The 57671-nt window shown below is 47.8% G+C and carries 53 protein-coding genes (2 of these 53 only partly in view); 2 read left to right on the plus strand and 51 right to left on the minus strand.

The window, feature by feature from the left end; translation table 11 throughout:
* From SGLY_RS12225 to spoIIP, 10 genes are all read right to left on the minus strand, one after another.
* Positions 1 to 672, minus strand: the 5' portion of a protein-coding gene (locus SGLY_RS12225) for an RsmE family RNA methyltransferase (protein ID WP_013625584.1). It extends 66 nt beyond the left edge of the window; only the first 672 of its 738 coding nucleotides appear in the window; it begins with the start codon at positions 670 to 672; the stop codon falls past the left edge of the window.
* Positions 665 to 1603 carry a 50S ribosomal protein L11 methyltransferase gene (gene prmA / locus SGLY_RS12230; protein ID WP_013625585.1) on the minus strand — a complete coding sequence of 313 codons (939 nt, stop codon included), beginning with the start codon at positions 1601 to 1603 and terminating at the stop codon, positions 665 to 667. The genes SGLY_RS12225 and prmA overlap by 8 nt, the downstream gene beginning before the upstream one ends.
* Before the next feature lie 54 nt (positions 1604 to 1657).
* Positions 1658 to 2800 carry a molecular chaperone DnaJ gene (dnaJ, locus tag SGLY_RS12235; protein WP_013625586.1) on the minus strand — a complete coding sequence of 381 codons (1143 nt, stop codon included), beginning with the start codon at positions 2798 to 2800 and terminating at the stop codon, positions 1658 to 1660.
* A 171-nt stretch (positions 2801 to 2971) separates the two neighbouring features.
* Positions 2972 to 4834: a molecular chaperone DnaK gene (gene dnaK / locus SGLY_RS12240; RefSeq protein WP_013625587.1), complete on the minus strand. Its 1863-nt coding sequence runs from the start codon at positions 4832 to 4834 to the stop codon at positions 2972 to 2974.
* Positions 4835 to 4917: 83 nt separating this feature from the next.
* On the minus strand, positions 4918 to 5451 hold the full coding sequence (grpE, locus tag SGLY_RS12245; RefSeq protein ID WP_013625588.1) for a nucleotide exchange factor GrpE: 534 nt from the start codon (positions 5449 to 5451) through the stop codon (positions 4918 to 4920).
* Between the two features lie 30 nt (positions 5452 to 5481).
* Positions 5482 to 6519: a heat-inducible transcriptional repressor HrcA gene (hrcA, locus tag SGLY_RS12250; protein ID WP_013625589.1), complete on the minus strand. Its 1038-nt coding sequence runs from the start codon at positions 6517 to 6519 to the stop codon at positions 5482 to 5484.
* Between the two features lie 101 nt (positions 6520 to 6620).
* Positions 6621 to 7802: a radical SAM family heme chaperone HemW gene (hemW, locus tag SGLY_RS12255; RefSeq protein WP_013625590.1), complete on the minus strand. Its 1182-nt coding sequence runs from the start codon at positions 7800 to 7802 to the stop codon at positions 6621 to 6623.
* A gap of 29 nt (positions 7803 to 7831) precedes the next feature.
* The gene (lepA, locus tag SGLY_RS12260; protein ID WP_013625591.1) at positions 7832 to 9637 is read right to left on the minus strand and encodes a translation elongation factor 4; all 1806 of its coding nucleotides are present in this window, start codon (positions 9635 to 9637) and stop codon (positions 7832 to 7834) included.
* A 165-nt stretch (positions 9638 to 9802) separates the two neighbouring features.
* A complete protein-coding gene (murJ, locus tag SGLY_RS12265; protein WP_013625592.1) occupies positions 9803 to 11386 on the minus strand; it encodes a murein biosynthesis integral membrane protein MurJ in 1584 nt (527 codons plus the stop codon).
* 40 nt (positions 11387 to 11426) lie between these two features.
* Positions 11427 to 12443: a stage II sporulation protein P gene (gene spoIIP, locus SGLY_RS12270; RefSeq protein ID WP_013625593.1), complete on the minus strand. Its 1017-nt coding sequence runs from the start codon at positions 12441 to 12443 to the stop codon at positions 11427 to 11429.
* A gap of 154 nt (positions 12444 to 12597) precedes the next feature.
* Here spoIIP and rpsT point away from each other — a divergent pair, with 154 nt between their 5' ends.
* Positions 12598 to 12870, plus strand: coding sequence for a 30S ribosomal protein S20 (rpsT, locus tag SGLY_RS12275; RefSeq protein WP_041444797.1), 273 nt, complete (start codon positions 12598 to 12600; stop codon positions 12868 to 12870).
* 124 nt (positions 12871 to 12994) lie between these two features.
* Here the strand turns inward: rpsT and SGLY_RS12280 are convergent, their stop codons facing one another.
* The 5 genes from SGLY_RS12280 to SGLY_RS12305 all read right to left on the minus strand — a co-directional run bounded on the left by SGLY_RS12280 (position 12995) and on the right by SGLY_RS12305 (position 18683).
* Positions 12995 to 13786 carry an ADP-ribosylglycohydrolase family protein gene (locus SGLY_RS12280; protein ID WP_013625595.1) on the minus strand — a complete coding sequence of 264 codons (792 nt, stop codon included), beginning with the start codon at positions 13784 to 13786 and terminating at the stop codon, positions 12995 to 12997.
* 49 nt (positions 13787 to 13835) lie between these two features.
* Complete coding sequence (gene holA, locus SGLY_RS12285; protein ID WP_013625596.1) at positions 13836 to 14870, minus strand: DNA polymerase III subunit delta; 1035 nt, start codon at positions 14868 to 14870, stop codon at positions 13836 to 13838.
* A 270-nt stretch (positions 14871 to 15140) separates the two neighbouring features.
* Positions 15141 to 15659 (minus strand): peptidylprolyl isomerase, encoded by a 519-nt coding sequence (locus SGLY_RS12295; protein WP_013625598.1) that lies wholly within the window; start codon positions 15657 to 15659, stop codon positions 15141 to 15143.
* Between the two features lie 69 nt (positions 15660 to 15728).
* Positions 15729 to 18104 carry a DNA internalization-related competence protein ComEC/Rec2 gene (locus SGLY_RS12300; protein WP_013625599.1) on the minus strand — a complete coding sequence of 792 codons (2376 nt, stop codon included), beginning with the start codon at positions 18102 to 18104 and terminating at the stop codon, positions 15729 to 15731.
* A 3-nt stretch (positions 18105 to 18107) separates the two neighbouring features.
* Entirely contained in the window at positions 18108 to 18683 is a 576-nt protein-coding gene (locus tag SGLY_RS12305; protein WP_013625600.1) for a helix-hairpin-helix domain-containing protein, read from the minus strand.
* A gap of 225 nt (positions 18684 to 18908) precedes the next feature.
* Here SGLY_RS12305 and SGLY_RS17165 point away from each other — a divergent pair, with 225 nt between their 5' ends.
* Complete coding sequence (locus SGLY_RS17165; RefSeq protein WP_013625601.1) at positions 18909 to 20573, plus strand: cell wall-binding repeat-containing protein; 1665 nt, start codon at positions 18909 to 18911, stop codon at positions 20571 to 20573.
* 79 nt (positions 20574 to 20652) lie between these two features.
* On the opposite strand, the gene leuS is transcribed toward SGLY_RS17165, so the two are convergent.
* From leuS to lon, 36 genes are all read right to left on the minus strand, one after another.
* Positions 20653 to 23136 carry a leucine--tRNA ligase gene (gene leuS, locus SGLY_RS12315; protein ID WP_013625602.1) on the minus strand — a complete coding sequence of 828 codons (2484 nt, stop codon included), beginning with the start codon at positions 23134 to 23136 and terminating at the stop codon, positions 20653 to 20655.
* A gap of 67 nt (positions 23137 to 23203) precedes the next feature.
* Positions 23204 to 23551 (minus strand): ribosome silencing factor, encoded by a 348-nt coding sequence (gene rsfS / locus SGLY_RS12320; RefSeq protein ID WP_013625603.1) that lies wholly within the window; start codon positions 23549 to 23551, stop codon positions 23204 to 23206.
* 2 nt (positions 23552 to 23553) lie between these two features.
* Positions 23554 to 24171, minus strand: a complete 618-nt coding sequence (yqeK, locus tag SGLY_RS12325) for a bis(5'-nucleosyl)-tetraphosphatase (symmetrical) YqeK (RefSeq protein WP_013625604.1) — start codon at positions 24169 to 24171, stop codon at positions 23554 to 23556.
* Between the two features lie 209 nt (positions 24172 to 24380).
* A complete protein-coding gene (locus tag SGLY_RS12330) occupies positions 24381 to 24635 on the minus strand; it encodes an RNA recognition motif domain-containing protein (RefSeq protein WP_013625605.1) in 255 nt (84 codons plus the stop codon).
* A gap of 85 nt (positions 24636 to 24720) precedes the next feature.
* Positions 24721 to 25362, minus strand: a complete 642-nt coding sequence (gene nadD / locus SGLY_RS12335) for a nicotinate-nucleotide adenylyltransferase (protein WP_013625606.1) — start codon at positions 25360 to 25362, stop codon at positions 24721 to 24723.
* 24 nt (positions 25363 to 25386) lie between these two features.
* Complete coding sequence (gene yhbY / locus SGLY_RS12340) at positions 25387 to 25677, minus strand: ribosome assembly RNA-binding protein YhbY (RefSeq protein WP_013625607.1); 291 nt, start codon at positions 25675 to 25677, stop codon at positions 25387 to 25389.
* A gap of 2 nt (positions 25678 to 25679) precedes the next feature.
* Positions 25680 to 26957 carry a GTPase ObgE gene (obgE, locus tag SGLY_RS12345; protein WP_013625608.1) on the minus strand — a complete coding sequence of 426 codons (1278 nt, stop codon included), beginning with the start codon at positions 26955 to 26957 and terminating at the stop codon, positions 25680 to 25682.
* 46 nt (positions 26958 to 27003) lie between these two features.
* Positions 27004 to 27498 carry a Spo0B domain-containing protein gene (locus SGLY_RS12350; protein WP_013625609.1) on the minus strand — a complete coding sequence of 165 codons (495 nt, stop codon included), beginning with the start codon at positions 27496 to 27498 and terminating at the stop codon, positions 27004 to 27006.
* 67 nt (positions 27499 to 27565) lie between these two features.
* Positions 27566 to 27841, minus strand: coding sequence for a 50S ribosomal protein L27 (rpmA, locus tag SGLY_RS12355; RefSeq protein ID WP_013625610.1), 276 nt, complete (start codon positions 27839 to 27841; stop codon positions 27566 to 27568).
* 68 nt (positions 27842 to 27909) lie between these two features.
* Positions 27910 to 28221, minus strand: coding sequence for a 50S ribosomal protein L21 (rplU, locus tag SGLY_RS12360; RefSeq protein WP_013625611.1), 312 nt, complete (start codon positions 28219 to 28221; stop codon positions 27910 to 27912).
* Positions 28222 to 28395: 174 nt separating this feature from the next.
* Complete coding sequence (locus tag SGLY_RS12365; protein ID WP_013625612.1) at positions 28396 to 29163, minus strand: TIGR03936 family radical SAM-associated protein; 768 nt, start codon at positions 29161 to 29163, stop codon at positions 28396 to 28398.
* Positions 29123 to 31027, minus strand: coding sequence for a TIGR03960 family B12-binding radical SAM protein (locus SGLY_RS12370; protein ID WP_013625613.1), 1905 nt, complete (start codon positions 31025 to 31027; stop codon positions 29123 to 29125). Before SGLY_RS12370 ends, SGLY_RS12365 begins: the two co-directional genes overlap by 41 nt.
* A gap of 88 nt (positions 31028 to 31115) precedes the next feature.
* On the minus strand, positions 31116 to 32027 hold the full coding sequence (locus SGLY_RS12375) for a M50 family metallopeptidase (protein WP_013625614.1): 912 nt from the start codon (positions 32025 to 32027) through the stop codon (positions 31116 to 31118).
* Between the two features lie 22 nt (positions 32028 to 32049).
* A complete protein-coding gene (locus SGLY_RS12380; protein WP_013625615.1) occupies positions 32050 to 32805 on the minus strand; it encodes a murein hydrolase activator EnvC family protein in 756 nt (251 codons plus the stop codon).
* A 139-nt stretch (positions 32806 to 32944) separates the two neighbouring features.
* The gene (gene rodA / locus SGLY_RS12385; protein ID WP_013625616.1) at positions 32945 to 34117 is read right to left on the minus strand and encodes a rod shape-determining protein RodA; all 1173 of its coding nucleotides are present in this window, start codon (positions 34115 to 34117) and stop codon (positions 32945 to 32947) included.
* Positions 34118 to 34323: 206 nt separating this feature from the next.
* Positions 34324 to 34617, minus strand: coding sequence for a cell division topological specificity factor MinE (gene minE / locus SGLY_RS12390; RefSeq protein WP_013625617.1), 294 nt, complete (start codon positions 34615 to 34617; stop codon positions 34324 to 34326).
* 29 nt (positions 34618 to 34646) lie between these two features.
* The gene (gene minD, locus SGLY_RS12395) at positions 34647 to 35441 is read right to left on the minus strand and encodes a septum site-determining protein MinD (RefSeq protein WP_041445395.1); all 795 of its coding nucleotides are present in this window, start codon (positions 35439 to 35441) and stop codon (positions 34647 to 34649) included.
* Positions 35442 to 35604: 163 nt separating this feature from the next.
* Positions 35605 to 37671 (minus strand): penicillin-binding protein 2, encoded by a 2067-nt coding sequence (gene mrdA / locus SGLY_RS12400; protein ID WP_013625619.1) that lies wholly within the window; start codon positions 37669 to 37671, stop codon positions 35605 to 35607.
* A 24-nt stretch (positions 37672 to 37695) separates the two neighbouring features.
* Positions 37696 to 38208, minus strand: coding sequence for a rod shape-determining protein MreD (gene mreD, locus SGLY_RS12405; protein WP_041444799.1), 513 nt, complete (start codon positions 38206 to 38208; stop codon positions 37696 to 37698).
* Positions 38205 to 39071 (minus strand): rod shape-determining protein MreC, encoded by an 867-nt coding sequence (gene mreC, locus SGLY_RS12410; RefSeq protein ID WP_013625621.1) that lies wholly within the window; start codon positions 39069 to 39071, stop codon positions 38205 to 38207. Before mreC ends, mreD begins: the two co-directional genes overlap by 4 nt.
* A gap of 17 nt (positions 39072 to 39088) precedes the next feature.
* On the minus strand, positions 39089 to 40105 hold the full coding sequence (locus tag SGLY_RS12415) for a rod shape-determining protein (RefSeq protein ID WP_013625622.1): 1017 nt from the start codon (positions 40103 to 40105) through the stop codon (positions 39089 to 39091).
* A 98-nt stretch (positions 40106 to 40203) separates the two neighbouring features.
* Entirely contained in the window at positions 40204 to 40896 is a 693-nt protein-coding gene (gene radC / locus SGLY_RS12420) for a RadC family protein (protein ID WP_013625623.1), read from the minus strand.
* A 29-nt stretch (positions 40897 to 40925) separates the two neighbouring features.
* Entirely contained in the window at positions 40926 to 41528 is a 603-nt protein-coding gene (locus SGLY_RS12425; protein ID WP_013625624.1) for a Maf family protein, read from the minus strand.
* A gap of 124 nt (positions 41529 to 41652) precedes the next feature.
* Positions 41653 to 43248, minus strand: a complete 1596-nt coding sequence (cimA, locus tag SGLY_RS12430) for a citramalate synthase (RefSeq protein ID WP_013625625.1) — start codon at positions 43246 to 43248, stop codon at positions 41653 to 41655.
* A 153-nt stretch (positions 43249 to 43401) separates the two neighbouring features.
* Positions 43402 to 44034, minus strand: coding sequence for a redox-sensing transcriptional repressor Rex (locus SGLY_RS12435; RefSeq protein WP_013625626.1), 633 nt, complete (start codon positions 44032 to 44034; stop codon positions 43402 to 43404).
* A gap of 139 nt (positions 44035 to 44173) precedes the next feature.
* Positions 44174 to 44896 (minus strand): SPOR domain-containing protein, encoded by a 723-nt coding sequence (locus tag SGLY_RS12440; protein WP_013625627.1) that lies wholly within the window; start codon positions 44894 to 44896, stop codon positions 44174 to 44176.
* A 108-nt stretch (positions 44897 to 45004) separates the two neighbouring features.
* Positions 45005 to 46828 (minus strand): DUF5050 domain-containing protein, encoded by a 1824-nt coding sequence (locus SGLY_RS17170; protein ID WP_013625628.1) that lies wholly within the window; start codon positions 46826 to 46828, stop codon positions 45005 to 45007.
* Between the two features lie 119 nt (positions 46829 to 46947).
* Positions 46948 to 48285, minus strand: a complete 1338-nt coding sequence (locus tag SGLY_RS12450) for a bifunctional folylpolyglutamate synthase/dihydrofolate synthase (RefSeq protein WP_013625629.1) — start codon at positions 48283 to 48285, stop codon at positions 46948 to 46950.
* A 25-nt stretch (positions 48286 to 48310) separates the two neighbouring features.
* Entirely contained in the window at positions 48311 to 50989 is a 2679-nt protein-coding gene (locus tag SGLY_RS12455) for a valine--tRNA ligase (RefSeq protein WP_013625630.1), read from the minus strand.
* A 375-nt stretch (positions 50990 to 51364) separates the two neighbouring features.
* On the minus strand, positions 51365 to 51715 hold the full coding sequence (locus SGLY_RS12465) for an SMR family transporter (RefSeq protein ID WP_013625631.1): 351 nt from the start codon (positions 51713 to 51715) through the stop codon (positions 51365 to 51367).
* Entirely contained in the window at positions 51716 to 52447 is a 732-nt protein-coding gene (locus SGLY_RS12470; RefSeq protein ID WP_013625632.1) for a glycosyltransferase family 2 protein, read from the minus strand.
* The gene (locus tag SGLY_RS12475; protein ID WP_013625633.1) at positions 52444 to 53925 is read right to left on the minus strand and encodes an ArnT family glycosyltransferase; all 1482 of its coding nucleotides are present in this window, start codon (positions 53923 to 53925) and stop codon (positions 52444 to 52446) included. Before SGLY_RS12475 ends, SGLY_RS12470 begins: the two co-directional genes overlap by 4 nt.
* Before the next feature lie 130 nt (positions 53926 to 54055).
* The gene (locus tag SGLY_RS12480; protein ID WP_013625634.1) at positions 54056 to 54490 is read right to left on the minus strand and encodes a hypothetical protein; all 435 of its coding nucleotides are present in this window, start codon (positions 54488 to 54490) and stop codon (positions 54056 to 54058) included.
* A 146-nt stretch (positions 54491 to 54636) separates the two neighbouring features.
* Positions 54637 to 55107, minus strand: coding sequence for a hypothetical protein (locus SGLY_RS12485; protein ID WP_013625635.1), 471 nt, complete (start codon positions 55105 to 55107; stop codon positions 54637 to 54639).
* Positions 55108 to 55117: 10 nt separating this feature from the next.
* Complete coding sequence (yihA, locus tag SGLY_RS12490; RefSeq protein ID WP_013625636.1) at positions 55118 to 55771, minus strand: ribosome biogenesis GTP-binding protein YihA/YsxC; 654 nt, start codon at positions 55769 to 55771, stop codon at positions 55118 to 55120.
* A gap of 37 nt (positions 55772 to 55808) precedes the next feature.
* On the minus strand, positions 55809 to 57671 hold the 3' portion of the coding sequence (gene lon / locus SGLY_RS12495) for an endopeptidase La (protein ID WP_013625637.1). The gene runs 552 nt beyond the window's last position; only the last 1863 of its 2415 coding nucleotides appear in the window; its start codon lies beyond the right edge, outside the window — the gene reads right to left on this strand; it ends in the stop codon at positions 55809 to 55811.

The raw sequence follows: 57671 nt of genomic DNA on the forward strand, positions 1-57671 counted from the left end.
CAAAATCCGGCTGCCCAAGGAAATGCTTTTTGCACCAAGCTTTTCTTTCGCCCAAAGAACCTCCTGTGGTTCAAATCCGCCTTCCGGACCGATAATCAGGGCCATCGGCAAAGAAGGGTCAAAACTTTTCAGACAAGCTTTCAGCGAGACCGTCTTTTCGCCCTCAAAAGGGATCAGCCACTGAGTATCCGCCGGCAAATAAGCAGGTAAGTCCTGCCAATCCAAAACAGGCGCCACTGCAGGCTGAATCACTCTTCCGCATTGCTTAACAGCCTCACCGGCAATTTTCCGCCAGCGGTCCACCCTTTCCTCCGCTTTCGTTCCTTCCAGCTTCATCACACTGCGGCGGGTCCTTAAAGGGATCAGTCCGGTCATGCCTAATTCAGTGCCCTTTTGAATAACCAGCTCCATCTTCTCCCCTTTGGACAAGCCCACAATCAGATAGACCTTCACCTTAGCCTCTGTCTCAGGTATCTCTGCCCGAATGACGGAACAAACAGCCTGCTCTTTATTAATTTCCCGAATTGCCCCTCTCCATAAGCGGCCTGAGTGATCAAATCCCAAAATCTCTTCTCCCGGCCCCAAACGCAACACCCTGGTCAGATGGTGCAACTCCTCTCCATCGATCAGGAAATAATCCTGATCGATGGAAGAAATCCTGAACCTATGCATAGTATCCCTCTCTTACAGCCTCTATTGCCGCCCAGCCCGCATCCTCCCTTTTGCGGATCATTCTCATCCCTGCTTTTTGTATTTCTGTTTCCAGATCCTGCACCCTGGTGTCAATAATACCGGAAGCAACAAATACTCCGTCTTCAGCCATCAGATTTTCCAGCTGAGGCAGCAGTTCGATGATCACATCGGCAACAATATTGGCTATGACGACATCAGCGCGGCCCTTAAAGATATCCCCCAGATTTCCCGCTTCGACTGTCACTTTACCTTCCACCTGGTTTAACTCCGCGTTTTCTTTCGCTATTCTGACTGCCAGGGCATCAATATCTCCGGCTTGGACCTTTCCGCCCAGCTTAGCGGCGGCTACAGCCAGTATCCCCGAGCCTGTCCCGATATCAAATACTGTCATGCCCGGCTTCACCAAATCTTCTATGGCTTCCAGGCATAATGATGTGGTAGGGTGAGTGCCGGTGCCAAAAGCCATGCCGGGATCAATCCGAATCAGGATATCATTCTCTTGCACTTCCGCCTTCTCCCAGGTCGGCTCGATCAGCCATCTTCTGCCTATCCGTACAGGCTTAAAAAATTTTTTCCATTCGTCGGCCCAGTCCCTTTCCCTGACGGTTCCTGTTTCAGACCGCAAAATCCACTCCGGGAACAATACCTTCAGTCTGGCCAAGCCCTCCCTGATCCCGGACAGGATATCCAAAATCCGTTCATCTTCCGGGAAATATCCCTTGATCAGACAACATCCGGTCGGCTCCATGTCAGCAAAGCCGTGAGCATCCCAAATGCCTGAGATCATGTACTCCCGGATCAGGCCCGGATCATCCACCGCTACTCCCTTTGCTCCATACTCATAAAAAAGAGCGGCAACAGCTTCCTCTCCTTCTGATGAAACTGTTACCGAAATTTCCTGCCATTTCAAAAATATCTCCCCTTAACCCAAAACGTCCTTTACCTGTTTCTAAATATTTTTCGTTTATCCCAAGGCATCTTTAAAGTTTTCCTTGACCTTATCCCAGATGGTCTTTTTTCCCATCTGCTGACTCAGCGTAGTAATATTGCCGAACTCTTTCAACAGTTCTTTTTGTTTATCCGTTAACTTGGTCGGAGTAGCCACGACGACACGCACATACTGGTCTCCATGACCGGAGCCTCTCCGGTAAGGCACACCCTTGTCTCTCAGCCTGAATACTTTGGCAGTCTGCGTGCCTTCCGGAATTTTCATTTTCGTTGTTCCGTGCAAAGTCGGCACGTCCATCTCATCTCCGAGTGCAGCCTGAACAAAAGTAATTGGAACCTCGCAGTAAATGTCATTTCCCCGGCGTTCAAAAAACTCATGTTTCTGTATAATCAGGACAACATAAAGATCTCCCGGGGTACCGCCTTTCTCTCCGGCTTCACCTTTTCCTCCGAAGCGCAGGCTTAACCCTTCCTCAGACCCCTCCGGAATATTGACCTCAATCGATTTCATTGCCCGTACTTTGCCCTTGCCATTGCATTTGGCACATGGGGAGCTGATGATTGTTCCTTGTCCTCCGCACGTCGGACATGGTCTGGCAGTCGTGACCTGCCCAAAAGGGGTCCTTTGCACCATTCTTACCTGTCCGCTGCCCTGACAGGCTGTACAGGTTACCGGATGCGTTCCCGCCGCCGCGCCACTGCCCCGGCATTCCGGACAAGTCTCCGACAAAGAAACTTCAATCTCTTTCCTGGTTCCAAAAGCGGCCTCCTCCAAGGTTATGGAAAGATCATACCTCAGATCTGCTCCACGGGCAGGGCCCCTTTGTCTGGTTCCTCTTCCTCCGCCGCCGAAAAGCAGATCAAAGATATCGCCAAAACCAAAATCAGCGAATTCGTTAAAATCAAAACCACCGAATCCTCCGCCTTGGCCATTGAAATCTACCCCTTGATGGCCAAATTGGTCATATTTGGCTCTCTTTTCCGGATTGCTTAAAACAGCATAGGCTTCTGTCGCTTCTTTAAAGCGCTCCTCCGCCTCTTTATCCCCGGGTTTCATATCAGGATGATTTTCCTTTGCTATGGTCCGATAGGCCTTTTTTATCTCATCAGCACTTGCGGCTTTACCGACTCCTAAAACCTCGTAGTAGTCACGTTTCATTTTTCAGCCTATAGCTCCTCTCAACAGGTCTCATAACGCCGAAGCGGGCACAAAGACAGCTTTGTACCCGTAGGCATTCGTCAATACAATATTATACAACCAAATACAATTTGATGTCAGCTTTTATCCCGAATTCGATCGAGATTATTTTTGAGCAAACCGGTCTTCATCTTATTGGTCTTTGTCCACCTCGGTATATTCGGCATCGACAACATTGTCGTCAGCCTTGCCTTGGCTTTTTGCCTGCTGTTCAGCTCCCTGACCCGCAGCGGCCTCCGGTCCGGCAGCCCCCTGGGCGCCGCCGCTCTGTTGATACATTTTTTCGATATAAGGATAGAGAACCTTAGTCAAAGCTTCGGATTTTGCTTTGATTTCTTCCAGGTTATCACTGCCCGCCACACTTTTTAATTCTTCAGCGGCCTTTTGAATATTGTCTCGTTCTGCCTGGTCTCCTTTGCCCTCAAAATCTTTAAGGGTTTTTTCCGCCTGATAAGCCAGAGAATCAGCCTCATTTTTGGCATCAATGGTTTGCCGTTGCTTCTTATCCTCTTCGGCGTGAGATTCGGCATCTTTACGCATTTTTTCGATTTCTTCTTTATTCAGACCTGCTGAAGCCGTGATGGAGACCTTCTGTTCATTGCCTGTCGCCATATCTTTCGCAGAAACATGCACAATCCCGTTTACATCGATATCAAATTTAACCTCAATCTGGGGAACCCCGCGCGGAGCAGGAGGAATACCGCTAAGCTGAAAACGTCCCAGTGTTTTGTTGTATGAGGCCATTTCACGTTCACCCTGCAAAACATGGATATCCACAGTTGTTTGGCTGTCTGCAGCGGTAGAGAAAATTTGGGATTTTGTTGTGGGGATCGTGGTATTGCGTTCAATAATTCTGGTAAACACACCGCCCATCGTCTCAATCCCAAGGGAAAGCGGGGCAACATCAACCAAAACAATATCCTTCATCTCTCCGGAAAGCACACCGCCCTGAACCGCCGCTCCCAGCGCCACAACTTCATCGGGATTTACACCCTTATGAGGCTCTTTCCCGCTGATTCTCTTAATTGCCTCCTGGACTGCCGGAATACGGGTAGAACCGCCGACCAGAATAATCTGGTCAAGATCGTTGAAGCCCAATTTGGCATCTTCCATGGCCTGACGGGTTGGTCCCAGAGTAGATTCAATCAGATCAGCGACCAGCTCTTCAAATTTGGCTCTGGCGACATTCAGATCAAGGTGCAAGGGGCCTTCAGCCGACATGGTAATAAAAGGCAGGTTAATGTTGGTCTGGCTGACACCGGAAAGTTCAATCTTGGCTTTTTCTGCCGCTTCCTTCAAGCGCTGCATAGCCATGCGGTCCTTCGACAGGTCCACTCCATTTTGTTTTTTGAATTCGACCACAATGTAGTCCATGATCCTCTGGTCAAAATCATCTCCGCCCAGATTGTTGTTCCCGCTGGTTGCCTTAACTTCTACCATCCCCTGGCTGAGCTCCAGTATGGACACATCGAAGGTCCCGCCGCCAAGGTCATAGACCAGTACCGTCTGATCTTTTTCTTTATCCAGACCATAGGCCAGCGCGGCGGCTGTCGGTTCATTGATGATACGCAATACTTCCAGTCCGGCGATCGTACCGGCGTCTTTCGTGGCCTGACGCTGGGAATCTGTGAAATAAGCCGGAACAGTGATGATTGCCTGTTTGACCTGTCCTCCCAGATATGCCTCGGCATCCGTTTTCAGTTTTTGGAGAATCATTGCGGAAATTTCTTGCGGGGTATAGGCCTTGCCGCTCAAAGTAACCTTATAATCAGAGCCCATGTGTCTCTTAATGGAAATCACCGTGTTTTCCGCATTGGAAACCGCCTGACGTTTTGCCACCTGACCGACCAGTCTCTCTCCCGTTTTAGAAAAACCAACTACCGAAGGAGTAATTCTGGACCCCTCAGCATTGGCAATAACGACAGGCTCGCCACCTTCAAGGACTGCTACACATGAATTTGTTGTCCCCAGGTCGATACCGATTACTTTACTCATTTTTTAGTTTCCTCCTTTTTTCATCGCCAGGCCCAAAAGCCTGAATGGATTGAATCTTCCTCTTGCTTCCCGGAATTTTATCCTTATTTCGATACCTTAACCATGCTGGGCCGGATGACTTTTTCTTTCAGCAGATAACCTTTCTGCAGCTCCTCCAAAATAATATTCTCGTCATGCTCCGATTCTTCCTGGATTAACGCTTCATGCAAATTGGGGTCAAAATCGCGGCCCAGAGCCTCAATCGCCGCCAAACCGTGACCTTCCATAACCTTCACGAATTGACGCAGAATCATATCCACTCCATGTGAAAATGTATCAAAATCGCGGTTGACTTTAGATGACTCTATCGCCCTTTCCAAATTATCCAGTACCGGCAGGAGAGAAACAATCACCTCTTCAGATGCGTACTTGGCATTCTCCTCCTTCTCCTTTTGCGTTCTTTTGCGAAAATTATCGAATTCTGCTTTCATCCTCTGCAGCATTTCATAATATTCTTCAGATTTGCTTTTGTATTCCTCTAATTCAACCCTGAATTCCTCAGGAAAATCAGATTCTGGTCTTTCAGCTGCATCCTCGTTGTTTAATGATTCGGGATCTTTTCTCTTTTCTTCACTCATTGAACAACCTGCCTCCTTGTTACTCATTTTTCAACGATGCCCTTCCGTCAGAAGCTCGGTAAGATAATGGGTCATATAGTCCACGATCGTAATGGTTTTTTGATAATCCATCCTCGTCGGACCGAGAACCCCTATGGAACCGATCTGCCGGCCATTAATATGGTATGTCGCGGAGATGATGCTGCAGTTGCGCAGGATCTGCTCCTCATTTTCCAAACCAATCGATATCTGGACCCCTTCCTGGTCCTGCTTCAGCAAAGTCTTCAACTTCTTGTTTTCTTCGAAAACACCAAATAAGGAGCGGAGCTTATCCATATCCTGAAATTCAGGCTGGTTCAGCATATTGAGCGTACCTCCCAGATACACCCTGTCCTTTGGTCCTTCCTTCTCGTCAACAAGCGTTCTTTCCAGAATGCCCAGCATGGAATCAATCATCCTTCTTTTTTGAGAAAGCGCGCTATAGATCTCTTGCAAGATCCCCTGCTTCAGGTTGCTTACCGGAGCGCCGCTGATCTTTTCATTGAAAAGATTCGCCAGCATCTGAAGATCTTCCAGGGAAGTATCTTCATCCAAATCGATCAGATCATTCTCTACCGTCCCGTTATCCTTCACTGTCACCATAATGGCTTTTCCTTCTTCATAGGGCAGAAAGTAAATCTTTTTCAAGGCCTTATTTTTTCTTTTGGGCCCAAGAACCAGACTGGTCAGGCTTGTGATCTGAGAAATAAGCTTGCCTGTATACTCGATGACTTCCTCAACCTCATTGATCCTGCCGGAAATCTCATGATTAATCCGGTCTTTATCCTCGGTTGTCAGGGAGAGCGGTTCCAGCAAATAATCCACATAGTAGCGGTAGCCGGAATCGGAAGGAACCCTTCCCGCAGAAGTATGCGGCTGTTCAATAAAACCCATATCTTCCAAATCAGCCATTTCATTGCGAATCGTGGCCGGTGATACTCCAAGATCAAATTTGCGGGAAATTGTCCTTGATCCCACAGGTTCGGCCGTCGCAATATAATCCTGAATAATGGCCCGTAAAATTTTTTGTTTTCTTTCATCCATTCCCATCTTGACCACCCGCATCTTGTTAGCACTCTCATTTGGTGAGTGCTAATTCTGACCATACATTAGCATGAAGGTAAAATATTGTCAAGGCTTTTTGCAAAGATTCAAAGCATAAACTTTGTCAGAACAGCATTCGCCACAAAAAAATATTGAGGGTTCAGCTTTAACCTTCCATGATCGGCTAACAGGTACCCTTTTTGCATATATTCTGCCAAAAATTCTCTATAAATATCCTCTATATTGCGTTGAAATTTTCCGTAAAATGTTTCAAAAGCAATCCCTTCAGCCGTCCTCAATCCCAGCATCATGAATTCAGAAATCATTTGCTCCTCCGTCAGGTATTCCCGGTCTTCTGCTTGAGCCTGCCGGGCATAGCCCTCTGCCAGGTTCAAATTATACTGATCGAGGCTGTCTATATTTTTACTTCTTACTCCTTTTAAGCAGGATACGGCCCCCGGACCAAGCCCAAGATATTGATCCCCCCGCCAATAGGACAAATTGTGCCGGCACTCATAACCGGGGAGCGCAAAGTTCGATATTTCATAGCGGGCATATCCCGCTGTTTCCAGAAGTTCAACCGCTCCCTCATACATATCGGCCTGCAGATCATCGTCCGGCAGACAGACATTGGCTTTGCCGGCGCCGTCAGAACCGTATTCCCGGCCGAAAGGTGTTTCCTCTTCCAAAGTCAGGGCATAGAGAGAAAGATGCTGAGGCTTAAAGGCTATCGCTTTTTCCAGAGTCTCAAACCACTTTTCCATTGTCTGTCCCGGCAATCCGAACATCAAATCCAGGTTTAGATTATCGATTCCCGCTCCACGAATGATTTTAACCGCCTCTTCCACTTGTTTGACCCCGTGAATTCTCCCGATCTCCTTTAAAAAGCCGTCATCTAAAGCCTGTACCCCCAGAGAAACCCGGTTGATCCCAAAGGCCTGCAAAATTTGCGCTTTCTTTTCGTTGATTGTTCCCGGATTGCATTCTATGGTCCTCTCTGTTCTTCCGTCGTTCCGGCCGGCTATTTCCCCGATCAGAATAAGCAATTCCTTTAATTCCCCTTCATCCAGCACCGACGGTGTTCCTCCCCCAATAAAAAGAGAAGATACCCCGCCCGGGGCATCCTGTCTGCGCAGAGAAATTTCCTTCCGTATACCCTCCAAATATTTACGGATCAAGACACTTCTGTTTTTGTCCTCTTTCCCGTTCGGGGCCAGAGCAACGGAATAAAAAGCACAATACGGACACTTTTTTACACAAAACGGAACATGTACATACAAGGCAGTCATCACTTGTCCCTCCGCCCGTTCCTGAATATTCAGTCGTCCATTTTCAGTACGGCCATAAAAGCATCCTGAGGAATTTCCACACTGCCAACCTGCTTCATCCGTTTCTTCCCCTCTTTCTGCTTTTCCAAAAGCTTGCGTTTCCGGCTGATATCACCGCCATAGCATTTGGCCAATACATCCTTGCGCATCGCCTGAATGGTCTCCCTGGCAATAACCCTTGTCCCGATTGCCGCCTGAATCGGCACCTCAAACATCTGTCTGGGAATGAGCTTACGCAGTTTTTCCACAAGTTTCCGTCCGCGAGGATAAGCTTTGTCCTTGTGAACAATAAAAGACAGCGCATCAACGATCTCGCCGCTAAGCATGATATCCAATTTAATCAGGTCGGATTCCTTATAGCCCTTCAACGCATAGTCCAGAGAAGCAAATCCTTTTGTCCGGGATTTGAGCTGGTCAAAATAATCATAGACAATTTCACTGAGCGGAAGCTCATAATGAAGACTTACCCTGGTCTCCGTAATATATTCCATGTTCACAAAGGTTCCGCGTTTTTCCTGATTCAGCTCCATAATTGCCCCTACATATTCCGAAGGAACCATGACCGTAGCCCTGACCACAGGTTCCTCTATGCTGGCAATTTCTCCGGCTGAAGGCATTAAAGCGGGGTTATCGATATAAATTACTTCACCGTCAGCCTTATTTACTTTATAAACAACACTGGGCGCTGTCGTAATAATATTCAGACCAAATTCTCTTTCCAGTCTTTCCTGAATGATTTCCATATGCAAAAGTCCCAAAAAACCGCACCGAAAACCAAAGCCCAAAGCGGCCGATGTCTCATTTTCATACATCAGACTGGCATCATTTAATTGCAGTTTTTCCAAAGCGTCCTTTAAACGGTCATACTCAGAGGTTTCCACCGGATACAGCCCGCAGAAAACCATAGATACGGCTTTCCGGTATCCCGGCAGCGGCATGGGTGCCGAATTGCGGGCATCTGTCACCGTATCCCCGACCCTGGTATCTCCCACATTTTTGATGCTCCCCGCGATATAACCGACATTACCGGCTTTAAGCTCCTGTACGGGAGTCATTTCCGGCGTAAAGACACCTGTTTCAATCACTTCAAAAATCTTGCCTGTCGACATCATTTTAATGGAGGTCCCCTTGCTCACCTTCCCGTCAAAAAGGCGGATATAAGGGATCGCGCCCCGGTAAGAATCAAATTTAGAGTCAAAAATCAATGCCTTAAGCGGAGCGGAATCATCACCTTGCGGGGGCGGGACCCTGTTCACAATGGCTTCCAGGATTTCCTCCACACCCTGTCCGCTTTTGGCCGAAGCCAAAATCGCGTCACTGGCATCCAGACCGATGATCTCCTCGATCTCTTTTTTCACCCGGTCCGGTTCAGCACTGGGAAGATCAATTTTATTAATCACCGGAATAATCTCCAGGTTATTTTCCAAAGCCAGATAGACATTGGCCAAAGTCTGGGCCTCAATCCCCTGGGCGGCATCAACAACAAGCAAGGCCCCTTCACAGGCAGCCAGGCTTCTGGAAACCTCATAAGAAAAGTCCACATGACCCGGGGTATCGATCAGATTCAGTTCATAGATCTCTCCATCAGCCGCCTTGTACTTCAGCCTGACCGCCTGAAGCTTAATCGTAATCCCGCGTTCTCTCTCCAGGTCCATCGAATCGAGGACCTGTTCCTTAAGCTCCCGGGCAGACAGTGTTCCTGTATGCTCAATCAAACGGTCGGCCAGAGTAGACTTGCCATGGTCAATATGCGCGATAATAGAGAAATTTCTGATTTTGGACGAGGCTTGAGCCATATTTTTATACTCCCCTAAAAATCTAATTATTTTTCCACAAGATGTTCTATCCTATTGGACCGGATATGTTTTGTTTTCAGCCCCTAATTATAGCAAATAAAGCACTGTCCTGACAACAAAAGCATATTTTTCCGGTCGTTTATGTTGATCGTTCTTTTTGTTTCTTCATGTGGTTCTTTTTTCCGTTGTTCCTTTTTTGCGTCTTCTTAACATATCCATAGCCATTTCGTACTCTTCCATTTTCATGATCTTTGTAGCAATTGCATAGAAAACCATCCCGGCCAGGCTTCCGCAGATCAAGACCCCCAGAGACCCTGCTTTGCCGCTTCCCAGGCTAAACTCCAGGAGCCTGGCTAAAACAAACACGATCAGTCCCATCAAAAGTGAAACCACTGTTGCTTTGAATGTCGTTGATATGATGGTCCGGGCATCTATCCTGCCCATGATCCTGCGTAAAAAAACAAAAAGTAAAATCATTTGCAGGACTACTCCAAGACTGGAGGCCAGAGCCAAGCCCCCGTGGGCCAGAGGACCGACCAGAATAAACATCCAGATTATACTGAAAAGCATGGCAGCCAGTCCGATAAAAACGGGAGTCCAAGTATTTTGCATAGCATAAAAAGCTCTGGGTAGAATCTGGATTACAGCCTGAGCAGTCATCCCCAGACAGAAGAAGAAAAGAGGTATAGATGTAAGCAGAGTATCATTGGCTGTAAACTTACCATGTTGGAACAAAAATGTAATAAGCGGCTCTCTAAGCACGATCATTCCGACTGAAACAGGCATTGTCATATAAATGACAAGCCTGGTCACGCCGGAAATGGTTTCAATCAGATCCTCGGTCTTTCTTAATGCCGCCTGTTCAGTCATGGTCGGAAATACCGCCACCCCGATTGCCAAAGCGAAAATTCCGATCGGCACCTGAAACAGCCTGTAGGAATACCAGATGGCAGTCAGGCTGCCCGGGATCAAAGCCGAGCCCAAATTGGAATTCACGGCCACCTGCAGCTGATTAAGGGTATACATAATAATGATCGGCAAAGAAAGGGCTATGATTTTTCTGACCCCGGGATGCTTCAAATCAATCACCGGATAATAACGCCAGCCTACCTTACGCAAGTAAGGCAGCTGGACCAAAAAATTTGCCAAAGCTCCGATAACCACTCCGAAAGCAAAACCGGAAATACTTCTGGGATCATCAGAATGAGACATCAATGCTCCAAAAAAAATAATACTGGCGTTATATAAAACCGTTCCGACCGCTGAGGGCCAAAAGATTTTATGGGAATTCAAAATACCCATGATTATCCCGCTCAAAGCCAGAATGACCGGCTGCATGAGCAGGATCCGGGTAAGATATACTGCCAGTTCCTTATTTTGAGAAGTAAACCCGGGTACCTGAAAGGCGATAAATTTGGGGGCAAAAATCATCGCTGTAACGACCAGCGCACATAAAGCCAGGAAAATCACATTCGTCACCGAACTGATGACCTTCCAGCCTTCTTCTTCCTCACCCTTGGCAATATACTCGGACAGGACCGGAATGAGCGCCGCGCTGAGCACTCCCCCCACTAAGAGCCAGTAAAGGAGATCCGGCAAGATAAACGCTGTATTATAGGCATCGGTGGCCCCGATCTTGCCAAAAAGCCCGGCCATCAGCGACTCCCTGACAAAACCCAGGATTCTGGATACCAAATTTGCCGCCGCCATAAATCCGGCGGCCTTCATCATCTTTTGCGTAGTAGACATAGCTCTCTCTTTTCGGGTAAATCCTTATTCAGAAATTATATCATTGTTTTAAACACTCCTTCAATACTTCTGCCAAAGGCTCAACCGAGTTCAGGGCTTCCTCCGGAGAATTGAGCTGGCTGCCGACTTCCAATAAAACGGCGCCATTGGACAAATGCTGATTGTACCTGGCCTGCAAGGCATAGTTTGGATTCTGCGAGAAAAGTCCCGGATATTTTTGCTGTCCGACACCAATGATCTTTTTCACCAGCTGATTATTTTTTTCCCAATGAGGATTCTTCTGACCGACGACAAACAATATTTTGGCCATATTCTTATCTTCCAGCCTCACCACTCCTTTTCCGACTTCGGGCGGGAGCCCGTCCCGGTGTAAATCGATCAAAATCCGAATCGTCGGATTTTCCTTAAGCAGCTTCTGGGCCGAATTGATTGAGCGGCTATAGGCGCTCATAAATTCCTTATCATTGATGTCCGTGTTGTGAACTGTTCCTATACCCTTCTTGTTCAACGTTTCCGCGAGGGCCTTGCCGACAGCCACCACATCACCCTGCCCGTCGGCATGATCCTTTCTGCCGGAATCATCCCCTGTATAGTTTTCGGAATTATGGGTATGGTAGATCCCCACTAAAATATCCTCATCATTTTTGGCCGGAGCCGGTTCAGCCGGAACATAATTTTCAATGGGTTCAATATTTGCTCCTTCCATTTCAGGGTCCTGAGGATTATAAGCCCATCCCAGCCAGTATGGGCCGTCTCTGGGCGGGGCAAAATAACCCAAAAAATATGTCCTGGCATCTGAAATATTAACTCCTGTCAGAAGAAACATCCCGATTCCTGCCGCTTGCTTTCGCAGTTGATCTATTTTTACCTGCTCAGGCCCGGCCAATCCGGGTATACCTTCCAAAATAATATTTTCAAACGGAAAACTTCTCTCCGCAAGAACCTTAATCACATAACCGGTACTGTCATTGGAAATTGCAAAATAAATTGAGGTCGAAAAAGAGACCAGAAAAAATCCGATACAAACAATCATTACCCATCTCTTTTCAAAAAACAAAACACCACCACCTTCCATATTAAGGAATATGAGGGTTGTTTTACCGATAGAACAATTTTTTTTTACAATATTCCTTGCATCTATTTTGTCATCTATGATAGAATAATCTTTGCGTAAATGTACGGTAGTTCGTTTGAAGGGGGTGACTATGCTAATGCCGAATATTAAATCCGCTGTGAAAAGAGTTGAGCTCTCCAAAATCAGGAATCTAAAAAATTCCGCCGCTAAGTCTGCCTTGAAAACAACAATACGCCGTTTTGAGGAAGCTCTTGCCGCAGGGCCTGAAGGTGCTGCCGAAGCTCTTCGCAAGGCTACCAGAGCACTGGATAAAGCAGCCTCCAAAGGCTTGATTCATAAAAACCAAGCTGCTCGCAGAAAATCAAGACTAACGAAAAAACTCAGCGATACAAAAAACCAGGCGAGCTAGAGGAATTTGTTCAACCAATACTCTAACCCGTTACGAGAAAGCAGGCATCCGTTTACAATCATGTGAATGGATGCCTGCTTTTTTACCCTTTCCCTGTGCTAAGCAACGACATATCTGAACTTGATTAGACAGGCGGGAAAATGCTTTCAAAATCAGTCAATATTTTTAGAAGGCGCCCATCAAGAAACGTCAAGGCCTTTTCTCGGATTTCAGCCGGGACACCGTAATAGGCTTGGGCTATACCGCCCGTAATCGCGGCCAGAGTATCACTGTCACCGCCGATCGAGACCGCATTGCGAATGGCATCCTCGAAAGATCCTGATTCAAGAAAGGCCATAATCGCCTGCGGCACGGTATCTTGACAAGTTTGGTTGAATTTATAGCTGTCACGTATCATGTCGAGTGTAAAATTCAACGGGTAATAGTACTGGTCTACATGGTTCCGGATTTCGAAAATGTTTTTTCCCTCACGGGCAAGAAAAACACAGACGGCGGTTGCTTCCGCTCCCTTTATCCCTTCGGGATGATTATGGGTGACCTCGGTGACTTTGCGTGAAAGCCGCTTTGCCCCGTCGATCGTTTCAGCCGCGAAAGCACAAGCAGATACGCGCATTGCCGAACCATTGCCGAAACTATGATAAGGCTGGGGATTGTCCGAGTACAGCCATTGCCTGAACATCCCGCCATAGCCGCAGTCAGGGTACAGGCGGCCAACCTCCTGCATTGCTTTAACGGCGAAAGCTCCAAGCTTATCCTGATCTCCGGCGCAATCCAGCAGAGCCTTCGCCACCGCCAGGCTCATCACGCTGTCGTCCGTAAATTTACAGTGAGAAGTAAACAAGTCAAATTCTTTCGTCTTGATTGTGCTGCACTCAAACTGTGAACCGACAAGATCACCGATGATTGCTCCAAGCATGTTAATTACCTCTTTAAAAAAATAAGAAAAAGAAACTGCCGGGCAAACCTTACTTGCAAAGTTTGATCACCATCATTTCCAATAAAAACTGCGGATCTCCCCCGCTTGTCTTAAAGGCGATATCCGTATTCAAACAATCTTCCAGGGCTTTTTCCAGCATCGGGAAAGTGAATTTTGCGGACTGGCGAAAAACCTTATTCGCTTCAAAGGGCTTGATCGAAGCGACTCTCACCAATTCCTCGGGCTTCCCCCCCCCGGTTCTGAGATAACATGCCGTTAGCAGCAATCTTACCTGGCGTACGATCATTGTATTTACCTTCAGATAGTGTTCCCTTTCCACGACTTCCCGAAGTCTTTGCAGGGCTTCCCCGGCGTTTCTGGCGGCAATTCCGTCCAGCATTTTAAACACCGTTGTTTCCGCCATGGGAATACAAACAGCCCCAATATCTTCCTTCATGATTTCCTGTCTGTCCCCAAGGTAGACCGCCAGCTTTTCTATCTCAGCGCCTAATATCCCGGTATGATGCCCTGACCACTCCGCCAGGTAGGACGCGGCCTGCATTCCGATGGTTTTCCCGTTTGCCCTTGCTTCGGCCCCTATCCATTCCTGCCACTCTCCGGTTCCACTAGGCATAGCAAATTCAATGATTCTGCCTGCTTTAGCCATGGCCTGATATAGCCTGCGGCCTTTATTCGCTTTATTGGCAATGATACATAAAATGCTTGAAGGATTAGGATCTTGCAGATAGTCAATCAAAGGTTCAACCGACCAGGAATCCTGGTCCATCTCCTCATCCTCCGAACTGTTTTTCTTTTTTGCCTGATCGAAATAAGGAGCATTGTCCACAATCACCAATTTGCGGGAAAACAAAGCAGAGGAATTCAGCGTTTCGATGATCTGATCCACAGGTATCTCTTTCCCTTGCATGATCTCAATATTGCTTCCTGAAGGATCTTCCCTCAGAAACAGCTTTTTCATTCCTTGAACACTTTGTAAAAGGGAATACCTGTCCTCCCCGTATAACAGATAAACAACTGCCAGATTTTCTTCCTCAATATCCCTCTTCAGCCGATCAAAAGACATCTCTCTCCACCTTAAATATCCATACTTGGATCATTTGTTCAAATACCGGATTCCTCGGCCTGATGTGTTCAAGCCCCATAAAAAGTATATACCCGGCCAATACTATTATGCAATAAACAAAAAAAAGCCCCTTCAATTTCATGAAGGGGGAAAGAAAGAGGAGGAGAAAAGAGATGTTCAACACTATTATTTCCATGTCATTCCTCTTTTTATTCATTAATTTATATTTTTTGTTAAATTATTCAGAAAAGATGACGATCCAAACTACTTTCAGCTTATTTCCGGTTCTTCATATTCGACACCTTTGGTATCGACCGTGACGGTCTTTATTTTTTGCTGTTCAATCGGCCTGTCCCGGTAATCTGTTTCCGCTGAAACAATTCCATCAGCAACATCCAGACCTTCGATAACCTTGCCAAAGGCCGCGTATAAACCATCCAGATGGTCCGCATCTTCGACCATGATAAAGAATTGTGAACCCGCAGAATCATTATCCTGGGAGCGGGCCATGGAGAGAACCCCTCTGGTATGTATCAGATCGTTTTTGATTCCATTGGAACTAAATTCCCCTTTGATTCCATAACCGGGACCGCCCATGCCTGATCCGTTGGGACACCCTCCCTGAATCATGAACCCGGGAATTACTCTGTGAAAAATCAGGCCGTCATAAAAACCCTTCTTGATCAGGGAAACAAAATTACGCACGGTGTTCGGCGCAGCCTCAGGATACAGCTCAGCCTTTATGATCCCCCCGTTTTCCATTTCAAAGGTTACAATTGGATTTTCCATTTGGCATCCCATCCTTTCAATCAATTGGCTCTATTTTAACATATCAGCAATCATTACAAAATACCTGATTTAGTTCCTCTCCGTTGACAGGGTCATTCCCCGGCGGCCCAGGACAAGCGTGACCGTCCCGTCCTCATCCGTGCGGTAGACCGGGATACCTCTCTCCTCCCAATACTCCACAACCTCAGGCGCAGGATGACCATAGCGATTTTTACCGACAGAGATAACCACTCCCCGCGGGGAAATCTCCTGATAGAAATCGGGAACCAGTGATCCCTTGCTCCCATGATGGGGGATCTTCAGAAAATCCGCTCCCCAATCATCTCCCCTTGCCTGGATATCTTGAATTTCTTGCTCGGCCATATCTCCGGTCAATAACACTTTAAAGCCTTCATATTCAGCCAATAAGACAAGTGAGCCGTCATTGAAGCTCTCCGTCTCTGTATTGTGATATCCGCTTACAGGACCCAAAAAATGCAGAACCAGTCCCGAATCGTAACGGAGGACATCTCCCGCGCCCAGCCTGCTTATCCTGTTTTCTCTCCAAAAAGGCTCCGGTATTCCTTCCCGCCATTTTAGCTCCGCTTCATGACCGCCGGTTTGCGGTAAGCCTACTTTTTCTGTGGGAATATTGTTTAAAAGATATTCTCCTCCGCCTAAATGATCCCTGTCCGGGTGAGTAAACAAAACCATGTTCAGTTTTCCTATCCCTTTATGTAAAAGATAGGGAAGAACAATCGTTTCTCCGGCATTAAAGCTGTCTGTTTGGGGCCCGCTGTCGACCAGCAGGGTTTCCTCTGCTGTTTGGAGCAGGATACAGTCTCCCTGCCCGACATCAAGAAAAACTATCCGGATATCTCTTCCGCTGTACCCATGGAAAATCACCGTCAGGAAGAAAACAAAGAGCAAAATCCCTGCCGCCTGTTTTTGCGTAATCAGATTCTTCACCTTGAACTTCCTTAACCCTACATTGACAATAAAGACCGCTTTTTCCCTGTCTCCAAACAAAAGAAAAATCCCCAGGTACCAGAAAAGCCAAAATGCCTTTCCCGGCTCCAAAACCCAGAAGTCCGCCCAGGGTAAAGAGGCCAGGATAACAAGACCCTTTTGCGAAAGCTCCAGAAGCCAAAAGGCTGCTGTAAGAAAGATCCTGGCCAGAAAAGGCAGAAAGATGAGCAGCATCCCGATCAGACCCAATTCCAACACCGCGCCCAGGACATATCCAATAAACAGATTAGCTGCCAGGCCGACCAGGGACACTCTATGGAATACCGTCATCAGAATGGGCATCGCCATGATCTGTGCGCCCAATCCCAAACAAAAAGCGGTTCTCAATCCCGCAGGCATCGCCGCGAAGGGCTTTTTCCCCTCCAAAAGCGGAGTCAGCAGGATGATTCCTAAGCTTGAAGCAAAAGAAAGCTGAAAACTCACATCCCGGAGATAAAGAGGATTGTGCAAAAACAGCAGAACTCCGGCAAATGCCAGCCAGCGCAAAGCGGATACCTGCTGCCTGGAGATTCTGCCCGCCAATACTGCCGATACCAGAATCGCTGCCCTTAAAACAGGAGGATGAAAACCGCACAATGAGGCATAAAGCCAGATAAATCCTAAACTCGCCGCCGCCCTCAGTTTAAGCGGGAGAAAAAAGAATATCCCCCAGGCCAAAAGCAAGACAAAGACAATATTGGACCCGGATGCCGCAAAAACATGAAGGACTCCGGTAACCTTAAACAGTTCTACCAGGTCTTTGTCTAAACCCCAGGTGTCCCCAAAAAGGATTGCTTCCATCAAGCCGGCTTCAGCAGGCCGCATCTCCATGAGGATTTGATGAAACTTATCCCGCAACAGCCAGTTCAAGGGAGGATCTCCTTTCCGAACCAGTATCGCTTCCCCTTTGGCCGTTAAAATCCCATTGATTCCCCTTACCGCATAATAGACAGGAGCATGAAAGCCGCCTTCAACTCCCGGTTCTTTGGGCTGTTCGAGCTTCACACGAACTCTTATCCGGTCACCGGGAGTCACCCTGCTCCAGCCGTCCGCAAAACCTTCCTTCCCAGAATAAACAGCGATGATATAGTTGCCTTCAGTCCCATATCGGCTTTCTCCAAAAACATTGCTGATCCTCAATACCCCCCTGGCTGAGGAAGAATCAGCCTGCCAGTCTTCAAGAATGCCCTCCACCGTAATATTGTCCATGGTTACAGGAACAGAAAGCCCTTTATCGGCAGTCATTCCCAGCAGACAAGCGGCTCCGAAACCGGCCAGAAGCAGCCACCATTCAGCTCTTCTTAAACGACCGAAAAAATCCCGGGGTTTCCAAACCAACCATCTTAAACAGATCAGGAAAAGCAAAAATCCTATCCATATCCCGGCTTTGCTGAAGTACACTCCCGCAATTCCTCCGGCAAGAACTGTTCCGGCCCTGTTCACCCATTTGTCCGTCATCCCTTATTGTCCGACCGTCAGATACCCTGACATCTTTTCATAGGTCTTTTCTCCGATTCCCGACACATTCTTCAGGTCCTCCGGAGTATTGTACAATCCATTGTCCTTACGGTAATCTATAATCCTCTTGGCTAAAGCCGGCCCTATCCCCGGAATCCTGTCAAGCTCAGCCAGGTCTGCCGTATTAATATTTACTTTTTCCGAGGAGCTGCTTGAAGTGTCCCGATTATCCGTCGTACTGCCGGGTTCTGTGTCCTTCTGACTTTCCATTGCCGTCTTCTTTGCGGGAATGATAATTTTCTGTCCGTCTTTCAGCTTTTGGGCGGGATTAATCATATCTAAATCAGCCTCTGAAGTGACCTGAGCAGCTTTTAACGCGTCATCCATACGGGCATCCAGGGCCAGACGCAGCATCCCCGGCTGACGAACCGCCCCCGTAATATAGACCACAATATCCCCGTTGTTGGGGTCCTGCTCAAACTCCACCGGAGATTTGACAGGCAGGAAAACTCTTAACGCAGCCGTCACCAGCAACAGACCTAACGCTGCCCACCACAGCACTTTAGCTTTATTTCTCATGATCTGCCCCCAATATACTGAAAAAGTATTTTTAGGAACATTCTTCCTTTTATTCTAAAATCCTTCCTGATTAGAGCTGAAATTCTTTATTAGAGCTGAAATTCTTTTTATTTTTTATGTTGTTTTTTTGGCGCCGCTATCATTATCTTTACCTTTTTTGACGATATAATTAAAGTAATCGTCCCCTGAGACAATCATCAACTTTTACTAAGGAGGCTCCTTTCAATGCGAAAATGTTCCCTTCTCAAACGTTTTTTTTGTCTGCTGCTCACTGTGTCAGTCCTGTTTATCTTTTCCTCCCAAAGTAAGGAAGCATACGCTGAAAATAGAGTTTCCCGACTGGCCGGACCGGACAGGTACCGGACAGCCGTCCAGATTTCCCAGGCAGGCTGGAAAACTTCTAAATATGCCATCATTGTCCGGGGCAGCGACTTTGCCGATGCTCTTTGCGCCGTGCCCCTTGCCCAAAAATACAATTGTCCCATTCTGTTCTCCAATTATGATCTGACCAACTCCGCTACCCTTGATGAGCTGGACAGACTGGAGGCAGAAAATATTTTGATTGTCGGCGGCTATGGCGCAATATCCGATAATGCTGAAAAAGAGCTGGATTCCATCGACATTGACAATATCGAACGCATTTTCGGAGCGGACAGATACGAAACTTCGGTTGAAATCGCCAAAAGACTCGGCAGCAAGGATGTCGCTCTGGTAACAGGGAACGATTATTCCGATGCTCTGTCCATCTCTTCCATTGCCTCGATCAAAGGCCTTGCCATTCTGCTCTGTCCCCAAAATAACATCCCGGACTCAGTAAAAAACCACCTGGATAACTATAAAATTGAGCATACCTATATTATCGGAGGAACCGGAGCAATCAGTAAAAGCATCGAGAAACAGGTGCCTGCTCCGACCAGAATCAATGGGAAAAACCGTTATGAAACAAACAAGCTTATTCTGCAGAAATTCTCTTCCGATCTGGATTTTAACAATCTCTTTGTCTCCCGGGGCGAAGGCTCCGATGGGTTTGCCGATTCCCTGGCCGGAGGAGCCCTTGCCGCTCAGTTCGGTTCTCCGATTATCCTGGTCAACAACAAATTGCCTCAAGGAACAAGAGATTATTTGAGAACCAAACTGACTGTCGCCAGTCATCTTACTGTTTTAGGTGGAACCGGCGCCGTACCTGATGAAGTGGTGAGCCTTCTTCTCGACGATCTGGGCAAGATGAAAAAAAGTATTTTTGACCAGCCGGGCACATACGGACCTTCTTCAGGAACAAGCACGGTAGCCGGAAGCATCGATATTGAAGCAGGCGATATTACCGTTCAAAATACCGTGATCGAAGGCGACCTTTTACTTGGTGAAGGAATATATTACGGTGATGTCATCCTGAAAAACGTTACGGTAAAAGGACAAATCACCATCAGGGGCGGATATAATTCTCTCCTTCTGGGGGATGCGCTGACAGCAAAACTGATTACGATTAATGTTCCGGATAAAAAAACAACCAACCTTGCGGTCAAGAATAAATCAAAGATCGCCAAGGTAAAAACCCTTTCCCCCGCCACCCTTGATGATTCCCAGGAAACTTCCGCCGCGGGCGGCTTCAATGATGTTGATGCCCGGCTCGGAGATCTCACCCTCCTGGGCACTTTTAATACTCTGAATGTCTCTGCCGCCGGAGCAGATATTCTTCTGGAACAGGCGGAGATTAAAGCTCTGAACGTCATGTCCCCGGCAACAGTATCCGGTGAGGGAAAAATAACAAAGGCAACCATCAGCAGCAATGGAGTTGTTCTGGAAATCAAACCCGGGACAACGGCCATCCAGTCGGGCTATGAGGCTGAGGTAGACGAAGAATGGCTGGTAGGGCCTATTCCTGTGAAATAATCAATTGCCCAAAAAGGAATGGCCGCGGTACCAAAGCGATACTGCGGCCATTCCTTTTCTTTTTGACGGAGAAAAAAGCTTACTTCACAACAACGTTGACCAGTTTTCCGGGGACAGTGATAATTTTGACGATTGTTTTCCCTTCAACCAGTTGTATCACTTTCCCAGAAGACCTGACAAGCCTTTCCAGGTCCTCTGCCGGGATTGCGGCAGGTACCTGAAGCCGGTCCCTGACCTTGCCATTGATCTGTAAAACAACAGTAACCTCGTCCTCGATCAGGGCATCCTCATCGCACTGCGGCCAGGCCCGCCTGTGAATACTCTCTTCATGTCCGAACTCATGCCATATTTCTTCCGTAATATGAGGGGCAAACGGAGACAGCAGAAGCAGGACCGTCTCTATTCCTTCCTTGAATGAAGCCGGATCGGCCCCGGGCTGTTCCTTATAGAGATACAAAGCATTGACCAGCTCCATAACAGAGCTGATCGCCGTGTTGAAATTAAAACGTGTTCCCACATCGGCAGTCACTTTTTTGATCGCCAAATGGATCTGACGGCGGATATCCTTTATTCCCTGTTCTCCGGTCTCATTGGAATCCGTCTGGACATCTTCCCGGACCCTGACTGCTTCATGGTACTGGTAAGCCAGTCTCCAGACCCGGTTCAGGAACCTGTAACAACCTTCAACACCTTGCTCGCTCCATTCCAGATCTCTTTCCGGAGGAGCTGCGAAAAGGATAAACAGTCTGGCCGTATCAGCCCCAAACCTGCCGATAATTTCTTCCGGACTGACCACATTGCCCTTTGATTTGGACATCTTGGAGCCATCCATACAAACCATGCCCTGTGTCAGCAGGTTTTCAAAGGGCTCGTCAACATGCAGATAGCCAAAATCTCTGAATACTTTGGTGAAGAACCGGGAGTACAGCAAATGCAGAATCGCATGTTCCACCCCGCCCACATACTGGTCTACATTCATCCATTTGTCAACAGCTTCAGCGGCAAAGGCCTCCTTGGCATTACGCGGATCACAGTACCGCAGAAAATACCAGGAGGAACACATAAAGGTGTCCATGGTATCCGTCTCCCGGCGGGCTTTGCCTCCACACTGGGGACATACGGTTTCCAGAAAGCTTGAGGAGGTAGTGAGCGGGTTATCTCCCGGTTTAAACACCACATCATCCGGCAGCCGGACCGGCAATTGCTCAACCGGCACAGGCACGATACCGCATTGATCACAATAAACCATCGGAATAGGCGCCCCCCAATAGCGCTGGCGGGAAATCAGCCAGTCACGCAAGCGGTAATTGATTTTTTTCTCTCCCAGTTTGAATTTTTCCAGTTTGCCGGCCATTCTTTCCCGGGCTGTCTCATTATCCATCCCGTTAAAATCGGGGGAATTGACCATCATTCCATTTTCCGTATAGGCGGCGGCCATCGGCAAATGGATTTGTTCTTCCGGCATATCTTCTGGTCTGATTACTCTGGTGACAGGCAGATTGTATTTTGCGGCAAACTCAAAGTCTCTCTGGTCATGAGCAGGGACTCCCATCACCGCACCTGTTCCGTAGTCCAATAAGACATAGTTGGCAATCCATATCGGGACCAGTTCCCCACTAAGCGGATTGATACAACGGCTCCCGATAAACAGTCCTTCTTTCTCTGTTTCTGTTGAAGTCCTGGCAATTTCATTCAGGCCCTTCATTTTTTCAATGAACGCCTGTACATCCTTTTCGTAAGGAGTCCCTTTGGTCAACTCCGCAACCAGGGGATGTTCAGGAGCAAGAACAAGACAGCTGACTCCAAAAATTGTATCCAGTCTGGTTGTAAACACCGTGATCATTTCTTTGCGCCCTTCAAGCTTGAACTTGGCCTGCGCGCCTTCAGAGCGGCCAATCCAGTTGCGCTGCATGGTCTTTACCTTTTCCGGCCAGCCTGTCAGTTTTTCCAAATCATTAAGCAGTTCTTCGGAATAATCCGTAATCTTAAAAAACCACTGTTCCAGGTCCTTTTTCGTTACTTCCGTCTCACAGCGTTCACAAGCGCCATCCACAACCTGCTCGTTGGCGAGAACGGTATTACAGGAAGGACACCAATTGACAGCCGATTTTTTCTTGTAGGCCAGTCCATGCTGATAAAGCTCCAGGAAGATCCACTGGGTCCAACGGTAATACTCCGGATGACAGGTTGCGATTTCCCTGTCCCAGTCATAGGAAATTCCCATCTCCTGCAGCTGGCTCCTCATATTGGCTATATTTTTCCAGGTCCATTCCGCAGGCGGGGTCTGATTTTTGATTGCCGCATTCTCCGCGGGCAGTCCAAAGGCATCCCAGCCAATAGGATGAAGAACATGATATCCCTGCATCCTTTTAAATCTGGCGATCACATCGACAATGGAATAATTCCTGACATGTCCCATATGTAGGTTTCCTGAGGGATAAGGGAACATGGCCAGGGCATAAAACTTCTGTCGGTCATCCTCAGAGGTTTGATCAACTCTTTCTTCCACCCATTTTTTCTGCCATTTAGGCTCAATTTTATCAAACAGGTAACGTTCCTGCATCTGTCTAACCTCCTGTATCATCTAGAAAGCTTGGCTCACGCCAAGCTTTGTGTAAATCCAGGTCTTTTCAGACACCGAGATTTATTTCCTGAGCATCTCCCCACAAACGTTCCAAACTGTAAAATTCCCTGGCCTCCGGAATCATGATATGGATCACCAGATCTCCGCAGTCCATCAGCACCCAGCGCCCGTCAGATAATCCTTCCACCCTCAGCACCGGAATTTGTTCTTCCTTAAATTTTTCCTGAAGGTGCTCCGTAATGGCTTTCGTTTGGATAGGTGTATTCCCGGTAACGATAATGAAATAATCTGTAACGGCGGAAATACCCCTGAGATCAAGGACGACAATATCATGGCCCTTTTTATCCAAAATATAGTCGGTAACTATCTTCAGCTTCTTCTGAGATAATTCCAAATTCAAACCTCCCTTGAAACTGATAAATGATCAGAAAAACCGCCTCTTGACTTTCCTGTTCTTTTTTCCAAATCAAGAAAAGCGAGCCTGGTCAGAGGATGTACCGGTCTTCCCTGTTGTTCCAGATAGGCCAGCATGTGGCCTACACAGGCATAAGTGCCCTCTATAAGGTCATCATACAACTTCTCACGCAGGTTGTCTACTCCTGTAAAGGACCTGCCCGGCTCAATCAGATCAGCACTGTAAATCAGCATTTCCAATGCGGACATTCCCGGCCTTCCCAGAGTATGATTGGCTACGGCATTCAAAATATCTATATCTGTCATTGCATAATCATGTTCCAGCACATAGGCCGCCAGTCTTCCATGCAAAACCTGAGGGTTAACCAGATCCTCAGGGCAGGAGATCAGGCCGAGGGCCTGGGCAAGAGCCTTTTGCTCAGACCAGGGGCGTTCTTTTTCCAAATCATGCGTAAGAGCGGCTATGCTTGCCGATTCTGAGTTGATGCTGTACTTTCCCGCCAGTTCAACCGCAACCTGTTCTACCCCCAAGACATGCTGGTATCTTTCCGCGGATAATTTTCCCTGGACCAGCTTTCGATAATCATCAGGATGATCCATGATATGATTCCCTCTTCCTGCTGTTTCTGCCAACATTACAACAGATACAAAAAAAGAAAAGCGGTACAGCAGTATCACTGTACCGAAATTCTTTTAGAGTCCCAGTCCTCTTAAGATAAACCCATATTTATGTAACCAAGCCTATAAATCCGGTATCATCAAATATCATAATTTATCTTTAAGAAACTCCTCAACTCCAAACTCAATGATTAGACAGTCTGGCGAGGTCTTGCTTCGTTAACTGTCAAAGAACGACCATTAAAGTCTTTGCCATTGAGTTCCTCAGCCAGACGTTCTGCATCTTCATCCGCAACCTCTACAAAACCAAAGCCTCTCGAACGGCCGGTTTCTCTGTCGGTAATAATTCTGCTGCCGATTACATTGCCGAACTCGGCAAAGTATTCAGTCAGTTCTTCTGAAGATGTTGCCCACGGAAGATTGCCAACATACAGGGTTTTGCTCATCAAATTCACCTCTATAAATATTTTGATAATATTATGAACATCTATTAATATAGTATACCTTGTAGCAATTAGTCAAATACATTTTTTATTTTTTTTCATATAAATGGTTATTTTTTATATATAACCGTACTTCTTCAGGCAGGAGATAGCGTATGGACCTTTGATTTTTTACCTTGATTCGAATATCCGTGGAAGATATTGCCAGAGCAGGAATCTCCAGCTCCGTAATCCTCCCTTTTACTTCAGGATAAAGATCATAAATCCTTTTTAGAGAATCCCCCGCGTCGTATCCAGGCCTTGAAGCTCCGATGATTCTTGCCAGTCTGATGATTTCATTTGGCTCACGCCAGGCAAGAATGTCTTCCAAAACATCGGATCCGGTGATGAAGTAGAGCTCCTGCTGCGGAAACAATCCCTTGAGCGTACGCAGAGTATCTATTGTATACGTAGGGCCATCCCTTTCTATCTCCAAACGGGAAACCTTAAAATAGGAGTTATCCCTGATGGAGAGTCTGACCATTTCATAACGCAGGTTAGGGTCTGTCACCGGACAATGATTTTTATGCGGGGGTATCCCCGTTGGAATAAACAAAACATTGTCAAGCCCGAACACCGTTCTCGCCGTTTCAGCGGCAACCAGATGCCCATAGTGGATCGGGTCAAAAGTTCCGCCCATAATGCCCAAATGTTTTCCGCCTGCTATTGCTTCAATAATTTCTGTTTCCATCTCTTTCCCCTTTGGCTAATACAGTTAAGAAAGCTCAATTTTCGGTTTGTCTTTTGACCTTTTATAAAGGAGAAAATTCCTGCCAATGACCTGTACAAGCTCTGCTCCGGCATCTTCAGCCAGCTGCCCTGCAATATTTTCGGGAATCTGCGCACAGTTCTGGAGTACTCTTCCTTTGATCAATTCCCGCGCTTCCAGAGCATCAGTAACCTGCCTGCGCAGATTGTCTGTGATTTCTTCCTTGCCGACCAACAAAATTGGAGTGATCTGATTGCCCAAGGAACGCAAATGCCTCTTCTGTTTTCCCGTCAGCATACTTATATTCCCTCCGACCATTCAAGTTCCAAATGACCAATTAGGACCTTGTCTTTTTCTTTGATCCCTTTTTTGATTAAGGCATCGTCGATTCCCATCGTCTTAAGAATTTTTTGGAAGCGCCTCAGCCCGTCTTCCGTGTCCAGATAGGACATGGCGGCATGTTTTTCCACTTCTTTGCCCTTGACAATAAAGATTCCGTTTTGGTCCCTCTCCACAGAGAAACGCTGGTTTTCTTCCGGTCGGACTATCCTGTGCTCATCAAGAGCGGCTGTAAATTCCAGAGGTACGGCCCCAGGCAGAATTTCCGCGATCCTGTGCAAAAGCTTTTCCACCCCTTCTCCTGTTACCGCTGAGATTGGGAAAATCTCATAACTGCCGCCAATCGTCTCTCTGAGCTTTGCCAGATTCCCTTCCGCCCCGCTGAGATCGGTTTTATTAGCGGCAACCAGCATTGGTCTTGTCGCCAATGTCTGACTGTAAAGATTTAATTCTTTGTTAATCTTCACAAAATCTTCGACAGGATCACGATCCTCCGAGCCGGATATATCTAAAACATGAACCAGAACTCTGGTCCGTTCCACATGGCGGAGAAACTCGTGTCCCAAGCCGGCCCCGGAATGGGCCCCCTCGATCAGTCCCGGGATATCGGCCATGACAAAGCCGGTCTCGTCAATGTTTACCATTCCCAGGTTAGGGACAAGTGTCGTAAAATGATAATCGGCAATTTTAGGTTTGGCCGACGATACTCGGGAGATAAGAGTCGATTTTCCGACATTGGGGAATCCAACCAGTCCTACATCCGCTAGGAGCTTAAGCTCCAGAATCAGGCATTTTTCCTGACCGGGCTCTCCCTTTTCGGCAATGGTCGGCGCTTTATTGGTATTGCTCATAAAACGGGCATTGCCTCTGCCGCCCCGCCCGCCCTTAGCCACAATTTCACTTTGGCCGTGTTTCGTCAAATCGGCCAGGATCTCCCCACTCTCTTCGTCTTTGACCACAGTGCCTACAGGAACCCTCAGGGTAAAATTCTCCGCCCCCCTGCCGTGCATGTTCTTTCCTTGACCATGCTGGCCCCTGTCTCCCTTATAATGGCGTCTGTAACGGAAATCCACAAGGGTCCGCAGCCCTTCGTCCGCTTGAAAAATAATGCTGCCTCCCCGTCCCCCGTCCCCGCCGTCAGGACCTCCCATCGGGACATACTTCTCCCTGCGGAAAGAAACAATACCGGATCCCCCGTCACCGGCTTTTACAAATATTTTAGCTTGATCATAAAACATGCAGTGTCTTCTCCTGAATCTATTGTTATCCTACACGGATGTCAATTTAGATATGATTTCCCTGAAAGTCGGAAGAAAATAGCAGCTCCTGCTTCTTAAAAAAATCAAACCGGCAGGTAAAACCATTATCCTGAGCAGTCAGCACAATAGCCGCATTGCTTTCCTCCAGATTCTCATCAGGAAGAATCCGGCTCAGGCATTCTTTAGTATATCCATGAAACTTTTCAGCATACCTTTGCCAGTTATCCGCCCTGTTGACTTGCCTGTCATACCTCAAAACAAAGCTGGTCTTTACTCCCTTGAAGCGCAGCCCAAAAAGCCAGCCCAGAAGCAAGGCTTGAAAATGCTTGTCCGGGATTTTATAGGCTTCCTGTTGCGGCTCAAGTTCTTTAACGACAGTATTCATATATTCTATCGCTTTTTCAGGCATGTTCAACTGAAGATAGCCACGAATGACCTGGAAATTATTCAAAAAATCATGCCGTTGAACTTGAAAGCAGTCCAGCTGCTCTAATAAAATATTTTCTTCCAGTTCAGACATCGCAATTCTCCTTTTCATACATAAACAAATAAACCCCCGGGTGAAACCCAGGGGTAAGCTGCAAAAATTATTGAACCTGAGCAACGGGATTCTCCGAATAAACACTTACTTGCTTTCGGAACTTATCCTTGCGTTCAAACTTAACATAGCCGTCGGCAAGTGCAAAAAGAGTGTCATCAGACCCGATTCCACAGTTCTTGCCGGGGTGGATCTTGGTCCCGCGTTGTCTGACCAAAATGTTGCCCGCCGTGACGAATTGTCCGTCGGCCCGTTTCACACCAAGACGTTGGGATTCACTGTCCCGTCCGTTTCTGGTACTTCCCATTCCCTTTTTATGAGCCATTAAAATCACCTCCGTAAATCGTCTTCTTAAACAAAGACGTTTGTCATCCTATGCTCTATAAAAAAAATTTAAATGCTGATGGATTCGATCGCGATTTTTGTATAAGGCTGACGATGCCCTTTTTTGACTCTGACGTGTTTTTTGGGCTTATAGCGGAATGCGATTACTTTTTTCGCTTTGCCATGCTCAAGTATTTTGGCTACAACCTTGGAACCCTCAACAACAGGTGTCCCCACGGTCACCTTGCCGTCGTTGCCGACAAGCAAGACCTTGGATATCTCAACTGTGGTTCCAACTTCAGCATCCAGCTTCTCAACATTGATCGCCGAGCCTTCCTGAACTTTGTATTGTTTTCCACCAGATTCGATTATTGCATACATTTTCATTACACCTCCTTCACCCATACTCGCCTCTGTGCAGGTCGATCCTGTCAGGGATCCGTTTGATTTACCCATCGAGAGCGGTTGTGGTAAGAAGCCACCACATCGAGTAATTTTAGCACCTCTGACTGCATAGTGTCAACACTTCACTTCAATATCCCACCTAATCGGACATTAAGCTTGATTTTTCGACCAATCACTACAATCCGGGCATTCCTTCCGGCCGGCCTGAAGGGCATCCTCAATCGGGGTAAGCAAAATTTCTTCTTTTCGCACAAAAAGTCCCTCCCTGACCGTCATTACCCCATCCCGGTCTATGGGGAATTCCTCCAGCAAAACCAAGCTGTCCAGAATATCTCCCGGCCGGGCCGTTCCCTCATTGCCTATTTTCATCTCCAGCCGCAGAGTACAAGCATTACCGGCTGCTTCAAGCACCCGGGCGGCTAATACATAGTGGCGGATATCTTTTTCAACAATCTTGTCCCTTTGTCTGCGCTTATGCAGAACCGTACCTCTTGCCAGCCAACGGTCCAAAAACAGCTCGATCTCCTCCCTTCCCAGCTCTCTCAGGAAAGGAACTTCAACCTGATATCTGGCCACATTGATTACTGCCATTAAAGCTTTGGGATGAGCCGGCATCATTGCTCCTTCTATGATCCGGATACCGGCGGGCAGCTGCTCCTGCAATAATTTGATGATTGCCGCGGGATCTTGTTCCGCCATCAGGTCTTCCCTGATCTCAATATCCACATACTCTCTTTCTCCCTCAACCCCAACAGGCAACGGCGCCCCGAAAGCAATTTTAGGGTGAGGGTTAAACCCTTCCGAATAAGCTGCTTTTATCCCTGCCCGGCGCAAAGCCCTGTCAAAAACTCTCGTCAAATCAAGGTGGGCGATATATTTAGTCTGATTCTTTTTGGCATAAGCCATTCTTAGTCTCATCAGAACCTCCCCTATTTCCCTTAAGCCTGCCGGAATCAGCCAAATCAGGACAGACACCGCATCCGGTACATCCTTTCCGGCAGTCGGGAGTCGAAATACCGGCCAGAGCTTTTTGATACTCCTTCTGCAGGTACCTTTCGCTTACACCACAACGCAAATGCTTCCAGGGCAGAATTTCATCTGTGGAAAACCGGCGGTTCGCATAGAACGGTATATCTATTCCTAATTCATTCATACTTTCCTGCCATTGCTCAAAGTTTAAATATTCCGACCATCCGTCAAATTTGCAGCCCTTTTGCACAGCCCTTTCCAGCAGAGCGGCAATTTTCCTGTCTCCTCTGGCCAGAATCGCTTCTAAAAGGCTTGCCTGCACATCATGATACAGATATTTTATTCTGGCATCTTTGAGTTTCTTTTTTAAATACTCCTGTTTTTCCCTTAATCCTTCCGGCCGGTCCTGTCCCTCCCATTGAAAGGGTGTCTGGGCCTTCGGTACAAACGAACTGGTGGAAATCGTCACTTTGGCCTTTCTGCACCCGGCTTTTTTTCCTGTTTCCAAAACCTTACGCGCCTGCTCAACGATCCCGTCCAGATCCTCATCCGTTTCAGTGGGAAGCCCGATCATATAATAGAGCTTAATGCTGCTCCAACCGCCCTTGAAAGCCGCCTCCGCAGTCTTCAGCAGGTCCTCCTCCGTCACCCCTTTATTGATCACATCCCGCAGCCTTTGTGTGCCTGCCTCCGGAGCAAAGGTCAGACCGGATTTCCGGACCTTTTGTACTTCCCTGGCCAGATCAGGATCGAAAGAATCCAGCCTCAGTGAGGGCAAGGACACACTTACCCCCTGATCCTGAAGCCTGTCCATCATTTGCCCGAGAAGGTTTTTAACCCCTGAATAGTCGCTTGTGGATAAGGATACCAGAGAAATTTCTTCATAGCCGGTCTTGTCTATCGAGGCCAGAGCTTGTTGCAAGAGGAGCTCTGGATCCCTTTCCCTGACCGGACGGGAGATCATCCCGGCCTGGCAAAATCGGCAGCCCCTGGTACATCCTCTCATCACCTCCAGCATAACCCTGTCATGAACCGCCTCCGTATAGGGAACGATACAATCCACCGGGAAATAGGCCGAACTGAAATCCTGAACAACCGCCTTGGTCACCGTAGCCGGAGCCCCGGAGCTGGGCTGGATTTTTTTGATCGTTCCGTTTTCATGATAGTCAACAGAATAAAATCCAGGGACATATACACCTTGCAGCTGTGCCGCCTCCTGTAATATCTCCCTGCGGGAATGCCCTCCGGCTTTCCCCTGAGAAAATACCTCCAGGAGCCTGGGCAGAACGTCCTCTCCTTCCCCTAAAACAAAGAGATCAAAGAAGGGTGCTATCGGCTCAGGATTGTAACAACAGGGACCTCCGCCGACGATCCAGGGATCCCCGTCCGTTCTTTGCTCACTGCGCAATGCGATCCCGCTTAATTCCAGCATATTTAAAATATTTGTATAGCTCAGCTCATATTGCAAAGTAAACCCGATCACATCAAATTCCTTCAGGGGATGAAAGGACTCCAAGGAATAGAGAGGAATCCCTTCCTCTCTCATCAAGCCTTCCATATCGGGCCACGGAGCAAAAGCCCTTTCACATAAAAATTTTTCGCCGGAATTCACTAAGCCGTATAATATTCTCAAGGCCAGGTTGGACATTCCTACTTCATAAACGTCGGGAAAGGCAAAGACCATCCTCAGATCGGCTTTGTCCCAGTCCTTGAGCCGCATATTCCATTCACCGCCGACATAACGGCCCGGTTTGGTTACTTTAGGCAGTATCCGCTCGATCCGGTTCCTTATCTGTGTGCTGTTGTTTTCCATGCTTTCCGGATTTCCTCCCAGCTAAAATGACTTATACTATCCAATATCGCAAGGAAAATTATAGCACACCGTTATCGAGTAGAGCAATTTACAGCAACTCACCGACCGAACATTTCCATCCCTTCTCCAGCATCCCCTGCATGACCTGAGTCTCGCTCAAGGTCCTTTCCACCCTGTCCTTTGAGCCTATGACACTGATCAGGCTGTAGGAATCCATATTCAGCTCATCAATAATGGCGGCTATGGGTGTCGACTTGTTCACCGTCAGGCACCTGCTTCGCATTAATCCCCTGCTGAGAAGCTGTTCTTTTTTTCTGCAAAGATTTTTCAGAAAAACGATCCTGGCATTGGCCAATTCCCTATTGCTGCCGATCCAAAAGAAAAATCCCAGCACGATAATGGTATACGGATTAAAAAAATAGAAAAACCGGGCCTGTAAATAAAAACCCATGAAAATCATGACCCCGCCGAGAACCTTCCCCATATAGGCCAGTCCTTTGCTGATCCTGACAAAGCCGAACCGATCCGCCAGAAAAGCCCTGACCATTCTTCCTCCATCCAGCGGCAGCACAGGAATCAGATTAAATAATCCCAGCCATAAATTAATTTGTACAAATTCCAAAGCCCATCTGCCTTCAAAAATACCGTTCATCCTCAAAGCCTGACCCGCAATGAACAGAGCGATATTGAGAGCGGGGCCGGCCAGGGCGATCACTGCCTCTTCAAGCTTGCGCCCTTCAAACGTATTTTCCATCACCGCCGTTCCCCCATACGGATAAAGGATGACCCCCTGAACCTTAATCCCATATCCTTTTGCCGCAAGAATATGCATGGTATCATGAAGCAAAACCAGTATAAAGATGAGAAGGACCTTTGCGGCCATCCCTAATATCGCACAAATCAGCATCAGCACCAGAAAAGAAGGATGCACCTTGAAGGAAATCCCCCCGATCTCGATTCCTCTAGACAAAACGCTATTTTTCCAGGCTTTCTTCATCATCCGGCAGTCCCTACTCTTATTCTTAATTTTGGATGAGGTATGGAACAGGATTGACAGCCTTGCCGTCTTTGCTCAGTTCAAAATAAAGCCAGGGCTGTTTCCTGGGAGCGGACACCCCGACAGTCCCGATTTTTTTGCCTGATGATACAGGGTCCCCTTTCCTGACCGCTACATCGCCTAAATTGCCCAATACCCCGATCCAGCCTTCTCCGAAATTGATATACACCGTATTCCCGCTCAGACTGTTGTTCTCAATGTCCACGACGATCCCCTCATGAGGACAGAGAACTACGGTGCCTAAAGAGCTCTGAATTTCTATCCCCTTGCTCTTTTGATTATCATAACCTAATCCCTGAAATTCCACCTTGATCACACCCGCTACCGGCGGATAAAATTGCTGGTTTACGGCCTTATTCACTTGAATGCTTTCTGCCGGACTGAGGCCTACGGCATCTCTTGCCATATTATTGAGAGAGGAATACACATTGCCGCTTTCCATGGCGGTCTCATAGGCACTGTAGACCGACCTGGAAATCAGATCGGTGCCATTGGAGCTGAATATTACTGTTAGAAATAACAGGGCAGAAAGCAGGACTCTCTTTTGACTGCCGGACCAATTGACCAAAATATCTTTTTTGCCTCGTTTTTTTGTTTGGAAAGAACTCTTTTTGAACAAATTTTCCGGTTCGAAGAAGCCGGAATTGTCCCTGTGGGTTTTGCCGATTTCATGAGCTGCTTTTTCCCATTCCCAATCATCCCATCTTTCCAGCGGGTTCATTTTCTTCACTCCTCAAATTGCCTGACATGATCTTAAGACAACCTGATAAATGATATGCCCGATAACATAAAAAAGAACAGCTTTTCACTGTTCATGGCAAGATATCCCGCAAGAAGAAATCCTTTTTTTCAAAAGAAGCTTAAAACATCATCTTTTCTCCCCTCAGGCCTACACTGATCACCAAACCGATTGCTGCCATATTGGCCCACATGAAGCTTCCGCCCGAGCTGATAAAAGGCAGGGGAACTCCTGTAACCGGCATAATCCCGGAGGTCATCCCAATGTTGACTAAAATATGAAAGGTGATCATGGATACGACCCCGGTAATAATCAGCACGCCATAAGTGTCCTTGGACTTGGTGGCAATCGTGATGCAGCGCAGCAATAAGATACAGTAGGCCAAAATCAGGCTGGAGGTCCCGATAAAACCGAATTCTTCGCCAATAATCGCGAAGATAAAATCCGTATGGTGCTCAGGCAGGATATTCAGCTGTCCCTGGGTACCTAACCTATACCCTTTTCCCCAAAACCCGCCCGAACCAATGGCATAGATCGACTGGGTAACATGATAGGCATCATCAGAAACACTCTTCTCAGGATTGATAAAAACCAAGAGCCTCTCTAATTGATAGTTCTCCAGAGGAATCGGCATACCCTCCAAATAACTCAACGGCCCCGGCAAATCTTTCGCCACATGAAAATAAATAGAACAGACAGCGATCAAAAACACAGCGAGAATCAGCCCGCCAAACTTCAAAGGATGAGCACCGGCAACAAACATCATCCCCACAAAAATCGCGCCGAAAACCAGAGCGGTGCCCAGATCGGGCTGAACAAAGATTAACAGCATGGGAGGCAGCACAAACAAAAAGGCTGGAATGAATTCCCGGAAAGTATTCAGCCGCCCTTTGCGTTTAGACAGGAAATCAGCGAATGTCACGATAATCATGACCTTTGCCAGCTCCGAAGGCTGAATGCCATAATTCTCCGTAACCGGGATCCAGCGTTGAGCGCCTTTCGCCGATTCTCCTATGACAAATACCAGAGCCAGCAATACCAGCATGCCGCCGTAAATCCACCAGTTCACCTTCTGCAGGTTTGTATAATCGAACAGTGCGGCAACGACAACAATGACCAGCCCGGTTATAATCCAAATCGTCTGGGTTTTCACATAGTGATAGGGGTCAGACGACATGACATTTATCGAGGCGGTACTGAGAATGAACAGGCTGGCAATAAGCAGGATCAAAAGGACTCCTACCATCACCGGATCTATTCCCCGGAAATTTCTTGGATCAATCTTAAAACGCATATAATCATCCTACTCCGACTTGATCAGCTGATGAACATCTTTTGGTGTAAAATAGCTCAAATAAACAGACAAAACTGCCACGATCATGATCAATTCTCAATGTCCATGCTTGGATCTATGTTTATCTCTATTTTACCTGATAAACACAAAAAAACAAACCTGACATTTCCGGCCAGGTTTGCTTTCCGATTTTGCTGAAAAGGTTTTTATAAACTTGCCTGAACCTGTTCATGATAATCTCTGCGGATTTGTTTCACCGGAATCGTGGCAATTAAGGCTACCTCCTTATCATCTTCATCGAGATGGACTTCCATTTCCGCTTCATCAATGATCATGTAGTTTTTGATTACCGTAATGAGGTCCTCTTTCAGCTTGTTCATCAGATACGGGGAAATCGTTGCTCTGTCATGGACCAACACTAATCTCAGGCGCTCTTTGGCAAAATGCCGGCTGCCCCCGGTACTATCTTTGCCCAGCACACGATATATGAATTCCCACAAGGTGAATACCTCCTTCCAATGTTAGGCCTTCAGCGCATGCCAATAATTTTTTTAAACTTATCAATCAGGCCGCCGGACACATCAAGATTCAGCAATGGAACCTGCTCGCCCTTGATCCTTTGTGCGATTCTGCGAAACGCTTCCCCCGCATCTGAATTAAAATCCATTACTGCCGGCTCCCCTTTATTTGTCGAAATGACAATCTTATCGTCTTCCGGGACTACCCCCAACAGATCAACGGCCAGAATATCAACAACATCATCGATATCCATCATATTGCCCTGTTTGACCATTCGCGGCCTCATCCTGTTTACAATCAAACGCGAATCATGAAGCTCAGCGCTTTCCAAAAGCCCTATGATTCTATCCGCATCCCTGACGGCACTCACCTCCGGTGTCGTCACAACTACGGCCTTATCGGCCCCTGCGATGGCATTGTAAAAGCCCTGCTCTATTCCTGCCGGACAATCAATGATTGTATAATCAAATTCCTGCCTTAATTCCTCACACAGTTTTTTCATCTCGGCGGGATTTACCGCCGTTTTGTCTTTTGTCTGAGCCGCAGGAAGCAAATACAAGTTTTCAAACCTCTTATCTTTGATCAGGGCTTGTTTCAGCCTGCAATTACCACTGGTCACATCCACAATATCATAGACGATTCTGTTTTCCAGTCCTAAAACCACATCGAGATTTCTCAATCCTATATCCGTATCTACCAGTGCTACTCCATGTCCTGCCGAAGCCAGGGCCGCTCCTAAATTTGCAGATGTTGTTGTCTTTCCAACCCCACCCTTACCGGACGTTACCACAATTATCTCTCCCATGATAAAGCCTACCTTTCCTGTAATCTGTGTAAAACAAAATAAGTTCAAGCAGTTGCTTCTTCCATTTGCTGTCAATCTCTAATTCTACAGCCTCACCCTATTTCCTTTCCATAAAAAGCAAAAACCGAGGTTCAAATTCCTCGGTTTTTCCGGCTCAACCACCTTATTTCCAGCCAAAGTAATGTTTAAACGCCGCTTTTGCGACAAGACCGGCCGTATTTCCGCCATGTCCTCCATATTCAACCACTCCGGCAAAAGCAATCTGCGGATTCTCATAGGGAGCAAAAGCGACAAACATCCCATTATAGCTATCCCCTAAATATGAGCCCTTTGATCCGATCTGAGCCGTACCGGTCTTTCCTCCCCCGCTGAATTCGGGAACATCATAGAAAAGCCCGCTTGCCGTACCGGCTCCACTGGTGACCTCCGACATCGCCTTTTTCATGATCTGCAGGTTCTCCTGGGAAATAGAGACCTGATTAAGCAAGGTCGGCTCATTCTGCTTCACTACCGCTTTGCTCAATGGATTGATTACCTTATCGACGACATATGGCTGGTAATGTTTCCCTCCGTTGACGATTGCAGCGACATAGTTCGCCAGCTGGATCAGGGTATATGAATTGTAGCTCTGCCCGATCGAGCTGCCGAAAGCGTCAAACAGCCTCCATTCGACCTGATAAGTGGTATTGTCCTTATACTCCAGCTCAACCTGATTAATTTCTTTCTGTTTGCTTCTTTCATATTTCTGGATGTCGGCCGCAGCCGCGCCCTTCTCCAATTCAGCGTACTTTTCTTCAATCTCTTCCAACTGTGTCTGGTGCTTGCGGTCAAAGTATGGTTTAAAAAACTCTTTTTTCCAAGCCGCCGAAGGAGCGGTTCCCGTCCCTTCCAGAGGCAGGTCAATGCCTGATCTGACACCCAGACCAAACTCATGGGCAACAGTACGAATATATTCAGGATCATTTTCAAAAACACGCCGGCCGATCACCTGAAAGTAAATATTGGAAGAATGAGCCAATGCCGAGTAAAGATTCACATATTTAAAATAATTTCCGCCCCATTCCTCAACCCCCTGAAGCTGAGCATCCTGATTGCCTAAAGAGGACATCACATCATTCACGGTTTCATCAGGGGAAACCAAACCCTTTTGCAGGGCAGCCAGCCCGGTTAACATCTTAAACGTTGAGCCCGGAGCATACAGCCCGCTTATGGCGCGGTTAAAAGCCGCCGCATTTTCAGCGCGGAAATATTTTTCCGTAGTTTCCTCAGAAATAATACCGGTCAGGTCATTAGGGTTCATATAGGGCAGAGAAGCCATAGCCAAGACCTTGCCCGTATTCACCTCAATGACGACCGCCGCCGCGGCCTTAGCATCGGGATAGTCATGCCGGATACTCTCAATCACCCTTTCCATCTCGTCCTCAACAACTTTTTGCAGAGAACTGTCGATAGTCAGCTGAATCGTATCCCCTGGCTGGGCGCCCTGAACCTTTTCCTTGACTACCGGACGGCCCTTGCTGTCTATTCCCACTCTGTTAATGCCGTGGGTCCCTCTCAGCCAGTAATCATAGGTCTTTTCCACACCCATCTTACCGACCAGATCACCCTGGGTATATTGGTAGGTGTCTCCAATTTCCTCCCCCTGCTTATTGAACTGCTCGATTTCCTCCGGGCTGATCTCCCGTACAAACCCCAAAACCTGTCCCGCTATCTGATCTTGCGGATACACCCTCACCGCCAAAGCCTCAATACTGACACCCGGCAATTCATTGGCATGCTCGGCAATGATCGCCTGAAGCACAGGAGAAACCTCCTCCATAATTGTAACCGGCTTATAGTTTTGATTACGGATCAGGACAAAAATATCCTCGGCAATATTCTCAACCGATTGATTAGGGTACTTCCAGTACGGCTTAACATACTCGGCCAGCTTTTGCACGACACTTTTCCAATCCTTATTCGTATTTTGCATATCCGTCCAATCAATCACCAGAGTGGTTTTGGGTACACTTTTGGCCAAAACAGCACCCTTAGAATCGGTGATTGTTCCCCTGACCGCCGAAGTCGTCACGGTCTTCACCACATTGTTCTCCGCTTTCTGCGAGTAATATTCGGCATTGGCAATCTGCCGCCACCAAAGATTAAAGCCAAGAATGAAAAACACCAAAATGACAACTATACTGAAAACAGTCAGCCTGTTGTTGTATACTTTTTTTTCTTTATTTTCCATCAAACCGCCGCCCTAATCGATTTTTTAATAGAGGTCATATTTTGATCGTTTCTTCAGCCAGCCCGCTGTAAACGATCTGTGAACCGGTGGATAAGTAATGGGAACCAGCAGAGCATTGTATAAAGAGATTAAAATTATGAGCCTGGCCGTATAACCGAGGCTCCAATTCAATCCTGCCGCCGAAGTCAGAAAAGCAATGAGAGCCTGCCCGATCAGGGAAAGACAAAAAACCAGAACAGTGGTTAAGGGGATATTGTCCCTGTACCAGCGTTTCTGAAAGTAACTGCTCCCAAGCGCTAAAACGATGAACGTAAATACATACAGGCCCAAATATCTTCCGAGGTAGAGATCAACGATAAGCCCCGTAACCGCGGCTAAAATCACTCCCTCCGAGGTCCGGTGATGCAGGGCCAGATAGATTAACCACAGCATAGCCAGGTCAGGCTTAATTCCGTCCCAGGAAAGGTAGTAAAACAGAGTGCCGGGGAAAATGAGACATAAAACAAGAATACCCGCCATCAGAAAATAACGCATCATTTCGCTCCTGCCGTATCCACAACATAGACTTCTTCCAAAATATCAAAATTAACAATAGGCTCGATCAGCGCCGTTTTGAACAAGCCCGTATTGTCCAGAATGACCTTATCTACTACTCCTATCGGAATGTCTTTAGGGTACACACCGCCCAATCCGGAGGTTAAGACCAGATCACCGGGGTTCACCTCGTCATCTTGTTTAACATTCATTTCCAGAGAGCCCGTGGCCGTTATCCTCGAACCGTTACCATAGGTTCCCTCCACAACCCCAAAGATTGCGTTTCCTTTGCTGTCACGCACTAAAGCCCCCGCTTCCCCCTGCCCGTCCAAAATAAGGAGAACATCCGAGTAAGCGGCTGAGGCGGAAATCACCTTCCCAACCAGCCCCAGATTGGCAACGACCGGATCATTGACTTTAACCCCGTCTTTTGTCCCTCTATTGATTGTTACGGTCTGATACCAGGCCATCGGATTCCGGTTAACCAGACTCGCCCCGATCTTGGGGTATTTATCGAGAACGGGACTTTGAAATTTTCCCTTATCCATCTCCTGATAGCGTAAACCGGCAAGAACCTGCTGCTTAAGCTGCAGGTTGTCCCCGGTTAACTTTTCGACTTGTTTTTTCAGTTCTTCATTTTCCGCTTTGACTTTGCTGAACGTAAAAATAGCGAAAAAATTCCCTTTAATACTGTTTCCGGCTCGCCAAATGAAGCTTTCCACAGGTGAAAGCACAACCTCCATCGCCCCTCCGACAGGATTGGCAAAGTTGCTTCCGATTCCTGTTAGCCTCATTGTCGTGATGGTCACAAGAATAATGGCAAATGTAACCACACCAATCAGCATCGGACTGATTTTATTGCCCACCTGTTATTCCTCCGCTCTTAGCTTTTCTGTAAAGCGGCAATCTTACGCAGGACGTCTTCATCATCCAAAACCTTGCCTGTCCCGATAGCTACACAAGAAAGCGGGTCCTCAGCCAGATGAACGGGAATGCCCGTTTCATCGGCAATCAGTCTGTCCAGGTTTTTTAGCAAGGAGCCCCCGCCCGCCATCATAATACCGCGGTCCATAATATCGGCCGCCAATTCAGGCGGTGTCTTTTCCAGACACGACTTTACCGACTCTACAATAGCCGATACCGGTTCACTCAGAGCTTCAACGATCTCCTCAGCTGTAATCTCCACCGTTTTCGGCAAACCGCTCAGAAGGTCGCGTCCTTTGATTTGATAAACGGCCCCCTCTTCCGGCATATAGGCAGCACCGATTTTCTTCTTGATATCTTCGGCCGACTGATAGCCAACGGATAAATTATAGGTCTTTTTAATATAAGCGATAATGGCTTCATCCATCTCATCACCCGCAACCCTGATCGAACCGGAAGTGACAATACCTCCAAGTGAGATGACGGCGACCTCGGTTGTCCCTCCGCCAATATCCACGATCATGTTTCCGGTAGGCTCGCTCACGGGAAGCCCTGCGCCAATGGACGCGGCCATCGGTTCCTCCATAATAATGGGATCTTTGGCACCGGCGGCCAGAGCGGCTTCCTTAACAGCCCGTTCCTCAACCGCGGTTACCCCTGAAGGCACGCAAATAACCACCCGCGGCCGGGCAAACATAAACTGCGACCCTACCGCCCTGTTGATAAAATACTTCAGCATCTTTTGCGTAACATTAAAATCCGAGATGACCCCGTCTTTCAGGGGCCTGATTGCCACGATATTTCCCGGCGTACGTCCGATCATCTCCTTGGCCCTGTCCCCTACAGCCAGAGGTTCCTTACTCTGCAGATCCATAGCGACAACCGAAGGCTCACGAACAACAATTCCTTTACCTTTCATATGAACAAGCGTATTCGCTGTACCAAGATCAATTCCTAAATCTCTGGAAAAAAACATAGTATACTCCCAACTTTCATTCTGTAATTATATCCATACCTGAATAGTTTACCATGATCAAATAATTTAATCCTTAGAAATCAATTTTGCCTCTTCGATTAAATCATCCCTTGTTCCTTTAAACTGACGTACCTTCCATCACCGATAATGATATGGTCGAGAACAGAGATTCCCAAAATCCTGCCGCATTCATCAAGCCTCCGGGTAATTTCCAGATCCTCCTGACTTGGTGACGGATCACCGCTTGGATGGTTATGCAGCAAGATCAGAGAATGTGAATTCCTTTTTATTGCTTCTTTGAAGCATTCTCTAGGATGAACCAGAGAAGAATTGAGCGATCCTATCGAAATCTCGCTGATCCCAAGCAGCATTTTTTTCGTATTGAGATGCATCACCCTAAAGTGCTCCCTGTCTAAAAAACGCATTTCCTCCATCACGAGGGCTGACGCATCTCCGGGTGAGCTGACAATCGGCCTTTGCCCATAAGTAGACGAAGCACTCCTGCGGCCAAATTCCAGGGCGGCTTTAACCTGAGCGGCCTTGGCCTGTCCGATTCCTCTGATCTGTTCAAAATCGTGGACCGACTTTCCGGCCATGGAGGAAATGCCCCCGGCCTCGGTCAGAATTCTTGCCGCTAAATCCAGTACATTCTCTCCTTTAGAGCCTGTCCCTAAAAGAATGGCTAAGACCTCCGCGTCGGATAAAGACTGCGGTCCTATCCTGTACAAACGCTCCCTTGGCTTAAGTTCGCAAGGAAGATTTTTCAATGGATTACAGACTTTATTGCCCATATCGCATACCCCGTATTCATCTGCCGCTCTTACCCGGGCAGTATTCCCCTATCCTGAAGCTTTTGCTCCAGCAGTTCTCTGGGAAGCCCGATAACATTGGTTAATGACCCAACAATATGATCTACAAACATTTCTGCTTTTCCTTGAATTCCATATCCTGCTGCTTTATCCATGGGCTCTCCTGTTGAGATATAATCTTCGATCTCCCGCCCGCTTATTTCTTTAAATACTACAGTTGTCACTTCGACCCAGGTCAGATAACCTTTTTCCTCTTCAGCCATTGTAATGGCATCCACCAAAGCAATCCCGGTCATGACCTGATGAGTCTTTCCGCTCAAAGCGGAAAGCATGTTCCAGGCATCTTTTTCATTCAATGGTTTGCCCAGCATCGTTCCATTAAAAACGACCAGTGTATCTGCTCCCAGAACAACATCCGAACTGCTTCCGGTTTGTCTCCGCCAATTCTCCCAGCCTTTAAGAGCCTTGCGCCCGGCGATTTCCATAACAGCCTCCTCCGGGGCAAGCCCCTGAGGAACGGTCTCCGAAACGTTTCCCCCGACAAGGTTGAAAAGATATCCCCATTGTGTAAGAAGTTCCCGCCGGCGCGGTGAAGAAGAAGCTAAAACAAGCAACCGTACACATCCTATCCTCTATTGTGCGAGTCATGAAAAAGTACAACAAGCCAGGGCCAATTGTCCCCGGCTAAGAAGTCCTTATTTAGTTTAACATTTTACATTTTTTTTCGCAAGAACATATCTAACCGGTTTTTCCCTCTGATTGCGACAAAATAACAATATATAAAGCATCCAGCAAAGCCATGGCGCTGGCCCGGAGAATATTTGTCGCCACTCCCACCGTGCCCCAGCTTCGCAGCCCCCATCTGGTCTCAACGACGACCCGGACAGTAGCTCCGGTTCCGTGAGAACCGTCAATGACCCTCACTTTGTAATCGCTTAGCTCACTTTCCTCAATAATAGGAAAGAAAACACTGAGGGTTCTTCTCAATGCCTTATCCAAAGCATGAACCGGCCCGTCTCCTTCTCCGGCAATATGCTCAGACCTGTCGCCAACCCTGACTTTGACTACGGCGACAGAGTCCAGCTCTCCCCTCAGCGGGTCACTCCATACATGGTAATCCTCCAAAACAAACGGCCGCCTGAGCAAGCCCATAATATCCAGCAACAGCAGGTCTAGGCTCCCTTCCGCCGTATCGTACTGAAAGCCTTCCTTTTCCGCCTGCTTGATCCTGTCCATCGCTTTTTCCACAAGAGGATCGTCCTTGGTGATCTCCGGCTGAAACTTTTTCATTCTCTGGCATAAATTTGCCTTGCCGGACTGTTCAGAAACCAAAATTCTGCGTTCATTGCCGACTGCCGAAGGATCAATATGCTCAAAAGTTTTGTGATTCTTGATCACAGCGTCGACATGCATCCCCGCTTTGTGCGCAAAGGCGCTTTTCCCCACGAAGGGCTGCTTTTCGTCAAAAGGATAATTGGCCAATTCGGCTACATAACGGGATAAATGGCTCAGATCATTCACGGTTTCCGCTCCGAGCACCTGATATCCCAATTTTAATTGGAGCCAGGGAACGAGTGTACTTAAATTGGCATTACCGCATCTTTCCCCGAAGCCGTTCCAGCTCCCCTGAATTTGATTTGCCCCTGCCTGTACGGCCGTCAAACTATTGGCTACAGCCATACCTCCGTCATTATGGGCATGAATGCCCAGATACCGGGGGACAAAAGCTTTCCCGGCAGCCAATACTCCCTTCCGGATCTCATCCGGAAAGGCCCCGCCATTGGTGTCGCACAGAACAACACCCGTCGCTCCGCCCTCTAAGGCCGCTTCCAAACAAGCCAGGGCAAAATCAGGATCATCCGCAAAACCGTCAAAAAAATGCTCGGCATCAAAGAATACTTCCTTGCCGCCCGCCGACAAGAACCGGACCGATTCTCTGATCATTCTCCAATTTTCCCTGTGGTCGGTCCGCAGCACTTCCTTGACATGCAGCTTCCAGGCCTTCCCGAAAATCGTCACTGCCGGAGCACAGGAAGATAATAAATTGCTCAGGATTTCACTGTTTTCCGGCTCCTCCCCCACCCTGCAGGTACTCCCGAAGGCCGCAATTTTAGACATCCCGGAGCCTATGGTTTCGGAGGAAGCAATCCTGTTAAAAAATTCATCATCCTTAGGGTTTGAACCCGGCCAGCCCGCTTCAATATAGTGAACTCCGGTCTCCATGATTTTTGCCAGATAGAGCATTTTGTCTTTGACCGAAAAGTGCACTCCTTCTCCCTGTGCCCCATCTCTTAATGTTGTATCATAAATATAGACGGCCTTTTTCCCGGACATCCTCTTCCTCTCCCTTCGAAACTCATTTATTATTATATGGCCCCGTCTTGCGGCTGACAAGAATAAACGAAAAAACCCGCTTTTGTCCATATCAGCCAAAGCGGGCTAATGATTGATAACCAGTACCGGGTAACGGTTGAGCTTACTGACGGTCTAAGCCATTTTACCGGCGTAATTGAACGTCAACACTTCAAGATTAACCATCAGGTCAACATTACGCAGCTCTATCTCCGGAGGAACATTAAGGACAATAGGGGCAAAGTTCAGGATAGCTTTCACTCCGCATTTCACCAACCTGTCCGCCGCCTCCTGCGCAGAGGATGTCGGAACTGTGATGGCGCCGATCTGCGTTTTGTTTTTTGGAATGACCTCCTCCATCCTGGAAACAGGCATTACCTCCACCCCATCAATCAGCATCCCTATTTTTTGGGGATCATTATCGAAGATACTGGTGATGATAAAACCCCGTTCTTTAAACCCGCGGTAATTGCTTAACGCCGACCCCAGGTTTCCCAGCCCGACCAGAGCAATACTCCATTCATTGCTCAATCCCAAAATGCGCAGAATATTTAAATGAAGATCCTTCACATTATATCCTACCCCCCGGATCCCGAACTCCCCGAAATAGGCGAGATCCTTTCTGACCTGAGCAGGGCTGACCCCCACTCCTTCCGCAATATCACCTGATGAAATTGTAATGATCCCCTTGCGGTCAAGCTCCGCCAGGTATCGGGAATAAACTGACATTCTGATAATTGAGGCCTCAGGAATCTTTAATGTTTTCAATGGTATCCCCCGTTTCATGTGATGTAGGATTTATTTCAAAAGATTATTTATTCCAAAAATTAAGTTAATTATATCACTACCTCCAGACAATGCAACTCGGCGAAAAAAAGATGGGGCTTGATTTTTACCGGTTAGGCTCCTATTTTTTGCTGAATTGATCATTATGATTAAAATACTTCGTTGTTATGTCTTTATATTCGTTAAATAACTGAAAAAGCTTTCTGCTGTCCGGCTTTACTGCGCTTGCTTGCCCGTTCGGATCTTGTTCCTGCCGGATTTCCTGAATGATCTGCCGGATTTTAACGAGATCGCCGGGACATTTTTCCGCACTTAGAACAGCTGTATACCGGCTTACTTCCGGGTTATTGAGATCTCTCTTTGCCAAAAGCTCATTGGCAAGCTTTAACATCTGAATCGTTGTACCGATATCCTTGCCCGTCACCTTAAAATGCAGGGCAGGGTATTCCACTTTTTTGGTCCAGTTGCTCACTCCGTTTTGTTCCAGTTTTTTGCTGATTTCTGCCCCCTCTTCTTTTGTTGACGTCATGCCTACCGATACAATGTCGTTTTTTTCCTCAATAATACCGGCCTTCCAGCCCTTGTTTCCCAAATTGGTTACTGCCGCTTCGGCATTCCCTCTATTCTGATATACTCCTGTCTGACAAGTCCAGAATTCCAGCTTGGACAAAACAAGGATCTCCTCTTGTGTTTCCTGAGTATTGGCCGTATCCTGGACATGATCCTTAGAGACCATCTGAATAAAGATCTGTCCTGTTTTCCACAGGAAAAATCCCGCGGCTGTTATTCCTATTATTACCATTATTATTTTAATCAAACATGGAACTTTTTTAAATTTGCCCATATCAAAAACTCCCTCTATGAAGCTTGTTAGTTCAAGCATATGAGGGAGCCGTAAAAAATAGACATTAGATTTTTTTATGTGTACATTACCTCTTTGGACATACGAAGGTCAATCCATTATCTGCCTTTCGGAACCATCAGTTTTCACTTTGATTATTTGTTCGGATGAGTTATTGGCGTAGTATACCCAATCTCCTGCCACTTGAATAAACAATGCCGTTTCATCACTTATTTTCGTCTTGTTCGTTCCGTCTGTTTTGATTTTATACAGCTTATTTTCATCAGAGGCATTGGAATAATAAATCCAGTCGCCCGCGACATTGAGAAACTCGGCCTGATCATCCGTCACTACGGCATAATCCGTTCCTTCCTTTTTTACTTTGGCCAGAGCCGTGTTTTCGCCGCTGCTGTCCGCCACTTCAAAGTAAAGATCATCACCCGCGACATTCAGGAACATCATGGAACCGCCTTCATAAACAATCGCCGATCCGGTCCCATCCGTTTTTATTTTATGGAGTTCTCCCTGACCAGAGGTGTTGATTGTTGTATAGTAGACCCAATCCCCCGAAACACTGATTTCCAGAGCCGGTTCATCCGTCAGTTTGGTTTTTGCCGTTCCATCGGTTTTGATTTTGTACAGGTTGCCTGAATCTGAAGCATTCATATAATAAATCCAGTTCTCGGCAACGACAATATACATGGATTGATCATCGCTTAATTTCGTCCGACTTGTCCCGTCAGTTTTGATTTTATACATATTCAATTTTTGATCCGCAGCATCGGCATAATAGACCCAGTCTCCCGCGACATTGATAAATCCTGGGATATCTTTGCTCAATTCCTGCTTGCCGCTGCCATCTGCTTTTACTTTGTAAAGAGCATCATTGTGATAATAAATCCAGTCGCCTTGAACAGCGACAAATCCCATATTGGTGATATTTCCCGATGTATTGCCATAGACATTGTCGGTCAAAACGGTTGAGGAAACGGCCCCTTGTCCGCCCAGGATGGATATCTCATTGATTAAAGACATCCTGGCATAGAGATAGTCCGCCGTGACGATAGGCAAGGCTTGATCAACCAGAATAATCGGGGCCGATGCTTTCGGGGCTAAAGCAGAACCGGCCAGAGCGTCGGGGAAATCTTTACCTGTTGCGATATAAACCTTATCTAAGGATAGATCATCTGCAAACCTGTTTAAAACAGCAATATTTGTCCGATACCTGTCGGAACCTCCTATTCTTTCGGGGACAGGCAGCTGGTTCATCACCTGCTCACTGATCACCCCTGTTCCGCCAATCACAAAAGCCTTTGTGACCGCGCCCCCGGCAATAAACTCCTTCACATCCTCCGGCAGCCGGTTTTTTTGCGATAAAACAATCGGCATTCCTTTAGCGGCCGCAACCGGGGCGATAGAAAGGGCATCGGGGAATCCTTCTCCGGTTGCCACAACGATTTCTGAGCTGACCTTAAAATTTGCCGTCATATACCGGGCAATTTCCAGGGATGTCGCATATCTGTCGGCACCCGCCAGCCTGGCTACCTGAAAATGCTCCGTTTCCAATTGTGTTTTTATTTCTTTGGAAATGACCCCTTCACCACCGACGATGAAAACATTCTTGGCCTGTAACCTGGCAAGCTCAGCATTGAGCTCCTTGGTCAAGGTTTTTCCGATTAAAAGTATCGGAGCGTCCAGTTGCTTGGCCAGGGTGGCCGCACTGAGCGCATCCGGAAAAGACTGACCGGTTGCTAATACAACATTTTCCGACACTTTCCATCCAGTTTGGGAAATCGCAATGGCCGTCCCGTACCTGTCTGCAGCCTCAAGGCGCTGCGTTGTCGCCGCAAATCCTTGATTCGGGGGCATGAAGACAATTGCCATACTGATCAGACCAAAGACTGCCATCAGCCGCAAAGATAATTTGCTTTTCATGATCATCCTCCTGAGTTATTGTTCGACATCAAATATTTTACTCGCTCCTGTGTAAAACCGATACGCGAACAATTTGCCTCCGTTGGGATATCCTAGATCAGTTGGGATATCTTACATCATCAGAAAAGTAAATTTTTGTTCAGACAAGACCTGACCTCACCCAGCAGGTACAAAGAACCCGTTACCAGAAGCATATCTCCCGGGGCCAGCATTTCCAGCCCTTCCCGGACAGCCTGCTCAGGGTCCTCAATAGACCGGACCTTGTCCGGCCCAATCATCCTGCCCGCAACATCCTGAAGAGACCTCCAGTTTCCTGCCCGCGGCGAATCAGGCTTGGTGATGATCACCTGATCAGCCAGAGGAAAAAGGATCTCTGCTGCTTTTTCTCTCTCTTTGTCGGCAAGCATACCCAGACACAGCACCAGTCTTTTTCCGGCCAGCACGGTGTCTCTGAGTTCTGATTCCAAGGCATCCCTTAGCGCGGTCATCCCATCGGCATTATGGGCCCCGTCCAGAACGATTTTAGGCTCCGCGGAAAAAACCTCCAAACGGCAAGGCCACTCTGCGGATTGAAGACCTTGGACAACATTTTCCTTCGTAATCCCAAATCCGTACCTGTCCCGCAAGACCTCACAAACGGCCAGGGCGGCACAGGCATTGCTGAACTGGTGTCTCCCCAGCAAAGCCGGCTTCAACCCCTTGATCCGCCATTGGCGTCCCTGATAATCGAAACTGCGGGGTCCCCTTTGCTGCCATGAGACATCCTGCCCGACCCTGATCAATTCCGCCTGACATTCCCTCGCTTTTTCCGTCAGCACAGCCAAAGCCTCAGCCTTTTCCGCAGAGGTGACCACAGGAACACCTTCTTTGATTATCCCGGCCTTGACCCTGGCAATCTCCGCGATTGTCCGCCCCAGATAGTCCATATGGTCCAGTCCTATACTGGTGATCACCGCAATTAATGGATTGACCACATTGGTAGAATCGATCTCTCCCCCCAGACCGACTTCCATCAGGACAATATCCGGCTGCAATCTGGCGAAATAGAGAATCGCCAGCACTGTGCTCACCTCAAATTCTGTCGGGTGCTCTATCCCGGAAGCGACCACCGCCTGCAAGTGCGGCTTGATTTCCTTCAGGAGGGACACGAAATCAGAGCGCCCGATCATCTGACCGTCAATCGTAATCCGTTCCCGGTAGTCCTCCAGATGAGGGGAAATAAACATTCCTGTCCGGTACCCGGCAGAACGCAAAATCGCGGAAAGGAAAGCGGCCGTCGAGCCCTTTCCATTGGTTCCCCCGATATGAACAATTTTCAGAGAACGCTCCGGATTGCCCAATCTGGCCAGCAGGGAACGTATCCGGTCAAGACCGAGATTAATCCCAAATTGACACAGGCTATGGATAAACTCCATAGCCTCCTCATATTCTCCATAAAATGCTGGTTCCGGTTTCATCCGACCAAATCCTTTGCACGAGAAATTATAAACTCAGTTCCGCCAGCCTGTTCCGGAGAGACTGCAGCCTGCTGACCACAGCCTGAAGTTTTTCTCTTTCTTTATCGACAACATCTGGCGGAGCTTTGGCAATAAAGCCCCCATTATTCAGCTTGCCTTCCAGCCTTTCCTTCTCCTTGACCCCGGCTTCAATCTCCTTGCGTACTTTGGCGATTTCCTTATCGAAGTCCAGAAGGCCCCTTAACGGAATATAAACCGTCAGGCCATTTAAAACAGCACTGGCCGTTTGGGGAGGTTCCCCTCCCTTTCCATCCGTAATCGTGATCTTTTCCGCCATCGCCAGCTGTTTAATTTCATGAATTCCGGCATGGAGAATCTCTCTGGTCGAATGGTCGGCAGCAGCCAAGATCAGATCCGCTTTCCGTCCGGGAAGCACATTCATCTCCGCCCGGATATTGCGAACCGCTCTGATGACATCCATCAGGACATTCATTTCCGCTTCAATCTTTTCATTCCGGCAGCCAGCGGCTTTCGGATAATCCTGAAGCATGATGGTCCTGCCCGGAACATTCAAATGCTGCCAGATTTCCTCCGTCAGAAACGGCATGAACGGATGCAAAAGTCTCATGGTTCCTTCCAAAACCTCCCGTAAGATCCTCTGGGCAGTATGGCGTCCCTCTGAGTTTTCCCTGTCATAAAGCCTTCTTTTGCTCAGCTCGATATACCAGTCGCAGAATTCGTTCCAGATAAATTCATAAAGCAGCCTGGCCGCTTCCCCCAGGTCAAACCTGTCTAAAGCTGTCGTCACCGCTTTCACCGTGCCGTCATAGCGGGATAATATCCACTTGTCGGCCAGAGTCAGCTCCCCTCCCGGCGTGGCTGCAAAGTCTTCCAGATTCATCAGGACAAAACGGGAAGCATTCCAAATCTTATTCACAAAATTACGGGAAGCCTCCAGTTTTTCAGAATGAAAGCGCAAATCATTGCCGGGAGTGTTGCCGGTAATCAGAGTAAATCTCAAGGTATCCGCTCCGTAGCGGTCGATCACTTCCAGCGGATCAACGCCATTCCCCAGGGACTTGCTCATTTTACGCCCCTGAGCATCGAGAATCAGGCCATGAATCATGACTTGATGGAAGGGGACTTCCCCCATAAACTCCATACCCATAAAAATCATTCTGGCTACCCAAAAGAAAATAATATCACGTCCGGTCACCAGAACACTCGTCGGGTAAAATTTCTTGAGATCTTCGGCATCTTTGGGCCAACCCATCGTGGAAAAAGGCCATAATGCCGAAGAAAACCAGGTATCCAGAACATCCGGGTCCTGCTCCAAATTCTTGCCGCCGCACTTTGGGCACGCTGCCGGATCTTCCCGGACGCAGATCTCGGCCCCGCAATCCTGACAATACCAGACCGGAATACGGTGTCCCCACCACAGCTGGCGGGAAATACACCAATCCCGGATATTCTCCAGCCAGCCGGTATAGATCCTGGCGAAACGGTCCGGGACAAACTTCAGGCGGCCATCCCGGACAACCTCCATCGCCGGTCCGGCCAGAGGAGCCATCTTGACAAACCATTGCCTGCTGACCAACGGCTCAACAACCGTCGAACAACGGTAACATTCCCCTACCGCATGACTGATCGGCTCAATCCTGACCAGGAGCCCCTGCTCTTCCAGGTCCTTCACCACAAGCTTTCTGGCTTCATAACGGTCCAGTCCCCGGTATTTTCCGCCGTTTTCGTTGACTGTACCATCCTGGTTCAAGATATTAATCTGCTCCAGCTGATGACGCAGTCCCATCTCAAAGTCATTCGGATCGTGGGCCGGCGTGATCTTCACCGCACCGGTCCCAAATTCCCGGTCAACATAGTCGTCGGCGATCACCGGAATCTCCCTGTTCATCAGCGGCAGCAGCACTGTCTTGCCAAGGAGAGAGCCATACCTCTCATCCTCAGGATGAACAGCCACCGCCACATCCCCCAGCATAGTCTCCGGCCTGGTTGTGGCCACAACAACCCCCGGACCGCCATCAGAGGCCGGATACCGGATATGCCACAGATTGCCGTCTCTTTCAACATGCTCAACCTCAATATCGGAGATTGTGGTATGACATTTGGAACACCAGTTGACAATATAGTTCCCCCTGTAGATCAATCCCTGTTCATAAAGCTTGACAAAAACTTCTCTGACCGCTTCCGAACAGCCCGCGTCCATGGTAAAACGTTCCCTCGACCAGTCACAGGAAGCACCCAGTCTGCGCAGCTGCTGCGTAATCTTTCCTCCATACTGTTCCTTCCACTGCCAAACCCGTTCCAGGAATTTTTCCCGGCCCAGCTCCTGCCTGCTGGTCCCTTCCTCAGCCAGCTTTTCTTCCACCTTGGCCTGAGTGGCAATCCCGGCGTGGTCTGTTCCCGGCAGCCAAAGAGTATCATAGCCCTGCATCCTCTTGTAACGGGCCAGAATATCCTGCAAAGTGCTGTCCATGGCATGACCCAAATGCAAAAAACCGGTAACATTGGGCGGGGGCATGACAATGCTGAACGCCTCTCTGTTTCCCGCAGCGTCTTTTCCAGGAGCTGTTTCCTTGTCCCCTGCGGCTTCCGGTTGGAAAAACCCGTTTTCTTCCCAGAATTTATACCATTTGCCTTCAACCTGGTCTGGCTCATATGTTTTGGCCATATCCTTTTCTTCCCTCATAAAAATTCCCCTTTTCACCAAATATCATGAAAAAAAGCCCCCCATCCTTTAAAGGACGAAAGACTCCGCGGTACCACCTTTTTTCCGGAAAAGCGGCAGCAAATCCGGCTCTCTTCGCTGTAACGGGCCGCCCGGCAAAAAGGTACACTCCCCAGTTCTTGTCTCCAAAAACCGCTCAATAAGTTCCCTTCCGCCCCTCCCGTGCGACCCGGGCCCAGTACCGTAGAAACCTCACAGCACCGCCTGGCGGTGGTTTCTTCTCTGAACGGCCGAACGACCTTTCCTCACGATCATAGGGTTTTTCCTTTTTTCCATTATACGGAGAGATCCTGTACTTGTCAAAGCATCGGCTTTATTTTTCCCTTTCATCATCCATTACAGATTGATCACGATAACCCCTGTGATGATCAGAACTGTCCCGATCATTTTGGGCCCGTTAACCATTTCCTGGAGGAAGAGCCAGGATAACAAAAGAACAATAACATACCCCAGACTGACCATGGGGTATGCGACACTCAAATCCATTCTCCTCAGCACAAGGATCCATAAGAACATACTGCTGACAAAACAAAATACTGCGATCAGCAAGGCCGGGCTGAACAGCATGCTTCCGATCATCTTGACTAGCCCGCCCTCTGATTTCAACCCGCCGGCACCGAGCTTTAACAAAAACTGTCCCCCGGCACCCAAAACAATAGAAACCAAAGCCAAAAGATATATTTTCATCTACCTTACCTTAGCCAGCAAGGAAAAATACCCTCTCACCGTGCGCATCACCCGCATTTTACTTTCACCCTGCTTTAAGTGATAATTCAGGATAAGCGGCACTTCTCCGGCTTTAACTTTCATTTTGCTGAACTTAGCCGCGATTTCGGCCATACAGTCAAATCCATTGGTCGTCACCAAACTGTCCCATCTGATCAGGGCCTTTTTTAATGTCCCGACCCGGTAAGCCCTGAACCCTGATGAATAGTCATTCAAATGAACAATAGGAAAAAACATTTTAAAATAAAGCATTGCTCCCCTGCTGTAAACCTTTCTCAACAAGGTTAAGCCGATCTCCCTGCCTCCTTCAGTGAAACGCGAAGCGACGACCAGATCCAGGTCCTCTTGCAGCAAACGGTCGATCATCCGCTCAATAAGGTGAGGGCTGTGCGTATTATCCGCATCCAGGGTGACCAGAATATCTTCGCTTTCCAGTTCCTCAATCGCGTAACGCAAAATACTTTTTACCGCTTCCCCCAGTCCCAGATTGCGCTGGTGCTTGAGAAGAACAATATACTCCTCACTCAAGGCCGCCTTTTCTACCACCAATGCTGTCCCGTCCGTACTCCCGTCTTCAACAACCAGGACCCTGATCTCATATTTACTGCTCTCCCGCAGATCACGAATGCTTGCCAGGACCTTTTTGATCCCCTCTTCCTCATTATAAGCAGGCAGCCCAATCAGAACCTTCACCGCAATACCCCTTTCATTGCACTGCTTTGCGCGGGCCGGTTGAGCCTGAAAATGGGATATCCTTTGACCGGTTCAATTTTTTCATAGGTCTGAACCACGTACTCCAAAAAGCTTCCATCTTCATCTCCGTACACTTTTCCCTGAATCGGGATAAAATAATTGGCCCCGCTGCGAATATATAAGTCCAGCTCTTCCCGGAGATCTTCGGACGCCCGATGATCATTGCCGGTATACAGCCGCCATCCCCGCCTTCCCGATAAGCTCAGGACACAGGGATCGAGAGACCCGACCACCAGGAGGTCTTCTGCAGAAGTCAAAGCTTGTACAAGTCTGACCTCTTCCTGCATCTTAGTATTGACCGCATACATCGGTTTTAATTCCTGAAAGCTGCTGTATCCGATCAGCAGCAGGATGAGAAAGGAGACCGGCAGCAGGACACGCTTCTCCGCCAGCCGGCCCAGAAAAGAACCGGCCAGCAGGGCAATGGGCGGGGTCAAAAAAATAAGGTAATAAGAAGAACGAATCGTACTGACGATAAAAATAGCCTCAGCCGCCATCCCTAAAAACCAGAAGATTATTGTTTTGTCCTTTTTCCAGGCAGTAATCATTCCCAGGGGCAAAAGATACAAAACATGACGGGTCATCGTTCCCGGAATTTCCAGCCGAAAAAAATCCCAAGCCTCCCGGCTGTAAAAAGCACTGCCAATCCTCCGCAAAACAAGACCTTCAGTGATACTGAGCGCAAAATGAAATTCAGCCGTAGAATTGCTGTAGATGTAATACCCGCCCGCGACACTGCAGATAAACAGCGTGAAAACCCATAACTCCCTGTTCTTGAGAAAACTCCAGCCAAACCTTTTCCAGCACAGATACACCATAGGTACGGCAATAAAAGCCGTCGGCGGCTTCGTCATCAAGGCCAGCGCAAGGAAAATTGAACTCAGCGCCAGTCCTTTCCCAACAGGCTTGTCTATCCATTTGTCAAAATAAAAGAAGCCTCCCAGCAAAAACATCAGCCCGGCGGCCTCCGGCATAATCGCCCGGGAAAAGTATACATTGACCGGCAGTATGCCGTAGATCAGCAGGCTGAACAATGCTTTCTCAAACCCCATTTGTTTTCTGGCATAACAGTATAAATAGCCGGCCGACACCAGATAAAAGCAGATGGGAACCAGGCGGGCCAAAAAATAATGAAATCCGAAAACCTGATAAAGCACAGCAATGATCAAGGTCGTAACCTGTAATTCCAACGCCGGGACATTGGGCAAGGGACCGTCATAATTAAAGTTTGGAGACAAAAGATTAAAATCATATTGCACAAAGTTGCGGGCTATCGATTCCGTATCGGCCTGCCGCCAGCTTTCTTTATTCTCCAGAGGCGGGACATCCAGATGATACAGTCTCAACGTCAATAAAAAGACCATTGAGATGAAAAAGATTACCGTTTCTTTTTTTTTCAGGATTTTTAACAATTGCATTAAGCCCTCGTCATTGCTGTCTTTACCTGAACGATTACAGGTGTCTCCAGCACATTTTTCCCTTGAATCGCTCAGCAGAATTAATCACCGGTAAAAACAGTATTGACCAAAATGGTCCACTTTAGTAAAATCATGATATTTTTTTAAAAAAGTTCGTTTCTTCCTCCTCTTCTTTATCCTCGTTCAAAAAGTGATACGTCCGGCCGGATTCCAGACGGCCCTTTTTCATGATCCCTGTACCTAAAATGCCGGATAACAGACCCAAAATCAGACACTCTCCAATCACCGATATGGCCCCGCTTGGATTGATTGGGAAAAACAGGGCCAAAAGAAGGATGCCGATCAATGCATAGCTGGCCGCCGCCAAAGCAGCAGGAATAAGCATCCCGCTGTCCCTGGCCGCCTTATAGCCCGCCGATAAACAGCTTAGCATCAAGCCGAAATCAATCACATAGGTAATCGTGTCCTGGTCAAAGCCCAGCACCGCACTTGAAAACACAGCCAAAAGTGTCAGTACAGTGACCAGCAAGCCTGTTGTAATTCCCTTCAGAATGCTTTTGCTCAAAAATACCACCCCGTTAAAAATTTATGAGACAGGCATCTTTGATATTCATCTCCAAATAAAAAAATAGCCTTGCTTATGCGCAAAGGCTATCTTGATCTCAAGGCCGGTCTTTATTCAAACAGGTTAATCTTGAATCCTTAACTCTCCTACCGTAAAACCAGCTCAAACGCTTCTTTATGTTTGCTGTAATCCCAATTCATCTGCAGAACATTGATGAAGTTTTTCTCCTGATCGACCAGCCAGACGACCAGCTTATCCACTTTACCGAGCTTCTCCGCCAAATATTTCTGCTGTTCTCCATTTTCCCCCGGAATTGTCAGGTAGAATTCCAGATTGAAGGAGGGAAAAGCAAAAATCATGGTCATATGTAAATCCAACCCTTCGGCATTGGCACTGTCCTGAACATGAACCTTGACATCGGCATAAATCTCTTCTTCTTTTCTGAAGTCTTCAGCCGCTTCCTCATTGCACACGATCAGAAAAGAGACAAGGATCCTGTCCTGATCCCCCATGACCGAAGGAGTCACCGAACTGAGTTTAAAATCCCGGTATCCCGGAAAGGCCTCGGCCATAATCTCCAGAAGGCCTGCTTCCTGTGTCTGCTTTTCATTTGACATCTCATCCACCTCACTTTTCTTTTTTATCATCATGCTCTGCCGGAGTACCGGCTTCTGACGGCATAACAGCCTCAGCGGCATTCTGCAGCAATTGGTCTACTTCTTCATGGAGCTCTCTGTTTCCTGTTCCGTCCACAGCAGAGAAAGGAATAATTTGTTTCCAGTCTTCCACACCCAGTGTTTCGGCTATGATTTTCAGCTGGACGATCTGACGGCTGCGTGAAAGTTTGTCAGCCTTGGTCGCAACCAATAACATGGGGATTCCCCTGTCCCGCAGCATTTTTACCATAGTCTTGTCGTCTTCAGTCGGTTTATGCCTGATATCCACAAGCTGAATGACCCCAAGCAGATTGCCCCTTTTTTGAAAATAAGTCTGCATCATCCTGCCCCAGCGGGCCTTGACTTCCAGAGAAACCTTGGCATACCCGTATCCCGGAAGGTCGACCAGATACCACTCATCATTAATATGAAAAAAGTTAATCGCCTGAGTTTTTCCCGGTGTTTGTCCCACCCTGGCCATATTCTTCCGGTTGAGGAATTTATTGATCAGGGAAGATTTTCCGACATTTGAGCGGCCGGCCACCGCAAGCTCCATGCTGACACCCGGAGGATACTGCTCCGGCTTTACCGCCGAGATGATATATTCTACTTTTCGTATGATCATGATCTATTACTCCGTCTTAATATGATGAAAAGAAGACTTAAAGCGGTCTTTCCTGCGGATTATGATTCCCCGCCTCATCAACCATCTCCAGCTCACTGAATTCAGAATATACCGGTACATCCCTTAAATACTGAACAGACTCGGATACCGGCAGCAAAGCTACATTGAGGACCTCTTCCATCCGCTCAACCAAAATAAACTCCAATTCCTTGCGGACTTCCTGCGGAATTTCCTCCAGATCTTTTCTGTTGTCTTTGGGCACAATGACCTTCTTTAGACCGGCCCTGTGGGCAGCAAGCGCTTTCTCCTTTAATCCGCCTATCGGCAGGACATTGCCCCGCAATGTGATTTCTCCGGTCATGGCCACATCCTGACGTACGGCCCGTTTTGCCAAAGCAGACGCCATAGCGGTCGCCATGGTGATCCCTGCCGAAGGACCGTCTTTGGGCACGGCGCCTTCCGGTACATGGATGTGCAGGTCAATCTTATCATAAAAATCATCCCTGATTCCAAGCTCTGAAGCGTGGGAACGCACGAAAGTCCAACCGGCCTGTGCGGATTCCTTCATGATATCACCGAGCTTGCCGGTAAGCGTGAGCACCCCTTTACCCACCAAAGGAGTCACTTCAATCATCAGGACCTCCCCGCCCACTTCTGTATAGGCAAGTCCGGTAGCAGCCCCGATTTCCGGTTTATGGGCCGCCGCCTGATGCTGAAAGCGGGATGCTCCCAGCAGCTTCTCAACATCCTCAGGCATGATGGTCTGTGGCTTCCATTCATTTTTTACCACCTTTACGGCAACCTTACGGAGCAGGTTGGCAATCTGCCGCTCCATATTCCGAACCCCGGATTCCCGGGTATAGCCGCGGACAATCTTGCGAACAGCACTGGGATCAATGCTGACCTGATTATCTTTGAGGCCATGGCCCTTCATTTGCTTATTCACCAGGTGTTCCACGGCAATATTGACCTTTTCCTCTTCCGTGTAGCCGCTGAGCTGGATCACCTCCATCCTGTCCAGAAGGGGCCGGGGAATGGTGTCCATACTATTGGCCGTCATAATAAACAACACTTTGGACAGGTCAAAGGGAAGCTCCAGATAATGATCCGTAAAGGTGTTGTTTTGCTCCGGATCAAGGACCTCCAGTAAGGCCGAAGCCGGATCTCCCCTTAAATCCGAAGTCATCTTGTCTATTTCATCAAATAAGAACACCGGGTTTCTGGTCCCTGCCTGACGAATACCCTGAATCACCCTGCCGGGCAAGGCTCCGATATATGTCCTGCGGTGCCCCCTGATTTCCGCCTCGTCACGTACTCCCCCCAGAGACATCCGGACAAATTTACGGTCCAAAGCTCTGGCGATCGATTTGGCCAAAGAAGTCTTGCCCACACCCGGCGGGCCCACCAAACAAAGAATCGGACTCTTCATCTTTGATGTCAGCTTCCGGATGGATAAGAACTCAATGATCCGTTCCTTAACCTTTTTCAAACCGTAATGATCTTCATCCAAAATTCTTTCCGCCCTGATTAAATCAGCCTTATCCCGGCTGGTCTTATTCCACGGCAGAGCCAGGATCCAATCCAGATACGTTCTGACCACTGTCCCTTCCGATGAAGATACAGGCATCTTATCCAGGCGGTCAATCTCTTTCAAGGCCTTTTCCCTGGCCTCTTCGGTCAGATTCCCCTTATTGACTTTCTCTTTATATTCTTCGATTTCAGCCTGCTTCTCGTCCTTGTCGCCAAGCTCCTTTTGAATCGCCTTCATCTGTTCACGCAGGTAATACTCCTTTTGGGCTTTCTCCATCTGTTTGCGCACTCTCAGACCGATCCTGCGCTCCAATTCAAGGATCTCAATTTCCCGCATGATCAGTTCAGTGATTTTTTCCAGCCTGTCACT

Origin of the sequence: Syntrophobotulus glycolicus DSM 8271, from assembly GCF_000190635.1 — a bacterium.
In the GTDB taxonomy this organism is placed as follows: domain Bacteria; phylum Bacillota; class Desulfitobacteriia; order Desulfitobacteriales; family Syntrophobotulaceae; genus Syntrophobotulus; species Syntrophobotulus glycolicus.

Excerpts from the sequence above, each read along its gene's own strand:
- hemW (WP_013625590.1), bottom strand. The coding sequence starts at position 7,802 with ATGACTGCCTTGTATGTACATGTTCCGTTTTGTGTAAAAAAGTGTCCG.
- mrdA (WP_013625619.1), bottom strand. The coding sequence starts at position 37,671 with ATGGAAAATAAAGAAAAAAAAGTATACAACAACAGGCTGACTGTTTTC.
- SGLY_RS12450 (WP_013625629.1), bottom strand. The coding sequence starts at position 48,285 with ATGAAACCGGAACCAGCATTTTATGGAGAATATGAGGAGGCTATGGAG.
- SGLY_RS17165 (WP_013625601.1), top strand. The coding sequence starts at position 18,909 with ATGCGAAAATGTTCCCTTCTCAAACGTTTTTTTTGTCTGCTGCTCACT.
- SGLY_RS12305 (WP_013625600.1), bottom strand. The coding sequence starts at position 18,683 with ATGAGAAATAAAGCTAAAGTGCTGTGGTGGGCAGCGTTAGGTCTGTTG.
- rplU (WP_013625611.1), bottom strand. The coding sequence starts at position 28,221 with ATGTATGCAATAATCGAATCTGGTGGAAAACAATACAAAGTTCAGGAA.
- obgE (WP_013625608.1), bottom strand. The coding sequence starts at position 26,957 with ATGTTTTATGATCAAGCTAAAATATTTGTAAAAGCCGGTGACGGGGGA.
- yqeK (WP_013625604.1), bottom strand. The coding sequence starts at position 24,171 with ATGGATCATCCTGATGATTATCGAAAGCTGGTCCAGGGAAAATTATCC.
- SGLY_RS12295 (WP_013625598.1), bottom strand. The coding sequence starts at position 15,659 with ATGGAAAATCCAATTGTAACCTTTGAAATGGAAAACGGGGGGATCATA.
- mreD (WP_041444799.1), bottom strand. The coding sequence starts at position 38,208 with ATGATGCGTTATTTTCTGATGGCGGGTATTCTTGTTTTATGTCTCATT.
- SGLY_RS12415 (WP_013625622.1), bottom strand. The coding sequence starts at position 40,105 with ATGTTTTTTTCCAGAGATTTAGGAATTGATCTTGGTACAGCGAATACG.
- lepA (WP_013625591.1), bottom strand. The coding sequence starts at position 9,637 with ATGGCTCAAGCCTCGTCCAAAATCAGAAATTTCTCTATTATCGCGCAT.
- SGLY_RS12370 (WP_013625613.1), bottom strand. The coding sequence starts at position 31,027 with ATGGAAAACAACAGCACACAGATAAGGAACCGGATCGAGCGGATACTG.
- SGLY_RS12300 (WP_013625599.1), bottom strand. The coding sequence starts at position 18,104 with ATGACGGACAAATGGGTGAACAGGGCCGGAACAGTTCTTGCCGGAGGA.
- SGLY_RS12455 (WP_013625630.1), bottom strand. The coding sequence starts at position 50,989 with ATGAGGGAAGAAAAGGATATGGCCAAAACATATGAGCCAGACCAGGTT.
- SGLY_RS12365 (WP_013625612.1), bottom strand. The coding sequence starts at position 29,163 with ATGAGACTAAGAATGGCTTATGCCAAAAAGAATCAGACTAAATATATC.
- cimA (WP_013625625.1), bottom strand. The coding sequence starts at position 43,248 with ATGTCCGGGAAAAAGGCCGTCTATATTTATGATACAACATTAAGAGAT.
- yhbY (WP_013625607.1), bottom strand. The coding sequence starts at position 25,677 with ATGCTGACGGGAAAACAGAAGAGGCATTTGCGTTCCTTGGGCAATCAG.
- nadD (WP_013625606.1), bottom strand. The coding sequence starts at position 25,362 with ATGGAAACAGAAATTATTGAAGCAATAGCAGGCGGAAAACATTTGGGC.
- rodA (WP_013625616.1), bottom strand. The coding sequence starts at position 34,117 with ATGCGTTTTAAGATTGATCCAAGAAATTTCCGGGGAATAGATCCGGTG.
- holA (WP_013625596.1), bottom strand. The coding sequence starts at position 14,870 with ATGTCTTTTGATCGGCTGAAGAGGGATATTGAGGAAGAAAATCTGGCA.
- grpE (WP_013625588.1), bottom strand. The coding sequence starts at position 5,451 with ATGAGTGAAGAAAAGAGAAAAGATCCCGAATCATTAAACAACGAGGAT.
- dnaK (WP_013625587.1), bottom strand. The coding sequence starts at position 4,834 with ATGAGTAAAGTAATCGGTATCGACCTGGGGACAACAAATTCATGTGTA.
- SGLY_RS17170 (WP_013625628.1), bottom strand. The coding sequence starts at position 46,828 with ATGAAAAGCAAATTATCTTTGCGGCTGATGGCAGTCTTTGGTCTGATC.
- minD (WP_041445395.1), bottom strand. The coding sequence starts at position 35,441 with ATGGGAGAGATAATTGTGGTAACGTCCGGTAAGGGTGGGGTTGGAAAG.
- yihA (WP_013625636.1), bottom strand. The coding sequence starts at position 55,771 with ATGATCATACGAAAAGTAGAATATATCATCTCGGCGGTAAAGCCGGAG.
- SGLY_RS12485 (WP_013625635.1), bottom strand. The coding sequence starts at position 55,107 with ATGTCAAATGAAAAGCAGACACAGGAAGCAGGCCTTCTGGAGATTATG.
- rpmA (WP_013625610.1), bottom strand. The coding sequence starts at position 27,841 with ATGGCTCATAAAAAGGGAATGGGAAGTACCAGAAACGGACGGGACAGT.
- hrcA (WP_013625589.1), bottom strand. The coding sequence starts at position 6,519 with ATGGGAATGGATGAAAGAAAACAAAAAATTTTACGGGCCATTATTCAG.
- SGLY_RS12440 (WP_013625627.1), bottom strand. The coding sequence starts at position 44,896 with ATGGGCAAATTTAAAAAAGTTCCATGTTTGATTAAAATAATAATGGTA.
- rpsT (WP_041444797.1), top strand. The coding sequence starts at position 12,598 with ATGCCGAATATTAAATCCGCTGTGAAAAGAGTTGAGCTCTCCAAAATC.
- SGLY_RS12380 (WP_013625615.1), bottom strand. The coding sequence starts at position 32,805 with ATGAACCCGCTGGAAAGATGGGATGATTGGGAATGGGAAAAAGCAGCT.
- SGLY_RS12330 (WP_013625605.1), bottom strand. The coding sequence starts at position 24,635 with ATGAGCAAAACCCTGTATGTTGGCAATCTTCCGTGGGCAACATCTTCA.
- murJ (WP_013625592.1), bottom strand. The coding sequence starts at position 11,386 with ATGTCTACTACGCAAAAGATGATGAAGGCCGCCGGATTTATGGCGGCG.
- SGLY_RS12475 (WP_013625633.1), bottom strand. The coding sequence starts at position 53,925 with ATGCAATTGTTAAAAATCCTGAAAAAAAAAGAAACGGTAATCTTTTTC.
- SGLY_RS12465 (WP_013625631.1), bottom strand. The coding sequence starts at position 51,715 with ATGAAAATATATCTTTTGGCTTTGGTTTCTATTGTTTTGGGTGCCGGG.
- dnaJ (WP_013625586.1), bottom strand. The coding sequence starts at position 2,800 with ATGAAACGTGACTACTACGAGGTTTTAGGAGTCGGTAAAGCCGCAAGT.
- SGLY_RS12280 (WP_013625595.1), bottom strand. The coding sequence starts at position 13,786 with ATGCTTGGAGCAATCATCGGTGATCTTGTCGGTTCACAGTTTGAGTGC.
- radC (WP_013625623.1), bottom strand. The coding sequence starts at position 40,896 with ATGGGCAATAAAGTCTGTAATCCATTGAAAAATCTTCCTTGCGAACTT.
- SGLY_RS12375 (WP_013625614.1), bottom strand. The coding sequence starts at position 32,027 with ATGATGAAGAAAGCCTGGAAAAATAGCGTTTTGTCTAGAGGAATCGAG.
- leuS (WP_013625602.1), bottom strand. The coding sequence starts at position 23,136 with ATGCAGGAACGTTACCTGTTTGATAAAATTGAGCCTAAATGGCAGAAA.
- SGLY_RS12350 (WP_013625609.1), bottom strand. The coding sequence starts at position 27,498 with ATGTCTGAACTGGAAGAAAATATTTTATTAGAGCAGCTGGACTGCTTT.